43 protein-coding genes (2 of these 43 cut by a window edge) are annotated in these 57671 nt (G+C 74.9%); 21 read left to right on the forward strand and 22 right to left on the reverse strand.

Features of this window, described 5'->3' with window-relative positions:
- The 4 genes from ACFVHV_RS02750 to ACFVHV_RS02765 form a co-directional block, all read right to left on the reverse strand.
- On the reverse strand, positions 1–89 hold the 5' end (the start) of the coding sequence (locus ACFVHV_RS02750; protein WP_380348347.1) for a response regulator. 604 nt of this gene lie to the left of the window's left edge; 89 of the gene's 693 nt are visible here — the first part of the coding sequence; it begins with the start codon at positions 87–89; its stop codon lies beyond the left edge, outside the window.
- A gap of 294 nt (positions 90–383) precedes the next feature.
- The gene (locus tag ACFVHV_RS02755) at positions 384–1049 is read right to left on the reverse strand and encodes a hypothetical protein (protein WP_359900429.1); all 666 of its coding nucleotides are present in this window, start codon (positions 1047–1049) and stop codon (positions 384–386) included.
- 112 nt (positions 1050–1161) lie between these two features.
- Positions 1162–1572, reverse strand: a complete 411-nt coding sequence (locus ACFVHV_RS02760; RefSeq protein ID WP_380348349.1) for a hypothetical protein — start codon at positions 1570–1572, stop codon at positions 1162–1164.
- On the reverse strand, positions 1569–1961 hold the full coding sequence (locus tag ACFVHV_RS02765) for a hypothetical protein (RefSeq protein WP_359900425.1): 393 nt from the start codon (positions 1959–1961) through the stop codon (positions 1569–1571). Before ACFVHV_RS02765 ends, ACFVHV_RS02760 begins: the two co-directional genes overlap by 4 nt.
- A gap of 395 nt (positions 1962–2356) precedes the next feature.
- Between ACFVHV_RS02765 and ACFVHV_RS02770 the strand changes: the two genes are divergently transcribed.
- From ACFVHV_RS02770 to fahA, 5 genes are all read left to right on the forward strand, one after another.
- Positions 2357–3718 (forward strand): phosphoribosyltransferase family protein, encoded by a 1362-nt coding sequence (locus ACFVHV_RS02770; RefSeq protein ID WP_380348351.1) that lies wholly within the window; start codon positions 2357–2359, stop codon positions 3716–3718.
- Between the two features lie 231 nt (positions 3719–3949).
- Positions 3950–5164, forward strand: a complete 1215-nt coding sequence (hppD, locus tag ACFVHV_RS02775; protein WP_359900421.1) for a 4-hydroxyphenylpyruvate dioxygenase — start codon at positions 3950–3952, stop codon at positions 5162–5164.
- A gap of 149 nt (positions 5165–5313) precedes the next feature.
- Positions 5314–6516: a homogentisate 1,2-dioxygenase gene (locus ACFVHV_RS02780; protein WP_380348353.1), complete on the forward strand. Its 1203-nt coding sequence runs from the start codon at positions 5314–5316 to the stop codon at positions 6514–6516.
- A complete protein-coding gene (locus tag ACFVHV_RS02785; RefSeq protein ID WP_359900417.1) occupies positions 6513–7439 on the forward strand; it encodes a hypothetical protein in 927 nt (308 codons plus the stop codon). Before ACFVHV_RS02780 ends, ACFVHV_RS02785 begins: the two co-directional genes overlap by 4 nt.
- A complete protein-coding gene (gene fahA, locus ACFVHV_RS02790) occupies positions 7436–8668 on the forward strand; it encodes a fumarylacetoacetase (RefSeq protein ID WP_380348355.1) in 1233 nt (410 codons plus the stop codon). Before ACFVHV_RS02785 ends, fahA begins: the two co-directional genes overlap by 4 nt.
- Positions 8669–8876: 208 nt before the next feature.
- Here fahA and ACFVHV_RS02795 read toward each other — a convergent pair whose 3' ends face one another.
- On the reverse strand, positions 8877–9656 hold the full coding sequence (locus tag ACFVHV_RS02795) for an SDR family oxidoreductase (RefSeq protein ID WP_380348357.1): 780 nt from the start codon (positions 9654–9656) through the stop codon (positions 8877–8879).
- A gap of 98 nt (positions 9657–9754) precedes the next feature.
- On the opposite strand from ACFVHV_RS02795, the gene ACFVHV_RS02800 reads away from it, so the two are divergent.
- The 5 genes from ACFVHV_RS02800 to ACFVHV_RS02820 all read left to right on the forward strand — a co-directional run bounded on the left by ACFVHV_RS02800 (position 9755) and on the right by ACFVHV_RS02820 (position 16411).
- On the forward strand, positions 9755–10438 hold the full coding sequence (locus tag ACFVHV_RS02800) for a TetR/AcrR family transcriptional regulator (RefSeq protein WP_359900411.1): 684 nt from the start codon (positions 9755–9757) through the stop codon (positions 10436–10438).
- Between the two features lie 262 nt (positions 10439–10700).
- Positions 10701–11774 (forward strand): enoyl-CoA hydratase/isomerase family protein, encoded by a 1074-nt coding sequence (locus ACFVHV_RS02805; RefSeq protein WP_380348456.1) that lies wholly within the window; start codon positions 10701–10703, stop codon positions 11772–11774.
- 65 nt (positions 11775–11839) lie between these two features.
- The gene (locus tag ACFVHV_RS02810; protein ID WP_380348359.1) at positions 11840–12565 is read left to right on the forward strand and encodes a GntR family transcriptional regulator; all 726 of its coding nucleotides are present in this window, start codon (positions 11840–11842) and stop codon (positions 12563–12565) included.
- 203 nt (positions 12566–12768) lie between these two features.
- Positions 12769–15483, forward strand: coding sequence for a pyruvate dehydrogenase (acetyl-transferring), homodimeric type (gene aceE / locus ACFVHV_RS02815; protein WP_380348361.1), 2715 nt, complete (start codon positions 12769–12771; stop codon positions 15481–15483).
- Positions 15484–15625: 142 nt separating this feature from the next.
- A complete protein-coding gene (locus ACFVHV_RS02820) occupies positions 15626–16411 on the forward strand; it encodes an enoyl-CoA hydratase (protein ID WP_359900403.1) in 786 nt (261 codons plus the stop codon).
- A gap of 124 nt (positions 16412–16535) precedes the next feature.
- Here ACFVHV_RS02820 and ACFVHV_RS02825 read toward each other — a convergent pair whose 3' ends face one another.
- Positions 16536–18359 (reverse strand): NAD-binding protein, encoded by a 1824-nt coding sequence (locus ACFVHV_RS02825; protein WP_359900401.1) that lies wholly within the window; start codon positions 18357–18359, stop codon positions 16536–16538.
- A gap of 226 nt (positions 18360–18585) precedes the next feature.
- On the opposite strand from ACFVHV_RS02825, the gene ACFVHV_RS02830 reads away from it, so the two are divergent.
- The gene (locus ACFVHV_RS02830) at positions 18586–19374 is read left to right on the forward strand and encodes an HdeD family acid-resistance protein (RefSeq protein WP_380348363.1); all 789 of its coding nucleotides are present in this window, start codon (positions 18586–18588) and stop codon (positions 19372–19374) included.
- On the opposite strand, the gene ACFVHV_RS02835 is transcribed toward ACFVHV_RS02830, so the two are convergent.
- The 3 genes from ACFVHV_RS02835 to ACFVHV_RS02845 form a co-directional block, all read right to left on the reverse strand.
- Positions 19316–20002: a DUF6461 domain-containing protein gene (locus ACFVHV_RS02835; protein ID WP_380348365.1), complete on the reverse strand. Its 687-nt coding sequence runs from the start codon at positions 20000–20002 to the stop codon at positions 19316–19318. The two genes, ACFVHV_RS02830 and ACFVHV_RS02835, sit on opposite strands and share 59 nt — an antisense overlap.
- A 46-nt stretch (positions 20003–20048) precedes the next feature.
- Positions 20049–21560 carry a CoA transferase gene (locus ACFVHV_RS02840; RefSeq protein WP_380348367.1) on the reverse strand — a complete coding sequence of 504 codons (1512 nt, stop codon included), beginning with the start codon at positions 21558–21560 and terminating at the stop codon, positions 20049–20051.
- A gap of 79 nt (positions 21561–21639) precedes the next feature.
- Entirely contained in the window at positions 21640–22269 is a 630-nt protein-coding gene (locus ACFVHV_RS02845) for a LysE family translocator (protein ID WP_359900394.1), read from the reverse strand.
- Between the two features lie 247 nt (positions 22270–22516).
- Between ACFVHV_RS02845 and ACFVHV_RS02850 the strand changes: the two genes are divergently transcribed.
- Together ACFVHV_RS02850 and ACFVHV_RS02855 are read left to right on the forward strand one after the other, a co-directional pair.
- Complete coding sequence (locus ACFVHV_RS02850) at positions 22517–22975, forward strand: Lrp/AsnC family transcriptional regulator (RefSeq protein WP_316524654.1); 459 nt, start codon at positions 22517–22519, stop codon at positions 22973–22975.
- 57 nt (positions 22976–23032) lie between these two features.
- Complete coding sequence (locus ACFVHV_RS02855; RefSeq protein WP_380348369.1) at positions 23033–23740, forward strand: N-acyl homoserine lactonase family protein; 708 nt, start codon at positions 23033–23035, stop codon at positions 23738–23740.
- Positions 23741–23865: 125 nt separating this feature from the next.
- Here the strand turns inward: ACFVHV_RS02855 and ACFVHV_RS02860 are convergent, their stop codons facing one another.
- The gene (locus ACFVHV_RS02860) at positions 23866–25053 is read right to left on the reverse strand and encodes a cytochrome P450 (RefSeq protein ID WP_380348458.1); all 1188 of its coding nucleotides are present in this window, start codon (positions 25051–25053) and stop codon (positions 23866–23868) included.
- An 831-nt stretch (positions 25054–25884) separates the two neighbouring features.
- On the opposite strand from ACFVHV_RS02860, the gene ACFVHV_RS02865 reads away from it, so the two are divergent.
- Positions 25885–26820, forward strand: a complete 936-nt coding sequence (locus ACFVHV_RS02865; protein WP_380348371.1) for a hypothetical protein — start codon at positions 25885–25887, stop codon at positions 26818–26820.
- 311 nt (positions 26821–27131) lie between these two features.
- On the opposite strand, the gene ACFVHV_RS02870 is transcribed toward ACFVHV_RS02865, so the two are convergent.
- Positions 27132–27398 (reverse strand): zf-HC2 domain-containing protein, encoded by a 267-nt coding sequence (locus ACFVHV_RS02870; RefSeq protein ID WP_359900389.1) that lies wholly within the window; start codon positions 27396–27398, stop codon positions 27132–27134.
- Between the two features lie 55 nt (positions 27399–27453).
- On the opposite strand from ACFVHV_RS02870, the gene ACFVHV_RS02875 reads away from it, so the two are divergent.
- From ACFVHV_RS02875 to ACFVHV_RS02890, 4 genes are all read left to right on the forward strand, one after another.
- Entirely contained in the window at positions 27454–28017 is a 564-nt protein-coding gene (locus tag ACFVHV_RS02875) for a sigma-70 family RNA polymerase sigma factor (RefSeq protein WP_380348373.1), read from the forward strand.
- Positions 28018–28277: 260 nt separating this feature from the next.
- Entirely contained in the window at positions 28278–29651 is a 1374-nt protein-coding gene (locus tag ACFVHV_RS02880; RefSeq protein ID WP_380348375.1) for an MFS transporter, read from the forward strand.
- A gap of 108 nt (positions 29652–29759) precedes the next feature.
- On the forward strand, positions 29760–31133 hold the full coding sequence (locus ACFVHV_RS02885) for a cytochrome P450 (RefSeq protein ID WP_380348377.1): 1374 nt from the start codon (positions 29760–29762) through the stop codon (positions 31131–31133).
- 124 nt (positions 31134–31257) lie between these two features.
- Positions 31258–32259 carry an L-tyrosine/L-tryptophan isonitrile synthase family protein gene (locus ACFVHV_RS02890; protein WP_380348379.1) on the forward strand — a complete coding sequence of 334 codons (1002 nt, stop codon included), beginning with the start codon at positions 31258–31260 and terminating at the stop codon, positions 32257–32259.
- 18 nt (positions 32260–32277) lie between these two features.
- Here ACFVHV_RS02890 and ACFVHV_RS02895 read toward each other — a convergent pair whose 3' ends face one another.
- Genes ACFVHV_RS02895 through ACFVHV_RS02905 form a run of 3 tightly spaced genes read right to left on the reverse strand, consistent with a single transcriptional unit; the run spans position 32278 to position 35285 of the window.
- Positions 32278–33078: an ABC transporter ATP-binding protein gene (locus ACFVHV_RS02895; RefSeq protein WP_359900381.1), complete on the reverse strand. Its 801-nt coding sequence runs from the start codon at positions 33076–33078 to the stop codon at positions 32278–32280.
- Complete coding sequence (locus ACFVHV_RS02900; protein WP_359900379.1) at positions 33075–34163, reverse strand: iron ABC transporter permease; 1089 nt, start codon at positions 34161–34163, stop codon at positions 33075–33077. The genes ACFVHV_RS02895 and ACFVHV_RS02900 overlap by 4 nt, the downstream gene beginning before the upstream one ends.
- Positions 34164–34166: 3 nt before the next feature.
- Complete coding sequence (locus ACFVHV_RS02905) at positions 34167–35285, reverse strand: ABC transporter substrate-binding protein (RefSeq protein ID WP_380348381.1); 1119 nt, start codon at positions 35283–35285, stop codon at positions 34167–34169.
- A 237-nt stretch (positions 35286–35522) separates the two neighbouring features.
- Here ACFVHV_RS02905 and ACFVHV_RS02910 point away from each other — a divergent pair, with 237 nt between their 5' ends.
- Positions 35523–36347, forward strand: a complete 825-nt coding sequence (locus ACFVHV_RS02910; RefSeq protein ID WP_359900375.1) for a helical backbone metal receptor — start codon at positions 35523–35525, stop codon at positions 36345–36347.
- 175 nt (positions 36348–36522) lie between these two features.
- On the opposite strand, the gene ACFVHV_RS02915 is transcribed toward ACFVHV_RS02910, so the two are convergent.
- From ACFVHV_RS02915 to ACFVHV_RS02925, 3 genes are all read right to left on the reverse strand, one after another.
- Positions 36523–38979: a hypothetical protein gene (locus ACFVHV_RS02915; protein ID WP_380348383.1), complete on the reverse strand. Its 2457-nt coding sequence runs from the start codon at positions 38977–38979 to the stop codon at positions 36523–36525.
- A 352-nt stretch (positions 38980–39331) separates the two neighbouring features.
- Positions 39332–40978, reverse strand: coding sequence for a lipase maturation factor family protein (locus ACFVHV_RS02920; RefSeq protein WP_380348385.1), 1647 nt, complete (start codon positions 40976–40978; stop codon positions 39332–39334).
- A gap of 269 nt (positions 40979–41247) precedes the next feature.
- Positions 41248–42321 (reverse strand): GAF domain-containing protein, encoded by a 1074-nt coding sequence (locus ACFVHV_RS02925; RefSeq protein WP_359914766.1) that lies wholly within the window; start codon positions 42319–42321, stop codon positions 41248–41250.
- Positions 42322–42732: 411 nt separating this feature from the next.
- On the opposite strand from ACFVHV_RS02925, the gene ACFVHV_RS02930 reads away from it, so the two are divergent.
- On the forward strand, positions 42733–44010 hold the full coding sequence (locus tag ACFVHV_RS02930; RefSeq protein WP_380348387.1) for an acyl-CoA dehydrogenase family protein: 1278 nt from the start codon (positions 42733–42735) through the stop codon (positions 44008–44010).
- 399 nt (positions 44011–44409) lie between these two features.
- Positions 44410–46269, forward strand: coding sequence for an ATP-binding protein (locus tag ACFVHV_RS02935; RefSeq protein WP_380348389.1), 1860 nt, complete (start codon positions 44410–44412; stop codon positions 46267–46269).
- A gap of 163 nt (positions 46270–46432) precedes the next feature.
- Here the strand turns inward: ACFVHV_RS02935 and ACFVHV_RS02940 are convergent, their stop codons facing one another.
- The 5 genes from ACFVHV_RS02940 to ACFVHV_RS02960 all read right to left on the reverse strand — a co-directional run.
- A complete protein-coding gene (locus ACFVHV_RS02940; protein WP_359914760.1) occupies positions 46433–46891 on the reverse strand; it encodes a MarR family transcriptional regulator in 459 nt (152 codons plus the stop codon).
- Positions 46892–47093: 202 nt separating this feature from the next.
- A complete protein-coding gene (locus tag ACFVHV_RS02945; RefSeq protein ID WP_380348391.1) occupies positions 47094–49100 on the reverse strand; it encodes a hypothetical protein in 2007 nt (668 codons plus the stop codon).
- A complete protein-coding gene (locus ACFVHV_RS02950; RefSeq protein ID WP_380348393.1) occupies positions 49097–52783 on the reverse strand; it encodes a DUF5682 family protein in 3687 nt (1228 codons plus the stop codon). The genes ACFVHV_RS02945 and ACFVHV_RS02950 overlap by 4 nt, the downstream gene beginning before the upstream one ends.
- A 4-nt stretch (positions 52784–52787) precedes the next feature.
- Positions 52788–53954, reverse strand: coding sequence for an AAA family ATPase (locus ACFVHV_RS02955; protein ID WP_380348394.1), 1167 nt, complete (start codon positions 53952–53954; stop codon positions 52788–52790).
- Positions 53951–57671 carry the 3' portion of a hypothetical protein gene (locus tag ACFVHV_RS02960; protein WP_380348396.1) on the reverse strand. 1355 nt of this gene lie beyond the right edge of the window, so the window shows 3721 of its 5076 coding nt (coding positions 1356–5076); its start codon lies beyond the right edge, outside the window; its stop codon occupies positions 53951–53953. Before ACFVHV_RS02960 ends, ACFVHV_RS02955 begins: the two co-directional genes overlap by 4 nt.

Genomic DNA, 57671 nt, shown 5'->3' on the forward strand with positions numbered 1-57671 from the left:
GCCGCCTTGAGCCCCTCCCGGAAGAGGGGGTGGTCGTCGACGATCAGCACACGGACGGCCGGAGCGCCACCCGGACCCACAGGTGCCAACGGCTGTTCTTCATCCACCCGGCCGACACTATCAGCGGCGATCGCGTGACTTTCCGTGACGTGCTCGTGAAGTCCTCAGCGTGTCGGGGCAGGGAGGAGCCGGGAGGAGCCGGGGCCCGGCCGCTCCGGCTCACGTCGGGACGGGATTCGAGACCGGGCCCCGGCCACCCGGGACACCGGGCCGTCGAAACCGGATCCTCACCCGGTACACGCCGCGGGCCGGCGTCCGCACTCGCGGACGCCGGCCCGTCGACATTCCTTCCGCGTGACCGATCACGGTCGATCGCTCCGGCCTCAACCCTGCGGACCGGTCTGCCCCGAGCGCACGGGCCGGCCGTCCCATTCCGGTCCCAGAGCGGCGCCGGGTGCGCCGACGCGGCCCAGCACGGCGGTGACCGGTCCGCGTCGGCCGGCCCGCAGGCCGTACCGCTCCCCCGCCCGGACGTAGACCAAGTCACCGGAGAGCAGCAGGACTTCACCCAGCTCTCCGAGGAAGGCCGCGGCCCCGGTGAGGACCACCAGGAAGGCGTCGGCGGCGCGGTCCGTGTACGGTCCGCAGGTTCCGCACGGGTCGAGCCGTGCGGTGCCCACCTCCACCTGCCGCCGGCTCGCGGCGGGCGCGGAGTCCGACCGCTGGGCCGGGATGGCGGCCCGGGGCGGAACGGGCCTGACCGTGAGCACGGTGGTCGGCGCGCCGCGGACGGCGGAGATCCGGCAGGAGGTTCCGGGACGGTGGTGCAGCGCCTCGCCCGGGGAGAGGATCCGGCCGGCCGCGAACAGCCGCCCGGAGAGCACCACGGTCACCGACTCGACCGATTCGTACGGGAGTTGCTCGATCCGGACGCCCGGCGGCAGCGCCTCGACGGTGAGTCCGGCGCGGACGGCCGGCCGCTGCTCCGGGTCGATCAGCCGCTGGAACGCGGGCGCGGTGCGGGGGACGGCAGCGGGGACGAGGATCACGAGTGGTCACCTCCGAGGGGAACTGGAGGACAGGCAGGATTGGCAGCGCAGGTCAGCGCCGGTCAAGGCCTGTCGGCGCCGGTCAGGGCCTGTCGGCGCCGACCAGCCCGGGTCAGGGCCGGTCGCGGCGGGCGGCACGGCGCCGGGCCAGGGCGGCCCGGGTGCCGGCGGTGTGTCGGGGGACGGCGAGCGTCAGGCAGAGCAGTTCCGCGCCGAGCGGCCCGGCTTCCAGGTGCAGGGCGCGGCCGCGGCGGGCCAGCAGCAGGTCTCCCTCGGAGGCCAAGTGATCCGGCTCGTCGGACAGTCGGCCGACGACGGCGGCGCCGCGCAGCACGTGCAGGACCTTCTCGGTGTCGGGCCGGCCCGGGAGGACGTGGTGGGCGCCCGGGCTCAGCCGCAGGTGGTCGAAGGCCTCGCAGGCGCTGGCGAGCATCGGGCTCCGGGCGAGGGAGCGGATCCGTACGCGCTCGCCGTTCGGGCCGATGACGACCATGGCCGCGCCGGTGTCGGTGGTGACGATCACCTGGGGTCACCTTCTTCGGGAGAGGCTTCGGAGCGGTGGACGGAGGGGGCGGGGACGGTGAGCAGGGCGTGGAAGTACTCCAGCCCGGCCGTCCCGGCGGTCAGGACGGTCCGCGAACCGAGCGGCAGCACGACCGCGGTGCCCTCGACCAGCGGCAGGCCGGCGTCGGCGCGCTCCGGGTGGTCCGGGTGCACGGCGCCCTCGGGCAGTTCGGCGAGCCCGGAGCCGGCGGTGACGTAGAGCGCGTGCTCGATGCCGTCGGCGGCCAGCTCGGTGCGGTGGCCCGGGTCGAGTCGTTGCAGGCCGACACCGCGCAGCGGTCCGGCGAGCAGGCGGCCGGGGTCGACGGCGCCTCGGCGGCGCAGGTCGGTGATGACGGTGCCCGACATGACGGGCTCCTTCCGGTCGCGGGCGGGCTCTGCGGTCCGCCTCTGCGATCCACGGTGCGCCGCCCGCTGTCCCGGCCACACGGGGGTGTCGTCCTGTCCGGCTCCCGATCCGATCCCGGCTCGATCCCGGCCCGATCCCGCCCCGGTTCCCGGCCGGATCCCGACCCGGATCCCGGTCCGATCCCGACGCTGTCCCGGCCCGCCCACCTGCGGTCCCCGCCCACCGTCCCGACCTGCGATTCCGTCCTGTTCCCGTCCTGCTCCCGTCCTGGTCCGGACCGGTTCCCGCCCCGCGCGCCGCCCCCCGGGGTGGCCTGCGCACGCACCCGGACGCCCCCGCCCGCGAACGCCCCGCGCCGACCGGAACGACGTACGGTGGAACCGGAGGCCGTGTCATGCACGTCACCGGAACCCACTTCACCCGCTTCGCCGACCGCACCGAGGCGGGCCGTCGGCTGGCCGCCCGCCTGGGCCACCTGGCCGGCCCCGACACCGTGATCGTGGCGCTGCCGAGGGGCGGCGTGCCGGTGGCCGCCGAGGTCGCCGCAGTGCTCGGCGCGCCGCTGGACATCTGCGTGATCCGCAAGCTCGGCGTGCCCTACCAGCCGGAGCTCGGCATGGGGGCGATCGGCGAGGGCGGCGTCCGGGTGCTGAACGACCAGGTCATCCGGTTCTCCGCGGTCACCGACGAGCAACTGGCCGAGGTGGAGCGGCGCGAGCGCGCCGAGCTGGCGCGCCGGGCCCGCCGCTACCGGGGCGACCGGCCGCCCGCCGATCTGCGCGGACGCACGGTGGTCGTGGTGGACGACGGCATCGCCACCGGGTCCACCGCCCGGGCGGCCTGCCGGATCGTCCGGGAGCGGGGCGCGGCCCGGGTGGTGCTGGCCGTGCCGGTCGCGCCCGCGGACTGGGCCGAGCGGCTCGACGAGGTCGCCGACGAGCTGGTCTGCGTCGACACGCCGTCCCCGTTCTACGCGATCGGCGAGTTCTACGCCGACTTCACGCAGACCGGGGACGAGGAGGTGCTGCGGCTGCTGACCGAGGCCGGCGGCGACCCGCCCGCGGACTCCGCCGGGGTCGACCGCGAGCTGCTGCTGCCCGTCGCCGGGGTCCGCCTGGCGGGCCGGCTGACCGTCCCGGCAGGCGCGCGCGGGGTCGTCGTCTTCGCGCACGGCAGCGGCAGCGGCCGGCACAGCCCGCGCAACCGGCACGTCGCCGAGTACCTGAACCGCACCGGGCTGGCCACGCTGCTGTTCGACCTGCTCACCGAGGCCGAGGAGCCCGACCGGCGGAACGTGTTCGACGTGGCGCTGCTGGGCGGCCGGCTGACCGCCGTCGCCCGGCGGCTGGGCGCGGCGCAGAACGGCCCGGACGCCGCCGTGCCCGAGGCCCTGGGCCTGCCGCTCGGGCTGTTCGGCGCGAGCACCGGCGCCGCGGCCGCGCTGCACACCGCCGCCGAGCTGGGCCCGGCGGTGCGCGCCGTGGTCTCCCGGGGCGGTCGCCCGGACCTCGCCGCGCCCGACACGCTGGCCCGGGTCCGCGCTCCGACGCTGCTCGTCGTCGGCTCCCTGGACCCCACCGTGCTCGACCTCAACCGGCGGGCCCGGAGCCGGCTGCGCTGCGAGACCGGGCTCGCGGTGGTGCCGCACGCGAGCCACCTGTTCGAGGAACCGGGGACGCTGGACCGGGTCGCCGAGCTGGCCTCGGACTGGTTCCTCCGCCACCTCCCCCGCCCCGTCGGCCCCGGAAGTACGTGACCGTCCCATTGCGCAGACTTCGGGCATCGTCCCCGGTCAGCAGCACATTTTGCGCAGCTGACAGCGGGATTTTCTGATCAGCTTGTACACATTGAGCAGTCAAAATCCGACCTGTTGCCCAACCACCCCGACAGGAGCAAGCTCTCCGCAACCACACCGCCCACCCGTACGCGGTGCGGTCGCGATCCAGCGGAAGCCTCGACGGCGAGGCCCGAAGTGGAGGAACGAGCGATGACCCCGCAGACCCACGCCCTTGAGCTGACCCCCGAGGAGCGCGAGGCCGGTCTTGACGCCGACCAGCTGCGCCGCCTCGTCGGCCTCGTCGAGCACGACGCCGCCGCCGACCCGTTCCCCGTGACGGCCCAGGACGCGGTCGTCTTCGTGGTCGGCAACGCCACCCAGACGGCCCACTTCTACCAGGTCGTCTTCGGCATGGAGCTGGTCGCCTACTCCGGCCCGGAGACCGGCCGTCGGGACCGCAAGGCGTACGTGCTCCGCTCCGGCTCCTGCCGCTTCGTGATCAAGGGCGGTGTCCAGCCGGGCAGCCCGCTGCTGGACCACCACCGCCGCCACGGCGACGGCGTCGTCGACCTCGCCCTGGAGGTCCCGGACGTCGACAAGTGCATCGAGCACGCCCGCGCGTCCGGCGCCACCGTGCTGGAGGAGCCGAACGACGTCTCGGACGAGAACGGCACCGTGCGCCGCGCGGCCATCGCCACCTACGGCGAGACCCGCCACACCCTGATCGACCGCTCCCGCTACCACGGCCCGTACCTGCCGGGCTACGTCGTCGCGGCGAGCAGGGTGACCCACCCCGAGGGCTCGCCCAAGCGCCTCTTCCAGGCCCTCGACCACGCCGTCGGCAACGTCGAGCTCGGCCGGATGGACGAGTGGGTGTCCTTCTACAACCGCGTCATGGGCTTCGTGAACATGGCCGAGTTCGTCGGCGACGACATCGCCACCGAGTACTCCGCGCTGATGTCCAAGGTCGTCGCCAGCGGCAACCACCGGGTGAAGTTCCCGCTCAACGAGCCGGCCGTCGCCAAGAAGAAGTCCCAGATCGACGAGTACCTGGAGTTCTACACCGGCCCCGGCTGCCAGCACATGGCGCTCGCCACCAACGACATCCTCACCACCGTCGACGTGCTGCGCTCGCGCGGCGTGGAGTTCCTCAACACCCCCGACGCGTACTACGACGACCCGGAGCTGCGCGAGCGGATCGGCAAGGTGCGCGTGCCGATCGAGGAGCTGAAGAAGCGCGGCATCCTGGTCGACCGCGACGAGGACGGCTACCTGCTGCAGATCTTCACCAAGCCGGTCGGCGACCGCCCCACCGTCTTCTACGAGTTCATCGAGCGGCACGGTTCGCTCGGCTTCGGCAAGGGCAACTTCAAGGCGCTCTTCGAGTCCATCGAGCGCGAGCAGGACCGACGCGGCAACCTGTGAGCGTCCGACGGCTCCGACGAGCCGGTTCCCGGCGAGCCGGGCTCCGACGGGCCGGCTTCCGACCGGCTCCGACGAGCGGGTCTTCGCCGGGCTCCGACGAGCTCTGACGAACACGGATCTCTGCCAGACGGTCGAGGAGGACCACGGAGATGGCGTACTACCGGCAGCTGGGCAGCATCCCGCCCAAGCGGCACACCCAGCACCGCACCCCCGAAGGCGGGCTGTACTACGAGGAGTTGATGGGCGAGGAGGGGTTCTCCTCGGATTCCTCGCTGCTCTACCACCGGGGCATCCCCTCGGCGGTGGTCAACGCGGTGCCCTGGGAGCTGCCGGACCAGTCCACGGTGCCCAACCACCCGCTCCTCCCCCGGCACCTCAAGCTGCACGAGCTGTTCGCGGACCAGGACTGGAAGTCCGCGGACGTCGTCGGCAGCCGCCGGCTGGTCCTCGGCAACGGCGACGTGCGGATCTCGTACGTCGCCGCCGGGGCCCCGAGCGAGCTCTACCGCAACGGGCTCGGCGACGAGTGCGTGTACGTGGAGTCCGGCTCCGGCACGGTCGAGACGGTGTTCGGCTCGATCGAGGTCGGCCAGGGCGACTACGTGATCATCCCGCGCGCCACCACCCACCGCTGGGTACCGGCCGGGGACGAGCCGCTGCGCGCGTACTGCATCGAGGCGAACAGCCACATCACCCCGGTCAAGCGCTACCTGTCGAAGTACGGGCAGCTGCTGGAGCACGCGCCGTACTGCGAGCGGGACTTCCGCGGACCGGTCGGCCCGCTGGTCGTCGACGCCTCCGGGGACGTCGACGTACTGGTCAAGCACCGTGGCCCGAACGGGGTCGCGGGCACCCGCTACACCGTGCCGCACCACCCCTTCGACGTGGTCGGCTGGGACGGCTGCCTGTACCCGTACGCCTTCAACATCAAGGACTTCGAGCCGATCACCGGCCGGATCCACCAGCCGCCGCCGGCCCACCAGGTCTTCGAGGGCAACGGCTTCGTGATCTGCAACTTCGTTCCGCGCAAGGTGGACTACCACCCGCTGGCGATCCCGGTGCCGTACTACCACGCCAACGTGGACAGCGACGAGGTCATGTTCTACTGCGGCGGCGACTACGCGGCCCGCAAGGGCTCCGGCATCGGCCAGGGCTCGATCTCGCTGCACCCGGGCGGGCACACCCACGGTCCGCAGCCCGGGGCGTACGAGCGCAGCATCGGCGCGGAGTTCTTCGACGAGCTGGCCGTCATGGTGGACACCTTCCGCCCCCTGGAGCTGGGCGAGGGCGGCCGGGCCAGTGAGGACGCGAACTACGCCTGGACCTGGGCCGGTCGGGGGCCCGGGCGATGAACACGCTGCCGCCGGGGGGCGTGATCCCCGAGCTGTTCCACGGGCTGTTCGACGACGCGGCGGTGTTCCCGCCGGGGAACCTGCCGGTCGTCGACGCGGTGCCCGCGCACCGGCTGCACCGCGCGGCCTGGTACGCCGAGGCCGTCGGCCCGCTCCTCTGCGGGGCGGGCCGGCTGGGCGAGTTGGCCGCTGCGGTCGCGAACTCCCCGGAGACCGCCGCGGCCCAGGGACGCGCAGCGGGAGCGGACGGCGCGGTGGCGGCGGGCGGCCGGCCGCTCAAGGTCGGGCTGGTGCTGCCGGGGGGCAGCACCGAACTCGCCCCGGCGCTCGCCGCCGCCGCGCCGTTCGAGCTGGCCGGCGTCGAGCTGGCCACCCGGGACGCCGCCGAGGCGGTGGCCGCGCTGGACCGGCTGCTGCCACCGGACGTCCCGGCCGCCGTCGAACTGCCGCGCGAACTCCTGCGCGGGGACGGACTGGACGCCGTCCTGGACGTGCTGGTGGACAGCCCGTACCGGGCGAAGTTCCGCACCGGCGGGCTGGTCGCCGAGGCGTTCCCGGACGAGGACGAGCTGGCCTCCTTCCTCACCGGCTGCGCGCGGCGCGGGCTGCCGTACAAGTGCACGGCCGGGCTGCACAACGCCGTCCGGCACACCGACCCGGAGACCGGGTTCGAGCACCACGGCTTCCTGAACGTGCTGCTGGCCGCGCAGGAGACCGACCGGACGGCGGCCGCGGCGGTGCTGGCGGAGCGTGACGGCGAGGTGCTGGCCAAGGCGGTGCACGCACTGACGGACCATCAGGTCACGGTGATCCGCAACTCGTTCACCGCGTTCGGCACCTGTAGCATCGCCGAGCCCCTGGGCGACCTGGCCGCGCTCGGCCTGCTGTCGTCGCCCAGTCCACTGCACCAGGAGGACCGTTGAGCACCACCCCCAGCAGCCCCAGCAGCTGGCTCGCCAGCGCCCAGGACTCGCCGTTCGGCGTGCACAACCTGCCGTACGGCGTCTTCACCGCCGCCGACCGGCCCGGGCGGCGCCGGATCGGCGTGCGCGTCGGGGACTTCGTGCTGGACGCCGGGGCGGCCGCCCGCGCGGCCGGCGCGCCGTCGGTGCTGCTGGACGCGGACTCGCTCAACCCGCTGATGGCGGCGGGGCGTCCGGTCTGGACCCGGGTACGGGCGGACCTCACCACCTGGCTCACCGACGAGTCCTTCCGCGAGGCGCTGTCGCCGGCGCTGCTGCCGGCCGACGAGGTGGAGCTGCACCTGCCGTTCGAGGTCGCCGACTACGTCGACTTCTACGCCTCGGAGCACCACGCCACCAACCTGGGCCGGATCTTCCGCCCGGGCTCGGAGCCGCTCACCCCCAACTGGAAGCACCTGCCGATCGGTTACCACGGGCGGGCGGGCACGGTCGTGGTCTCCGGCACGCCGGTGGTGCGGCCGTTCGGGCAGCGCAAGGCGCCCGCCGACGCCGCGCCGACCTTCGGGCCGTCGCGCCGGCTCGACATCGAGGCCGAGGTCGGCTTCGTCGTCGGCGCGCCGTCGGAGCTGGGCCGCCCGGTCGTGCTGGACGACTTCCGCGAGCACGTGTTCGGCGTCTGCCTGCTCAACGACTGGTCGGCGCGCGACATCCAGGCCTGGGAGTACGTGCCGCTCGGCCCGTTCCTCGGCAAGTCCTTCGCGACCTCGATCTCGCCGTGGATCGTCCCGCTGGAGGCCCTGGAGCACGCCCGGGTCACACCGCCGGAGCGCGACGTCGAGCCGCTGGCGTACCTGGACGACCGGGGCGGCGAGCCGTGGGGCCTGGACCTGGCGATGGAGGTCCGGCTGAACGGGCACCCGGTCTCCCGGCCGCCGTTCGCCACCATGTACTGGACGGCGCAGCAGCAGCTGACCCACATGACCGTCAACGGCGCTTCGCTGCGCACCGGCGACCTGTTCGCCTCCGGCACGGTCAGCGGGCCGGAGCGGGACACCCGGGGCGCGCTGATCGAGCTGACCTGGAACGGCGATGAGCCGCTGAAGCTCCCGGACGGGACGACCCGGACGTTCCTGGAGGACGGCGACGAGGTCACCATCACCGCCACCGCGCCCGGGCCGGACGGCACCGTGGTCGGGTTCGGCGAGGTCACCGGGCGGGTTCGGGGCTGAGGGCCCGGACCGGAGGTCGGGAGGCCGGGGGGGCCGGGGGGCCGGGAGGCCGGGAGGCCGGGAGGCCGGGAGGCCGGGAGGCCGGGAGGCCGCGGCGAACCCGACCACGGACAACAGGGCACCGATGACGGATCACGGATGACGGATAACAGCTGACAGATTTCATCATCTGTCAGCTGTTATCGGTTTCCCGTTCGCCCACCTCCGTCTAGAGCCCGGCGCCGCCCGTGGCGTCGACGACCCGCCCGGTCACCCAGCGAGCGTCGTCGGAGGCGAGGAAGGCGACGATGTCGGCGATGTCCTCCGGCTGCCCGACCCTGCCGAGCGCGGCCACCGAGGCCGCGTACGCCTCCGCCTCCGGGTTGCCCCGCAGCCACCCGGCGTTGACGTCGGTGTCCACGATGCCGGGCGCGACCGAGTTCACGGTGATCCCGCGCGGGCCGAGCTGCTTGGCGAGGTTGAGGGTGAAGGTGTCCAGCGCCCCCTTGGTCGCGCCGTAGGCGATGATCTCGGGCATCGCCAACCGGGCGGCCCCGCTGGAGACGTTGATGATCCGGCCGCCGTCCCGCAGCCGCTTCAGTCCGTGCTGCACCACGAAGAACGGCGCCCGGACGTTGACCGCGAACGCCTCGTCGAAGCCCTCCTCGGTCAGCGCTTCGAGGTCCGAACTGCGCCCGATCCCGGCGTTGTTCACGATGATGTCGACGCCGCCGTCCGGGGCGTGCGCTCCGATCCCGGCGTCGAAGGCCGCCCAGAGCGCGGCCGCGTCGCCGTGCCGGCCGAGTTCGGCGCGCAGCGCGAACGCCCGCCCGCCGTCGGCCCGGATGCCCGCCACCACCTCCTCCGCCGCGGCCCCGTCCCTGGCGTAGCCGACGGCGACGGTGGCACCGTCCCGCCCGAGCCGCCGGGCGATGGCCCGGCCGATCCCCCTGCTGCCGCCCGTGACCAGCGCCACCTTGCCCTGAAGCCCGTACGTGCCCGCACCCATGGCCGAGTCCCCTCTCGCCGCATCCGATAATTGTTGAGTCATCGCTCAAGAAAGACGCTAGCACACACTTCTTGAGCGACTGCTCTAAAATTTGGGGCATGAGCGAGGCACAGCAGACGACCGGGACACCCGCGAAGGCGGCACCCGAAGGCGCGGCACCCGCAGACACCGCACCCGACACCCCACCCCGCCCCCGGCGCGGCCGCCCACCGGCCTTCGACCGCGCCGAGGCCCTGGCCGCGGCCACCCGGCTGTTCTGGCAGCTCGGCTACGACGCCACCTCCGTCTCCGACCTCACCACCGCCATGGGAATCCGCCCCGGCAGCCTGTACGCGGCCTTCGGCGACAAACGCTCACTGTTCGAGGAGGTGGTCCGCCAGTACGGCCGCTCGCCCGTCGGCGCGTTCGCGACCGTCGCGCTGGCCGAGGAGCCCACCGCGTACGGCGCCTTCGCCCGCATCCTGCGCGAGGCCGCCGCCATCTACCCCGACCCGTCCCATCCGGCCGGCTGCCTGGTGATCTCCGCCGCCACCAACGTCGCCCCGCAGGACGCCGGCGTCCAGGAGCTGCTGCGCGAGCTGCGCAACGCGAACCTGCGGACCTTCGAGGCCCGGCTGCACCAGGCCCGGCAGGACGGCGAACTGCCGCCCGACGCCGATCCGAAGGCGCTGGCGGGATACCTCGGCACGGTCATCCAGGGCATGTCCCAGCAGGCCCGGGACGGCGCCACCGCCGCCGACCTGGCCCGCACCGCCGAACTCGCCCTGCGCGCCTGGCCCTGAACCCCGACCGCGCGCCCCGGTCGCGCCCCGAACCTCCCCGCCCACCCCGCCCACCCTTGTTCGCCCTTGCCCTGCCCGGCCCGGTGATCGGAACGCCTCCCGACCCCCGGTACGGTGGACGCCAGGATTCCGGCGGGAACGAACGGCGGACGACGGCAACGGACGCCGACGGGCGGGCGCCGACGGGCCGCGACCGGGCCCGGCGGACACCGAACGGCGTCGACATCACCGAGGGACGGGAGCGGGCCCGATGAGCGCAGAGGTGACGGAGGTCCAGGCCTTCCTGGACGGCGGTGTCGGACGGCTCGTGCTGAACCGCCCGAGGGCGCTCAACTCGCTGACCCACGGCATGGTCACCGCCCTGCGCACCGCCCTGGACGACTGGGCCGGGGACGACCGGATACGCGCCGTCGTCCTGACCGGCGCGGGCGAGCGCGGACTGTGCGCGGGCGGCGACATCCGCGCGATGCACGACGACGCCAAGGCGGGCGGAGCGGGCACCCGGGCGTTCTTCCGCGACGAGTACCGACTGAACGCCCTGATCGCCCGCTACCCGAAGCCGTACGTCGCGGTGATGGACGGCATCACCATGGGCGGCGGCGTCGGCGTCTCCGCCCACGGCGCGGTGCGGATCGTGACCGAGCGGTCCATCGTCGCGATGCCCGAGACCCGGATCGGCATCGCCCCGGACGTCGGCGGGAGCCGGCTGCTCGCCCACGCCCCGGGCGAGTTGGGCACCCACCTCGGGCTCACCGCCGCCTCGATGGGCCCGGGCGACGCCCTGCTCTGCGGATTCGTGGACCACTTCGTGCCCTCGGCGCGCATCCCGGACCTGCTCGACGCCCTGAGCCGGGGCACCGCCGCGGCGAGCGGGAGCAGCAGCAGCGAGGTCGCCGCCCTCGTCGCCGCCCTCGTCTCCGCGCACACCGAGCCCGCACCGCCCGCCGCACTGGCCGACCGGCGCACCTGGATCGACGCCTGCTACGCGGCCGACACGGTCGAGGAGATCGTCGACCGGCTGCTGAACTCCGGCGTCCCGGAGGCGAAGGAGGCCGCCGTCGCCCTCCTGGCGAACTCCCCGACCGCCGTCAAGACCACCCTGGCCGCGCTGCGCCGCGCCCGCACGCTCCCTTCGCTGGAGGCCGTGCTCGACCAGGAGTACCGGATCTCCTGCGCCGTACTGGAGGGCCACGACATGGTCGAGGGCATCCGTGCGCAGGTGGTCGACAAGGACCGCACCCCCCACTGGAAGCCCGGCACGCTCGCCGAGGTGGCGGAGGCGGACGTCGCCCGCTTCTTCGCCCCGCGCGAGGGCGACGAGCTGGGCCTGGCCTGAACCCCGCCCCACCTCCACCTCCACCTCCTCCACCTCCTCCTCCGCCGGCACGTCTGGAGCCCGTCATGAACCACCCGGTCCCGCCGCCGACACCGGCCGGGGACACCGACCCGCTGTCCCGGGTGCCGCTGGGCGAGCAGGTGCGCGGGCTGCTGCTGGAGGGCCTGCTGAACGGCCGCTGGCAGCCCGGGGACCGGATCGTCGAGCGGCGCCTGGCCGCCGAGTTGAACGTCAGCCAGGCACCGGTCCGCGAGGCGCTGCGCGCACTCCAGACGCTCGGGCTGCTCGACGCCGAGCCCAACCGGGGCGTGCGGGTGCGCGCGATCGGCCCGGCCGAACTTCGCGAGGTCTACCAGGTGCGGGCCGCGCTGGAGCGACTGGCCGCCGAGTCGGCGGTGGTCCGGCTGGCCGGGGACACCACCGTCCTGGAGCGGCACGCCGAGCGGATGGCGGCGGCCGCGGCGGCGGGCGACGCGCTCGGCCAGGCCCGGCACGGGGTGGCCTTCCACCGCGAGATCGTGGCCGCCTCGGGCAACGGGACGCTGCTGCGGACCTGGGAGGGCCTCGGGATCGAGGTGTGGACGGTGCTGTCGCTGCACGAGGTCCGGCCGGAGCTGCACGAGAACGCCGCCGACCACCGGCCGCTGATCGAGGCCTTCCGGCGGCAGGACCCGGCGGTCGGGCGGCTGCTGGCCGAGCACGTCCTGGAGTACGCCCGGCGCGAGGACGCCCGACCCGAGGACGGTCGACACGAGGATGGTCGACACGAGGACGGTCGGCGCTCCGACTGAGCCCGCCCCCGTCGGGGCGCCGACTCGTCGCGCTCGCATAAAGTTCGCACAAAGATGATCGATCATCGCTCAAACTACCCGCCAGTAGCGATTGACGCGCCACCCTCCCGCTCTCTACGGTCCAAGTAGTTCCATGGAGAGGAATACTATTCCGCATCCCGGAATATGAACCTCTGAAGCGCACCGACGAAGGGGAACCACCCGTGTCCCAGCTCGACCAGCTTCCCGACCAAGACCCCGAGGAGATCGCGGAGTGGCGCGCGTCCCTCGACGCCGCCCGCGACTTCGGCGGCCCGAACCGCGCCGCCCACCTGCTGCGCCGCCTCGTCGAGCACGCCGAACTGCAGCGGCTCGACGTCCCTCCGCTGCTGGACACCCCGTACGTCAACACCATCCCCACCGCCGCCGAACCGGAGTTCCCCGGCGACGAGGAGATGGAGCGCCGGATCACCGCCTGGAACCGCTGGAACGCCGCCGCCATGGTGACCAGGGGCAACCACCGCGGTGGCCTGGGCGGGCACATGGCCACCTACGCCTCCGCCGCCTGGCTGTACGAGGTCGGCTTCCAGCACTTCTTCCGCGGCAAGGAGGCCGACGGCTCCGGCGACCAGCTGTACGTCCAGGGCCACGCCGCCCCCGGCGTCTACGCCCGCGCGTTCCTGGAGGGCCGGATCTCCGAGGCCCAGCTGGACCGCTTCCGCCAGGAGGCCACCGGCGACGGCCTGCCCTCCTACCCGCACCCGCGCAGGCTGCCCTGGTTCTGGGAGTTCCCGACCGTCTCGATGGGCCTCGGGCCGCTCTCGGCGATCCACCAGGCCCGGTTCAACCGGTACTTGGGCGCACGCGGGATCAAGGACACCTCCGGCTCGCACGTGTGGGCCTTCCTCGGCGACGGCGAGATGGACGAACCCGAGTCCACCGCCGCGCTCGCGCTGGCCGCCCGGGAGAACCTGGACAACCTCACCTTCGTGGTCAACTGCAACCTGCAGCGCCTGGACGGGCCGGTGCGCGGCAACGGCAAGATCGTGCAGGAGCTGGAGCGCCGGTTCCGGGCGGCCGGCTGGAACGTGGTCAAGTCGCTGTGGGGCGAGGCCTGGGACGAGTTGCTGGCCCGCGACACCACGGGCGCGCTGGTCCGCCGACTGGGCGAGGTGCCGGACGGACAGTTCCAGACCTATGCCGCCTCGGACGCCGGGTACGTCCGCGAGCACCTCTTCCACGGCTCGCCCGAACTGCGGCTGCTCGCCGACACCCTGGACGACCGGCGGCTGATCGAGACCGTCGCCACCTCCCGGGGCGGCCACGAGCCGCGCAAGGTGTACGCGGCCTACCGCGCGGCACTGGAGCACCGGGGCGCGCCCACGGTGGTGCTGGTGCAGACCGTCAAGGGCTGGACACTCGGCCCCGGCTTCGAGTCCCGCAACGCCAACCACCAGATGAAGAAGCTCTCCGGCGCGGAGTTCCGGGCCATGCGCGACCTGCTCGAACTCCCGATCCCGGACAGAGCGTTGGCCGGCGAACTTCCCCCGTACGCCCATCCCGGACCGGACTCGCCGGAGGCCCGCTACCTGCGCGAGCGCCGCGCCGCACTGGGCGGACCGGCGCCCGCCCGCCGGGTGCGCTTCGCCCCGCTGCCCACCCCGCCCGCGAAGCCCTTCGAAACGCTGTTCAAGGGCTCCGGCGGCCAGGAGATCGCCACCACCATGGCCTTCGTCCGTCTGGTCAAGGACCTGATGCGGGACGAGGCGACCGGCCACCGGTGGGTACCGATCGTCCCCGACGAGGCACGCACCTTCGGCATGGAGTCGCTCTTCCCGACCGCCGGGATCTACTCCCCGCTCGGGCAGACCTACGACCCGGTCGACCGCGACCAGCTGCTCCACTACAAGGAGTCGGCGACCGGCCAGATCCTCAACGAAGGCATCACCGAGGCCGGTTCGATGGCCTCACTGACCGCCGCCGCCACCGCGTACGCGACCCACGGCGAGCCGGTCGTCCCGTTCTACATCTTCTACTCGATGTTCGGCTGGCAGCGCACCGCCGACCAGATGTGGGCGCTGGCCGACCAGTTGGGCCGCGGCTTCCTGATCGGCGCCACCGCCGGACGCACCACCATGACCGGCGAAGGACTGCAACACGCCGACGGACACTCCCAGTTGATCGCCTCCACCAACCCGGCCGCGCTCTGCTACGACCCGGCGTTCGGCTACGAGGTGGCCGTGATCGTCCGCGAGGGCCTGCGCCGGATGTACGGCAGCAGCGCGCAACACCCCCATGGTGAGGACGTGTTCTACTACCTCACCGTCTACAACGAGCCGCTCCGGCAGCCCGCGCTCCCGGCCGGCGAGGAGGTCGCGGACGGCATCCTGCACGGCCTCTACCGCTACCGCACTGCGGACGCCGCTGCCCTGTCCCCCGGCCTGCCCGCCGACCCGCCGCGACTCCAACTGCTCGCCTCCGGCACCGCCGTGCGCTGGGCGCTGGCGGCGCAGCGGCTGCTCGGCGAGGAGTGGGGCGTGGCGGCCGACGTCTGGTCCGCCCCCTCCTGGACGGAACTGCGCCGCGAGGCGCTGGAGTGCGACGCGGCCGACCTGGCGCGGGCGGCGGCCGGCACCGACGGGGCGGCCCGCGTCCCCTATGTGACCCGGGCGCTGGCCGGGGCACCCGGGCCGGTGCTGGCGGTCAGCGACTGGATGCGCGCGGTGCCGGACCAGATCAGCCCCTGGGTGGAACAGGACTGGACCTCGCTGGGCACCGACGGCTTCGGCCTCTCGGACAGCCGTACGGCGGCGCGGCGACACTTCGGGGTGGACGCCGAGTCGGTGACGGTCGCGGCACTGGCCGCACTGGCCCGCCGGGGCGAGGTCGAGGCGGAGACCGTACGGCGGGCGGCGAAACGTTACGGCGTCCGCTTCTGACGGCTCGGTGTCCGCCCGCTCCACCGCCTGGTGACCGGCGTCTCGCATACCAAGACTGGCGCGAGGCGGGGCGCGTCGTAGATCGTTGGGTGGTCAGGGCGCGCCCACGGGCGCCGAGCAGCGGAAATGGGAGTCGACGGCGATGACCGAGACCGAGACCTACGAGACGATCCTGGTCGAGCGCAAGGGCCGGGTGGGGCTGATCACGCTCAACCGGCCCAAGGCGCTCAACGCGCTGAACACCCGGCTCATGAACGAGGTGGTCGCCGCCGCGACCGCTTTCGACCGGGACCCGGAGATCGGCTGTCTGGTGATCACCGGCTCGGAGAAGGCCTTCGCGGCCGGCGCCGACATCAAGGAGATGCAGGGCAACCGGTTCCCGGACGTCTACCTGGACGACTGGCTGGGCCCGTGGGACCGGCTCGGCGCCGTGCGCAAGCCGGTGGTCGCGGCGGTGGCCGGGTTCGCACTGGGCGGCGGCTGCGAGCTGGCGATGCTGTGCGACATCCTGCTGGCGGCGGACACCGCGAAGTTCGGACAGCCGGAGATCAAGCTCGGGGTGATCCCCGGCATCGGCGGCTCGCAGCGGCTGACCCGGGCGGTCGGCAAGGCGAAGGCCATGGAGCTGTGCCTGACCGGGCGGATGATGGGCGCCGAGGAGGCCGAGCGGGCCGGACTGGTCTCCCGGATCGTCCCGGCGGACCAGCTGCTCGCCGAGGCGCTCGCCACCGCCGAGACGATCGCGGCGATGTCCACCCCGGCCGCGATCATGATGAAGGAGAGCGTCAACCGCGCCTTCGAGACGACGCTCGCCGAGGGCGTGCGCTTCGAGCGCCGGCTCTTCCACGCGGCCTTCGCCACGGCGGACCAGAAGGAGGGCATGGCGGCCTTCGCCGAGAAGCGCCCGCCGGAGTTCCAGAACCGCTGACAACGGAGTACGTCCGGCAGGCGACAACAGGCCGCGGACGGCGGACAGCGGACAGATTTCATCATCTGAAATCTGTCCGCTGAACTCTGTCAACTGAAAGCCGTCGGCTGTCATCCGTCGACTGTCATCCGTCCTCCTCCACCGCCACCGTGTTCAGCCGGGCGAGCCCACTGCGGGTGGCGGCGACCACGATCTCGTCGCCCGGGGCGAGCTGCCGGGTGCGGTCCGGGAAGTTCCACAGCAGCTGCCCGCCGTGGGCGAAGCGCACGGCGATCACCCGGACGCCGCCCGGGTCCTCCAGGTCGTGCCGGTTCAGCCCGATCAGCCCGCTGCCATCCTCCACCTTCAGCTCGGCGATCAGCAGCACGTGCCGGAGCACCGACAGCGTCCCGCGCACCTCGCGCCCCATCAGCGCCGCCGCGAAGGCGGGCGCGGCCAGGTAGGACACCGACCGGGAGGCCGCGTTGTCCAGCGTCTTGTAGAAGTGACTGGCGAAGTCGTCCTCGAACAGCCGCACCACCACCCGGACGTCGGGATTGCCGTGGCGCGCCTCCAGGGCCGCCTCCAGGTTGGTGGCGTCGTCCCCGCTGACGGCGACCAGCGCCCGGCTGTGCTTCAGCCGGGCCCGGCGCAGCTGCTGCTCGAACGGACCGTCGCCCATCACCACCGGAATCCCCAGCGCCCGGACGGCGGCGATGCCGCGGGCCTGCGGGTCCCGCTCCATGCAGACCACCGGCACGCCCATGTCGTGCAGTTGGATCGCGACGCGGGTTCCGACGTTGCCGAGGCCGACGACGATCACGTGGTCCCGGGTGCCCGCCCCGGGGTTGCGCGGCTGCCCGCGCCGCCCGGAGCCCAGGACCTCCACCGCGATCGCGGTGGCCACCGGCGCGAAGGTGATCCCGCAGATGGTGATCACCACCTGTGCGACCCGCTGCCAGAACCCGCCGGTGCCCGTCCCGGAGGAGATGTCGGAGAGCTGGTCCGGCTGGGCCGCGCCGGCCAGGTCGAGCAGCGCGATGTAGACGGTCCAGCCGAAGTTCCGGTTGAGGTACCAGAGCACCCCGAAGGCCAGCAGCACCGCCGCGAGGGCGGTGAGCAGCACCAGCCGCATCCGGGCGCTGGTGAAGAAGCGCATGGTGTCGAGCAGCCGCCAGCGCAGCCGTCGCTTCCAGTCGATCGGCTCCCGGGGTTCGATCCGCAGCACCTGGAGCGCCGCCCTGCCGCCCGGCTCCTCCTCCTGATCGGGGTCGGCCGCGGGCGCCGGTTCGCGCCGAACGCCTCCGGGTCGGATCGGCCCGTCGTCGCCGAACTCGCTGGCGAGCCGGACGAATTCGGCCGAGTCGCCCTGCTGCTCGGGCAGCAGCCGGATCCTGCCGAGGTCCTGCCGGTCGATCTGGTCGGCGACCACGCAGATCCGGTCGGAGGTGATGTCGTCGTCGAACGCGATGTGCAGGTAACGCCCCTCGATCTCCACCGAGTTGGGCCGTCCGAGCGCCGCGGAGGCGAAGGCCGGGGCGGCGGTGGCGGAACCGGAGAGCGCGGCACCGTTCTTGAGCAGCCGTTCGATGTTCTCGCCGAGCCGTTGGTTGAACATCCGGAAAACGATGCGGATGTCCGGGTTGTGGTTCTGGGCGCTGAGCGCGGCGTGGATGTTCTCCTGGTCGCTCCCCTCGACCAGGGCGAGACCGCGCGCGGTACCGATGGACACCGCGCGCAGCGCCTCCTCGGTGATGCCGGCGTACTCCACGACCGCCGCGACGCCGGACAGCTGCTCGATCTGCGGCGCGTGGTCGCGGGTCCGGTCGGCGACCAGGACGACGACCGGGACCTCGTAGTGCTCGACGAGTTCCAGGATCAGGCGATGGGCCAGCGCATTGCCCCCGCAGACGATGTAGTGCTGGCTGATCGGCTCGACCGGAGGGGTCCCCCACCCTTCAGAAGTCATACCGCCGGATGATATCGACGGGAAGTGTCCGGAGGGTGACGTTCCGGCGACCGCGACGGATCCCCCGAACGGCCGTATCCGACGCGCGGTCCGGCCGTGGCGCGGAGATGCTGGGGTTCGTTCCCTGCCCGTCAGCCGGCCGATCCGACCTCACCCGTCCTGCGTCACACGACCAGGCAGGACCCGGTCACCCGTCGCCCGGCGTCAGCCCGAGGAGTACGCCACCGTGGCCCCTCCGATCATCACCCCCGACGGCAGCCCGGTCCAGGGCCCGCTCGGACTGCTCGCCAAGGCCGCCTGGCAGGTCCTGCTGGTCGCCGGACTCGCCTCGCTCGCCCTCGGGATCGTGGTCTTCGCCTGGCCCGAGGAGACGCTCCTGGTGGTGGGCGTGCTGTTCGGCCTCTACCTGCTGGTGATCGGCATCGTGCAGCTGATCGCCGCGTTCGGCACCCACTCCACCGCGGCGCTGCGGGTGCTGGCCTTCATCAGCGGTGCGATCTGCGTCCTGCTGGGCCTGCTCTGCTTCCGCAGCGCGGCGCAGTCGCTGCTGCTGCTCGCGATCTGGATCGGGATCGGCTGGCTGTTCCGCGGCATCACCCAGCTCGCCGCCGCGATCTCCGACCCGCTGATGCCCGCCCGCGGCTGGCAGGCCTTCGCGGGCGCGGCCAACACCCTGGCCGGCGTACTGCTGATGGTGTGGCCGGTCGGGTCGATCACCGCGCTGGCCGTACTGGCCGGTTGCTGGCTGGTGATCCTGGGCCTGGTCGAGATCGTGCGGGCTACCCTGGCCCGGGGCGGGCCCAAGATTACCCCCGGGGGGGTCTCACCTCCGGCGGGGGCGTTGGGCCGGTGCCCGGCGGGGGCCCGCCCCCACGGCTGGGCGGGGGCGCGGGCGCGGCACGGGCGCGGCACGGGCGGGGCCCGTCATGGGCACGGGGTGTCGCGGGCGCGAGGCGTCACGGGCGCGGGGCGTAGCCGATCCGGAAGGTGGCGGCGTCCAGTCGCTCCGGGGTGAGCCGGACGTCGGTCAGCCGCTCGGCGAGTGCGAACGCGGCCTCGGTGTGCTGCGCGTACTCCTCCGTCTCCAGGTCGAAACCACAGGCGGTCAGCAACTCGGGGATGCCGCGGGCTTCGGCGTCCGAGCCGTCCCGCTGGCCGGGGAAGAGCGGCTCGAAGTGCAGCCGCCGGACGCCGTGTTCCCACCAGTGGAAGTGGTCCACGGCGTTGACGTTGCGGAAGTGCGAGACCAGCCGGGTGCCCTCGCCGAGCCGCGGGATCACCGTGTCCAGGGTGCCGAGGTAGCCGTTCGGCTCGATCGCGAGGGCCCAGCCGTCGAGTTCGGTGACCGCGACGAGCAGCCGGTCCTCGGCAGGGTCGAACAGCGCCCCGTCCCCCTCGTCCCCGCCGGCTCCTTCCTCTTCCTCCTCGTACTCCTCCTCGTCGTCCTCGTCCGCTCCGTCCTGGTAGGCGTCCCAGCGGGCCATAACCGCCGTCAGGCCGACGGCGTCGCTCGCCGGCAGCGCGTCGAAGCGGCGCAGCAGCTCGTCGGCCGCGAGGCCCTGGACCTGGGTGAGGCAGTAGGCCTCGCCCAGGTCGGGGTAGCGGTCCTCGAACCAGGTGTAGTCGGTGGCGTGTGCGGTCATGACGGCGATGCTGTCAGACGCCTCGGACAGCGCTCGCCCGGGGCCGTCAGAGCCAGACCGGTTCGTCCGTCCCCCAGCGCCCCGGCGGGCGCGACCAGTCGGCGGGCGCCCCCTCGTACCCGATCGGCGGCAGGGCGTGGCGCAGCCGCCCGTACGCGGAGTCGGTCTCGACCAGCCAGCGGGAGGGGTCGTACGGCTCGGGCGAGGCCCCCTGCGGGGTTTCCGGTTCGATGCCGTGCAGCAGCCAGGAGGCCGTGCCGGCGAGGGAGAAGCGCAGGTGGCGGCCGCCGGGGCGGCGGGTGCGCTGGTCGGTGAGGGCGCGCAGGACGGCGGCGGCGATGAGGTAGCCGGTGCCGTGGTCGAGGGCCTGGGCGGGCAGCACGCCGGGACGGCCGCCGGGGGTGGCCTCGTGCCCCGAGCCGGAGCCGGATGCTGAGTCCGAGGCGGCGGCGGAAGCGGAAGCGGCGGCGGACTCGTGGGCGGCAATGCCGACGCCCGCCTGGACCAGGCTGTCGAAGCCGCGCCGTCCGGCCCAGGGGCCGGTCCAGCCCCAGGCGCAGAGCTGGACGAGGATCAGGTCCGGGCGGCGGGCGAACAGCGCGTCGGGGCCGAGGCCGTGGGCGTCGAGGGCGCCGGGGCGGTAGGCCGTGACGACGACGTCGGCGGTGGCGAGCAGCTCCTCGAAGACCTCACGGTCGGCCGGCACGGCGAGGTCGAGCCTGGTTGAGCGCTTGCCGAAGCCGGTGTCGGCGTGGGCGTCGTCGGCCTCCGGCAGGCGGGGCGAGTCGACGCGCAGGACGTCGGCACCGAGCAGGGCGAGGGTGCGGGTGGCGACCGGCCCGGCGATCACCCGGGTGAGGTCGAGGACCCGAACCCCGGCGGCGGGCCGGTCCACGGGGGCCTCGCCGAGCGGACGGACCGGCGCGGTCCTGGCAGCGGCACCGATGTCCCGGTGCTCCACGAGGGGGTGCACGGTCGGGCTCACTGGCGCGACGGCAACCGCGAGCGCTCCCGCCTCGTACGCGCGCTCCTGGATCCGCTCGGCCGGCAGTCCGCCGAGCGTCTCGGCGAGTTGCTCGGGCCCGGCATCGGCGGCGAGGCCGAGCGCGGAGAGCAGCCGGGTGCGGTGGTGCGGGTAGTTGGCGTGGGTGCGCACCCAGCCGTCGGCGGTGCGCCAGAAGCCGGAATGCGGGGCGAAGGTGACGGGCGTACGGCCGTCGACCGTGAGATGCCGCTCGCTGACGAAGGCGGTGGCGACCGCGCCCTGGTCGACCCGGACCGCGGGGACGGCCGGGACCGCCGCGCCGCCGCGGTGGGCGGCGAGCTCGGCGGCGGCCAGCGAGCAGACCGCCACGGTCGCACGGGCGAGCCGGCGCACCGGCAGACCGGAGGGCAGGACGTCGTCCGGCCCGTGGAAGGTCACCCGTTCCAGCAGTTCGGGCGGTCCGCCGAGAGCCTCCCAGGCATGGGCCGTGGGGCCGTCGACGGCACCGGGGGTTCCGGTGGTTCCCGTGGGTTCCGTGGGCCCTGTGGGTTCCGTGGGTCTGGTGGATCCCATGGTTCCAGTGGGTCCAGTGGGTCCGGTGGTTCCTGTTGGCAGCGGACGATCGGTCATGCCCCGCATTGTGCTCCGGTTTTCAGGCGGTCGCCGTGACGCCCGCCACCAACATCAGCAGGACCGCCGAGACCACGGTCATCCGGCGGGCCGCCTGCGGGGTGCCGCCGAACCGGCCGCCGAGCCGTCCACTGGCGTGCGCGACCAGCCCGTACACCACCGCGCAGGCCAGCACGTTGAGCGAGCCGAGCGCGAGCACCTGCCCGCCGACCGGCAGTGCGGCGCCCGGATCGACGAACTGCGGCACCAGGGAGAGGTAGAGCAGCAGGCCCTTGGGGTTGAGCAGCGCGGTCAGCATGCTCTGGCGCAGCACCGTCGCGGTGGGCTGCGGCTTGGGCGCGGCCAGGGCGGCGGCGCCCCCGCCCTTGCGCAGCGCCAGCAGCATCATGACGGCCAGCACCAGCAGGTAGGCGGCGCCGGTGAGGCGCAACACCGGCAGGGCGGCCGGGACGGCGCGCAGCGCGGCGGCCAGGCCGGCGCTGGAGAGCAGGGTGTGGACGGCGTACCCGGCGCAGACCCCGCCGACCGCGATCAGCGCGGCGCGGCGTCCCTGGCCGAGGCCTCGGGCGGCGATGTAGAGCCAGTCGGGGCCCGGGGTGCAGACCAGCAGCAGGTCGACTCCGAGGAAGAGGAGGAGGGCGTGGGTGTCCATGGGCGTGGCGTGGCCTGTCGTGCTCGTCGCGGTGTGGGCCCGGCGGGTCGGCCGGGAGGTGCCCCGGCGATCGACCGGGGTTGTTCCGGCGATCGACCGGAGGCCTCCCGGCAGTCGGCCGGAGTGCGCCGGAAGTAGGCCGGGAAGGCCCGGCGGCCGGTGCGGTCACTGAAGGTAGCCGGACGGGGCTGGCACGCGATGGCGACTTCCCGCTGGTCGGAGCCGCGTTTTGGCAGAATGTTGCGCCATGGACCGAATCGACCGCAGAATCCTCCGCGAGCTCCAGCAGGACGGGCGCCTGACCAACACCGAGCTGGCCTCCCGGGTGGACCTCACCCCCTCCCCCTGCCTGCGCAGAGTGCGCCAACTGGAGCAGGACGGCGTGATCCGCGGCTACCGGGCGGTGCTGGACGGCGCGGCGGTCGGGCGCGGATTCCAGCCCTTCGTGACGATCACCATGCGTCACGAGGACCAGGTGACGGTCGCCGAGTTCGAACGCCGGGTGGCCGAACTGCCGGAGGTGGTGGAGGCCCACCGGCTGTTCGGCGAGCCCGACTACCTGCTGCGGATCGCCGTGGCCGACATCGCCGCGTACGAACGCTTCATCACCGACGTGCTCTCCGGCCTGCCGGGCATCGCGCAGGTCAACTCGCACCTGACGATGAAGCAGGTGAAGGCCGACCGGGGGCTGCCGGTCGGCGGGTAGGGTGCGAACCGGGGGCCCGTGCGACCGTCCGTACGGGGCAGAGCGACGCACCGCGACATGGGGGCTGAATTGCGCGTGATCCGCCGTCTCGACCTGGGGTACTTCGTCCGGCCGGCCGCCGAGGCGGGCGGCCCGGAGCCGCGCGTGGAGCCGGTGCTCGCGTACCTGGTCCGGCGTCCGGAGGGGCTGCTGCTGTTCGACACCGGGATCGGTGGCGGCGAGCCGGAGACCGAGGCGCACTACCGCCCGGTCCGCCGCCCGCTGCCGGAGGCGCTCGCCGCGGCCGGGGTCGCCGTCGGCGACATCGACCTGGTGGTCAACTGCCACCTGCACTTCGACCACTGCGGCGGCAACCCGCTGTTCGCCGGCACCCCCGTCCTGGTCCAGGCGGAGGAGCTGGCCACCGCCCGGCGCGGCGGGTACACCATCGACGCGCTGGTCGACTTCCCCGGCGCCGAGTACCGCGAGCTCGACGGCGAGGCCGAGGTCTGGCCGGGCGTGCGGGTGCTGCCCACACCCGGCCACACCGGGGGCCACCAGTCACTGCTGATCGACCGCCCGGGCGGCGGCCCGGTCCTGCTGGCCGGGCAGGCGTACGACTTCGCCTCCCAGTACGGGCAGGCGGTGCTCGCCCGGCGGGCGGCGCGCGAGGGCCTGGCCGCACCGCTGCCCGGGTACCGGGCCTGGCTCGACCGGATGGCGGAGCACGAGCCGCACCGCGTGCTGTTCGCGCACGACCACGCGGTCTGGGAGGCGACCGACTAGCCGGGTGCGGGAGCGCCGGCCGCCCCAGGGGGTCGGATCGATCGGAGGATTCGGGTCGAGCCGAAGGTCCAGGTCGGCCTGGAGGTCCAGGCCGACCTGACGGACGGGTCGGGGTCGCCCGGGGCTCAGAAGGTGAAGCGCAGCGAGCGGACCCGGTGGTCGAAGCTGGACGGCACGAGCTGCGGCTCGCCGACCGACCGCACCTCGGGCAGGCGGGTGAACAGCTCGCGGAACAGCGCCGTCATCTCCTGCCGGGCCAGGTGCGCGCCGAGGCAGTAGTGCGGACCGCCGCCGCCGAAGCCGAGGTGGGGGTTGGGCGTGCGCGTGATGTCGAAGGCGTCCGGGTCGGGGAAGACCTCCTCGTCGCGGTTGGCCGAGCCGTAGAACAGCGCGACCTTCTCGCCCGCGCGCAGCAGCGGCCCGCCGGATCCGCCCAGTTCGTGGTCGACGGCGAGGGTCCGGTTGAACTGGATGATCGGCGTGGAGTGGCGGACCATCTCGTCCACCGCGCCGCCGAGCAGCCCGTCGAGGTCGGCGAGCAGCAGGGCGCGCTGCTCGGGATGGACGGTCAGCAGGTGCAGGCCGTGGGCCAGCGCGTTGCGGGTGGTCTCGACCCCGGCGACCAGCAGCAGGCTGAAGAAGGCGCCGAGCTCGCGCCCGGTGAGCCGACGGCCGTCCACGTCGGCGGTGACCAGCGCGGAGATCAGGTCCTCCTCCGGCCGGCGGCGGCGCCTGCGGCCGATCCCGGCGACGATGCCCTGCATCCGGGCGAGCGCCCGCAGCCCGCGCCCGGGCACCCGCAGGCGGCGGCGCAGCGGTCGGGCCACCCCGATGTCCTCGGAGGTGCGGTTGACCAGGTCGAGGATGGTGCGGCGCGACCTCTCCGGGATGCCCATCATGGTGCAGATCACCTGGAACGGGAGCTCGGCGGCGACCGCGGTCACGAAGTCCTCCGGCCGCTCCCGCTCGATCCGGTCGACCAGCTCGGTGCTGATCCGCCGGACGTCCTCCTCGACCCGGTCGAGCAGCCGCGGGGTGAACGCCCGCGAGACGATCCGGCGCAGCTGGGCGTGACGGGGATCGTCCAGGTTGACCATCGAGTCGCCGAACAGCAGCCGGACCCAGCGCGCCGGGACGGGGGTGGTCACGCCGGGACCGCTGAGGAAGACGGCGGGGGTGCGGCTGGCCTCGACCACGTCGGCGTGGCGGACCAGGGCGTGGAAGCCCCGGCCGGAGGCGCGGTCGCCGAAGAACACCGGGGCGGGGCGGCTGCGCAGCTCGGCGAAGGCGGCGGCACGGGCGGGGGCCGGCAACTGCCAGAAGCGGGCGTCGGCGAGATCTGTGGACCCGGGCGCGGCAAGAGCCTCGGGCTGGGCCGGGGGCTCGGCCGCGTCCGCGGAGCCGGGCGGAGTGGAGGGCTCGGCCGAGTCGGCGGGGGCGGACCCGTCGGCGGAGTCGGCGGAGTCGGCGGCCTCCGGCGAGTCGGTCCGCTCGGCGGGGTCGGCGGGGTCGGCGGGTTCGCCGGGGGCAGCGGCCTCGGGCTGTTCGGCGGCTTCGGCCGGTTCGGCGGCCTCGTTCTGCTCGGCGGCCTCGGCGCGCTCGGCAGGTTCGGCTGGCTCAACGCGCTCGGCAGACTCGGTCGTCTCAGCGGGTGCGGCGGATTCGGCAGGTTCGGCGGTTGCGGCCGGCTCGGCGGCTTCGGTCGGCTCGGCGGGTTCCTCGGCTTCGGCCGGAGCCGCCTCGGTCGGAGCCGCCTCGGTCGGAGCCGCCCCTCTCGGGGCCGTCGCCTGCTGCGGGACGGTCGGCTCCGTGGGGGCAGCGGACTCGGCACTGTCGGCAATGGGCGCCGAGGTATCCGTCGGGGTCTCCAAGGCCGGACCTCCCTGCTTCTGAACGACGTCGTCCCGATACGCACCGTACTGGGTGCTGCACATTAAGTGAGTATGGAATGCGCGCTGTCAAACCGCCCCGATGGTCGTACGAGTGATGGCTCGGTCCGGCGCGCCGGGCCGATGGGCCGGGTTGGGCGGCGGTCCGGGCGGCGGTCCGGCGGGCCGCGGGGCGGGCGGCCGGGCATGGTCTCACGGCACAGAACCGGCCATGACCGGAGGGTGCGGTACGGGCCGGGCAGGGCGGGTGCGACGATGAGTGCCATCGTGATGACCGACCGGATCCGCCTGCTGCGCGCCGTGGTCTTCGCCGCGCTGTGCGTAGCGATGGCCGCCACCGCGCACGTCGCCATGGCCGGGCCCGGGGTCTCGCCGAGGGTGCTGGCCGGTGGGTTCGGGGCGGTCCTCGGGCTGACCTGGCTGCTCGCCGGAAAGCGGCGCGGACTCGGGGTGATCAGCCTCTGGATGGTCGTGGCGCAGACCGCGCTGCACCAGCTGTTCGAACAGGCCGGGGCGCTTTCCCGAGGGGGCGGCGGCCTCGACCGACTCGCCGCCACGGACTGGGCCGCCCTCCTGCTCTGCAACCCGGACCGGGCGCCCGGCGGGCTCTCCCCGGTCGAGCTGGCACGGATGGCCGGAATCGACCCGGACGTCCCGCCGCTCACCGGCAGCCTGCGGCCGATGGCGGGAACGCACCACGGGGCGTCGGGCCCGACGGCCGTGCACCCCGACCTGTCCGGGACGACCGGGATGGCAGGCACGACCGGCATGCCCGCAGGGCCGCACACGATGCCGGACGGAACGTTCCACGGTGACGGGTCGTACGACGCGGCGCAGGTTCTGGTCGGCGGTTCGACGCAGGGACCGGCGCACGACATGGCGCACGGGATGTCCCACGGCATGTCGCCGGGGATGACCGCCGCCCACGTGCTCGCCGCGCTGGCGTGTGCGCTCCTGCTCTGGCGCGGCGACGCGGCACTGGTCCGGCTCTTCGAGCTGCTCGGCGCGCTCGGCGCGGTGGTCGCGGGGGCCCTGCTGCTCCCGCTGCTGGCACTGTTCGCGCGCCCCTTCGGCCACCGGGCCCCGGCGCCGCCCCGCCCGGTCGACGACCGGGCCCGGCCGCCCCGGTCGGTGCTGCTCACGCATGCCGTGGTCCGGCGTGGGCCGCCGGCGTTCGCCCTCGCCTGCTGACGCGCCCGCCGCACCCTTTCTCACCCCGGCCGCCTCCCGGCCGTCGGGACTCTCGCGACGGGCAGGTCGCCCTGCCGTACGGCCAAGCCCTTGTGCCGTCGTACCGCCAGGGCGCGGGCCCGCGTCCGCCGCCGCGCCCCCTCAGGGCCGGCGTGCCGCGCGGCTGCCCCCGGACGCCGACGGTGCCGCGCTGCGCGGTGCCGTCCCCGCCTTCCCCTCGGGACCTTCCCATGCCTCACTTCGACGGCGCACCGGCTCCGGCCGGCGCCCCCGTCCTGCCGTTCCCGCCCCTCCGGGCGCCCTGGCCGCGCCTACCGCTCGACGGCCTGCGGACCGTTCGGAGCACGATCTCCCGGCCGGTCCTCGCCGAGGCCGGCCAGCAGCCGGGCCGACCACTCGGGCGAGGGCCCGTCGGCAGCGCCCGCCCGAACCCGAGCGCGCAGCTGTTCGGCCCGGGCCAGCCACTCCCGGCAGCCGTGGCAGCGCGCGACGTGCTTGTCCAGCCGCACCTCCGGCAGGCCGCTCGGTTCGCCGTCGAGCCGGGCGGACAAAGCTGTCCGAAACTGCACGCATCTCATATGACCATCGTCCCGCACGGCCATGATGCCGGGACCGGCCGGGTGGGGGGCCACCGTGGATGACGATCAGCTCACCGCGCTGGCACTGACCGCCCGCTCCGGACGGGCGGCCGACGTCGAGGCCTTCGTCCGGGCGACCCAGCGGGACGTCTGGCGCTTCGTCGCCCACCTGACCGACGTGCAGTCCGCCGACGACCTCGCCCAGGAGACGTTCCTGCGCGCCCTGCGCGGCCTGCCCGCGTTCGCGGGGCGCTCCTCGGCCCGGACCTGGCTGCTGTCGATCGCCCGGCGCACGGTGATCGACCGGTACCGGATGGCCGCCGCCCGGCCGCGCTGCGCGGCACTGCCGGACTGGCAGGAGGCGGCGGAGCGGCAGGGCGGCACACCGACGGCCGGGTTCGAGGACGGCATCGCGCTCGGCGATCTGCTCGACCGGGTGCCCGCCCAGCGGCGGGAGGCCTTCGTGCTGACGCAGGTGGTCGGCCTGAGCTATGCCGAGGCGGCCGAGGTCGCCGGCTGCCCCGTCGGAACGGTCCGTTCGCGAGTCGCCCGCGCCCGGGAGGAACTGGTGGCCCGCCTGCGCGCCGCCGAGGCCGGGGAGCTCGCGACCGCCTGCTGAGCGGCGGGAGGACGACGGGCCGTCGGCGGGCGAGCGAGCGAGCGGCGAACGATCGACAGCCGACGGCGAACAACCGACAGCGAACAGATGACAGATTTCGAAATCTGTCATCTGTTCGCTGAAAGTTGTCACCCGCGCCGCACCTCCGCAAGAAATCCCCCAGGTGTTCGGAACCGGAGCCCCTGCGCCACCGACTGCTGTACCGGACCCCGCCGCCGAGGCGGCGTCCGATCCGGCAGCACGGGAGACGGAGGGACTTCATGACAGTGCAACCACCCCCGACCACCCAAAATCTGACGAACCATCAGCACGAGCCGGTGGACCGCTGGAGCCTGGTGGTGGCCGCCGGCCTGCTGTCCTTCGTCGCGATGCTCGACATGAACGTGGTCAACCTCGCGCTCACCGACATCTCGGCCGGCCTGCACGTCTCCCCCGGGGTCGCCCAGTGGGCCGCCCTCGGGTACCAACTTCCGCTCGTCGCCCTGCTGTTGCCCGCCGGGCGATGGCTGGACCAGGTCGGCACCCGCTCGGCCCTGCTGCTCGCCGTCGGCTGCTTCGCCCTGTGCAGCGTGCTGGCGGCCTGCGCCCCGTGGGCCGGGTGGCTGATCGCGGCACGGCTGTTCCAGGGCGCCTTCGGGGCCGTGCTCTTCGTCCTGATGCCGGTGCTCGCCGCCACCTCCGTCCGGCCCGAGCTGCGCGGCCGGGCGATGAGCGTGCCCGCGACGCTCGGTCCGCTCGGCGCCGTCACCGGGCCGGTGCTCGGCGGGCTGCTGCTCGACCACCTGGGCTGGCGGGCGATCTTCCTCGTCAAGCTGCCGGTCTGCCTGGCCGCCGTCCTGATCGTGCGGCGCCACGCCCCGCGCCGCGGCGGGCTGCGACCGCCCGACCGGTCCTCGCTCGGCGACGCCGCGCTGATCGGCGCCGCCGTGGCCGCCACCCTGCTCGGGCTCACCCTGGCCCCGCGGACGCCGCTGTGGCTGCTGCTCGCCCTGCCCGCCGTACCGCTGGTGCTGCTCTGGCTTCGCCGCCCGGGCGGCCGGCCGGTGGCCGAGGTACTTCGGGCCGCCGGGACCGCCGGCGCCAACGCCTCGGTGCTGGCCCTCGCCGCCGGATTCGCGGCCTGCCACTACCTGCTCGCCCAGCACCTGCGCGGACCCCGGGGCGAGAGCGCCACCGCCACCGCACTCACCATGCTGGCGTTCCCGCTCGGCATGGTGCTGGCCGGCCGGGTCGGCGGCCGGCTGGCCGACCGCTGGGGCGCCCGCCCGACCGCGCTCACCGGTGCCGCCGTCACCGCCCTCGGCCTGGCCCTGCTCGCCCCGCTGGACCCGAGCTGGTCCGCCCTCGACATCGCCGCGCGACTCGCCCTCGCCGGCGCCGGGATGGGCCTCAACGGCGGCCCCACCCAGGCCCTGGTGATGTCCGCCTCCCCGCCCGGGAAGCTCGCCACCGCCGGCTCCGCCGTCCAACTCGCCCGCAGCCTCGGCTTCGCGCTCGGCCCGGCCCTCGGCACCGCCGCCGCGCTCGCCGCGCCCCACGACACCACCGGGACGCGCGCCGGGATCGCCCTGGCCGCCATGGTCGCGGCCACTGCCGTCGCCCTGCTCGCCCCGCACCGCCGCCCCGAGGCCTGAGCACCCCGCACCGCCCGCCCCGCATCCGCCCCCGCTCCGCCCCGCATCCACAACACGCCCCAACACACCGCATCGGCCCGCATCGCCCCGCATCGAAGGACCCCCCAGATGACCGACACGAGCCTCGCCTCGATTACCGACTCGATCACCGACACGGCCACCGCCCCGGCCGCCACCGCCGACGACGAAGCCCCGCGCTGCCCGTACGGGTACGACCGGCTCCCCTCCCCCGTCCCGCTGTACGGCCCGGCGTACAAGCGCGACCCGTACCCGCTCTACCGACGGATGCGCGAGGCCGGGCCGGTGCACCGGGTGGAGTTCCCGAGCGGCATCCACGCCTGGCTGGTCACCGGCCACCGGGCCGCCCACGCGGCCCTCAACGACCCCCGCCTTGGCAAGAACCACAGCCTGGGCAACGATAATTGGCGCCGCCTCGCGTCGATCATGCCCGAGCCGCAGCACTCGCAGCTCCAGGTCCATCTGCTCCACCAGGACCCGCCCAAGCACACCTCGATGCGCCGGCTCGTGCTCGACGCCTTCGCCCCGCGCCGGGTGGAGTCGCTTCGCCCCCGGTTCCAGGAGCTGGCCGACGCGCTGGTGGACGAACTGCCGCAGTCCGGCGGCGCGGACCTGGTGGCGGGCTTCGCGGCCCACTACCCCTTCCGGGTGCTCGCCGAAGTCATCGGCCTGCCGCCCGAGTTGGCCGAGCGCTTCGACCGGGACTGGGGCAAGGTGGTCCAGCCGGTCGGCCCGCAGGACCCCGGCCGACCGGCGTACGAGGCACGGCTGCGCGGCCTCCAGACGTACATCGCCGATGTCGTCGCCCGCAAGCGCGTCGACTGCGGGGAGCCCGGCTGGGTGGCCCGGGAGGACCTGCTGGGCCGGCTCGTCCACGCCCATGACGCCGGCGAGTTGAGCCGCGCGGAGCTCGACTCGATGGTCTTCCAGCTGCTGGTCGCCGGGCAGGAGCCGGTCACCAACCAGATCACCACCATGCTGGTCACCCTGCTGCGCCACCCCGAGCAGCTCGCCCGGCTGCGCGAGGGCGTCGACGAGCCCGACCGACTCGCCCGGGCGGTGGAGGAACTGCTGCGCCACGACGCCGCGTTCGAGCTCACCACCTGGCGGTTCTTCGCCGAGGACAGCGACCTGTTCGGCACCGTCGTCCCGGCCGGCGACTCCGTGATCGTCTCGCTCTGCGCCGCCAACCGCGACGGCGAGCAGTTCCCCGATCCCGACCGCCTCGACCTGGACCGCACCCCCAACGCCCACCTGGCCTTCGGCCACGGCATCCACTACTGCCCCGGCGCCGCACTCGCCCGGGCCGAGCTCCAGGTCGCCCTCGCCACCCTGCTCACCCGGCTGCCCGGCCTGCGCCCGGCCGAGGCGCCCGGCGACGGTCTGGCGGACCTGGCCTGGGTTCCCGCCGTCCTGGCGCGCGGAGTGAACCGGCTGCCGGTCGCCTACGACCAGCGCCGCTGACCCCCGGGCGCCTCGCACCCCCGGGGCACATCGCGCCCCCGATCACACGCCCCGGCTCCGACCGCCCGGAGCCCGACACCTGACGCCCGAAGCCGCACCGCACCACCTTCCGTGGAGGACCCCCATGCCGCCCGTCGGCACCGCCCCTGCCGCCATCACCCCTGCCACCGCCGTCTCCACCGCCACCGACCCCGCGGACCGCCCCTCGGACCGCCCCTCGGCCGAGCGGCTCGCCGCCCGCGTCCTCGGCCTGCTGCTGCCGCACCGCCGGGCCGCGGACCCGGAGCTCGACGCCCGCCCGGAGCACTTCCCGCTCCAGCTGGCCCAGTTGGCGGACTTCATCACCGCCGGCGAACCGATCGTCCTGACCCTGCCCGGCTTCCCCTGCAAGTCGCCGAACCCCGCGAAGGTGCTCGGTCACCTGCCGGACGAGGGCGAACGGCTGTCACTGACCTTCCTCGACGGGCTGTGCGCCGAGATCGGCCGTCTGTACGCGCCCGGCGCCCGGATCCTGATCTGCTCGGACGGGCACATCTTCGGCGACCTGATCGACGTCCCGGACGACCACATAGACGCCTACTCGGACGCCCTGACCGCCATGATCGCCCGCGAGGGCCTGACCCGCCTCGACACCTTCGACCTGCGGGCCGTCCTCGGCGACCTCCCGTACGACGAGAAGCGCGCCCGGGTGCACGCCCGGTACGCGCCGAGCGTCGAGGAGTTGCGCGAACAGGTGCTGACCGAGGAGGAGACCCTGCGGCTCTACCGGGGCATCACCCGCTTCCTCACCGAGGACACCGTCGGCTTCACCGGCACCCGCTCCGCCCTCCAGCGGGAGTGCCGCCGCCGCGCCTACGGCGTGATCCAGCGCAGCCGCGCCTGGGGCGAGTTGATCGCCGAGCACCACCCGCGCGCCGTCCGGCTCTCCATCCACCCGCAGCCGGCCGGGGCGTCCAAGTTCGGCATCCGGCTGCTGGCGGCGGCCGACGCCTGGATCACGCCCTGGCACTCCGCGGTGCTCCACCGCGCCGGCGGCGAGCGCGAGTTGCTGCGCAGCGCGGAGGCCGCGCGGCTCGGCCGGCTGGTCCTGCGGGACGGTCGGCCGAGCCACTACGAGTGCCACTAGCAGGAGCGCCGGTACGGGCTACCGCCCCGGCACGGCCGCCTGCGCCGCTGCCGGGGACCGGTGGTCGAAGGCGATCAACGGATCGCCGGTGAGGGGGTGTTCGACCACTGCCGCCCGTACGCCGAAGACCTCGGCCAGCAGCTCGGCGGTCAGCACCTCGCGCGGTGTCCCGGAGGCCACCAGGGCGCCGCCGTGCAGGACGTGCAGCCGGTCGCAGACCGAGGCGGCGGCGTTGAGGTCGTGCAGGGCGACCAGGGTGGTGCGGCGCTGCTCCCGGAGCAGGGCGAGCAGCTCCACCTGGTGCCGGACGTCCAGGTGGTTGGTCGGCTCGTCCAGCACCAGGACGTCCGGCTGCTGGGCGAGCGCCCGGGCCAGCAGCACCCGTTGCCGTTCACCGCCGGAGAGCTGGGCGAACCGTCGGTCGACGGCCTCGGCCATGCCGACCCTGGTCAGCGCCTCGGAGGTGATCCGGTGGTCCTCGGCGTCGTCGGCCGCGAAGGCCCGCTTGTACGGGGTGCGGCCCATCGCGACCACCTCGCGGACGCTCAACTCGAAGTCCCCGCCGCGCTCCTGGGGCAGTGCACCGATGTGCCGGGCGGACTGCGCGGGCCGCAGCTCCGCGAGGTCCCGCCCGGCCAGCAGCACCCGGCCGGCGCTGGGCCGCAGGTGCCGGTAGACGGTGCGCAGCAGGCTGGACTTGCCACTGCCGTTGGGTCCGACCAGTCCGGCGATCTCCCCCTCCTCGGCGATCAGGTTGGCCCCGGCCAGCACCGTCCGGCCGGCCAGGGCGACGCTCAGGTCCTCGACGGCGATCCTCAACTGCGCTCCAGTCGTCGATCCAGCAGGTAGAGCAGGGTGGGGGCGCCGAGGACGGCGGTGACCACGCCGATCGGCAGTTCCTGGCCGTCCAGGGCGGTGCGGGCCACCGTGTCGACGACGACCAGCAGCAGCGCCCCGGTGAGCGCGGACAGCGGCAGCAGCCGCCGGTGGTCGCCGCCGACCAGCAGCCGGCACACGTGCGGCACCATCAGCCCGACGAAGCCGATCGCCCCGGAGACGGCGACCAGCACCCCGGTGAGCACGCTGGTGACCACGAAGACCTCGCGGCGCAGCCGGGTGACGTCCACGCCGAGCCCGGCGGCCGTCTCGTCGCCCATCAGCATCGCGTTGAGCCCCCGGGCGCGGGCCTGGAGCAGGGCCAGTCCGAGCGCCACGGCGACGGCGGGGACGGCGAGTTGGGCCCACACGGCGCCGCCGAGGCTGCCCATCAGCCAGAACAGCACGCCCCTGGTCTGCTGCTCGTCGCGGGTCTGCAGGACCAGGTAGCTGGTGATGCCGCCGAGGAACTGGGCGATGCCGATGCCCGCGAGGACCAGCCGCAGCGGCGAGAAGCCGCCACCGCGCCGGGCCATCAGCCAGACCAGCGAGAACGCGGCGAGCGCGCCGGCGAACGCCGCCAGGGAGACGGTGAGGCCGAGCGCGCTGCCGAAGGAGAGCTGGAGCCCGAGGGTGGTGCCGAGGACGATGGCGGCGACCGCACCCAGCGAGGCGCCGGAGGAGATGCCGAGCAGGTAGGGGTCGGCGAGCGGGTTGCGGACCAGGGCCTGCACGGCGGTGCCGACCAGGCCGAGTCCGGCGCCCACCACGGCCGCCAACAGGGCGCGCGGGACGCGCAGTTGCCAGACGATGAGGTCGCGGGTGCCGGGTTCGGGGGCCCGGCCGGTGAGCCGGCGGGCGACCACCGACCAGACCTCGCCGGGCGGGACGTCCACCGAGCCGAGCGAGACGGCGACGGTCAGCGCGAGCACCAGGGCGACGGCGAGGGCGGCGGCCAGCGGCCCGGCCCGCAGGGTGCGGGCCGGGCGGGCTTCGCCGCGCTCGTTGCGAGCGATGGCCGACGTCACCGGCTACTGCCCGCTCTTGACGGGGGCGGGGCTCTTCGCGGGGTCCGGGCTCTTGACGAGGTCCGGGTGGACGGTGACGGCGATCTGCCGGACGGCCTCGGCGTTGCGCACCCCCGCGATGGTGGTCACCTCGGAGCCGAGCCGGACGAAGTGCCCCTCCTGGACGGCCTTCAGGCCCTGGGTCGCGGGGAAGCCCTTCAGGAAGGCCTCGGCCTCGTCGAAGGCCTTGCGGGTGGCCTCCTCGCTGCCCCGGTTGCGCACGGCCAGCTGGATCCAGTCGGGGTTCTTGGCGACCACGTCCTCCCAGGAGCCGGGCTTGAAGTCGGCGTCGCAGTCGGCGAACACGTTGCGAGCCCCGGCCTGGGTGATCACGGCGTTGGCGACCTGCCGGCCGCAGACCGCCACCGGCTGCTTGGTACCGGCGTCGAAGTCGAAGACGAAGTAGCTCGGCCGCTGCCCCTCCGGCACGGCGGCGAGCGCGGTGCGGACCTCGCCGAGCTGCTTCTCCATCCCGGCGACCAGTTCCTCCGCCCGCGCGGCGGTGCCGGTCACGGCGCCCAGCCGGCGGACGTCCTCCTCGATCCCGGCGAGGTCGGTGCGCGGCGCCTTGGCGGCCTTCGGCGTCCCGGCGCAGGCGGTGGAGAGCAGGTACACGTGCTGGATGCCGGCCGCCGCGTACTCCTCCTCGCTCGGCCCGGTGGCGCCACCGCCCATCATCGGCATCGCGCCGAAGGTGTCCACGTAGAGGTCGGCGCCGGAGCCGAGCAGCTTCTCCTTGGGTATGCCCTTGTCCCCGAGCACCGGCACCTTGGCGCCCTGCTCGGCGACGGCGGCGGGCAGGGTGCCCTTGCCGGGCGGGAAGCCGGTGCCGATAACCCGTTCGCCCGCGCCGAGTTGGAGCATCAGCTCCAGGCCGGCGGCGTTGCTGGTGACGATCCTGGCGGGCGCCTTGGCGATGCTGGTCTCCTTGCCCGCGCAGTCGGCGACCTTGACGGGGAAGCCACCGCCCGGGTCGTCCCGGACGGTGACGGAGGCGCTCGGCCCGCCCCCGGTCCCGCTTCCGCAGGCCGTGGCGAACAGGGCGACGGCGGCTGCGATTCCGCAGGCGACGCGAGGGCGCATGACAACTCTCTCCTGGTCGGTGACCGTGCTCGGTGACGGTGCTGGTGACCGCGCTGGTGACCGTGCTCGGTGCTTGTCGTGGGTGGTCGTGGGTGGGTCGTGGCTGGTCGTGCCGAAGGCCCGTACTGCGGACCCGGACCAGGTAGTCGGGCGGCCGGGCCGATGGGTTCCCCGCGATTCGCGACCGGTCGTCGTCGGCGCGCCCCCTCGCCCCGGAGCCGGACGTAGGCTGGCCGGATGGCCGCCCCCACCGTCCCGCGCGACGACCTCGACCTCCCCGTCCGGCTCGGGCCGCGTCCGCCCCGCCGGGTGGTCTCGCTGGTGCCCTCGCTGACCGAGGCGGTCGCCGCCACCGCGCCCGGACTGCTGGTCGGCGCCACCGACTGGTGCAGCCACCCCGCCGACCTGTCCGTCACCCGGATCGGCGGCACCAAGAACCCGGACGTCCCGCGCATCCTCGCGCTCGCACCGGACCTCGTCCTCGCCAACGACGAGGAGAACCGGCGCCCCGACCTGGACGCGCTGCGGGCGGCCGGCGTCCCGGTCTGGGTCACCGACATCCGCACCCTGGACGACGCCCTCAGCTCCCTGCACCGGCTGCTGACCACCGCCTGCGGACTGCCCAGGCCGCCCTGGCTGGACGAGGCGGAGGCGGCCTGGGCCCCGGTCGGGAGCGGCGGAACTCCCGCGCTGGGCGACGGCCCGCGGACCGTCGTGCCGATCTGGCGCCGCCCGTGGATGGTCCTCGGCCGCGACACCTTCGCCGGGGACCTGCTGCGCCGCCTGGGCCTGCGGCTCGTCCACGCCGACCACCCCGAGCGCTACCCGGCCGTTCCGCTGCCCGAACTGCTCGCCTGCCGACCCGAGTTGGTCGTCCTGCCGGACGAGCCGTACCGCTTCACCGCCGAGGACGGCCCGGAGGCGTTCCCGGGCACGCCGGCGGCGCTGGTCAGCGGACGGCACCTGACCTGGTACGGCCCCTCGCTGGTGACCGCCCCCGCCGTGCTGCGGCAGGCCCTCGACCACCCGTACGGTCCGGGCGGCGGAGCGGGCGCCTCGTAGGACGACCGCCACTCACCGACGGCCGCCGGTGACACCGGGGTACGAGGGTCGAGCGAGGGCGGGAGGAAAGCGCCGACTGAGGGCGGGTGCCCCGGAACGTGACAGGGCCCGGGACGCGTGTTCGCGTCCCGGGCCCTGCGGCCGTGTGGCCGTGTGGCCTTGCCGGCTTGTTTCGTCAGCCGCGCGCGGCGGTGACGGCGGCGCCCAGCGCCTCCTTGATCCGGGGACCGAGGCGGGCGAAGCCCAGCTCCTTCATGGCCGCCCGCAGCAGTTCCTCGTCGGTCCGCTCGACGCCGTCGCCGTCCACCCACCGCACGACGGCGAGCAGCTCGTCGGCGGAGTAGGCGGTCACGGGGCGACCGGGCGTGAAGTCCGGCTTCACGGGACGGACGTCGGCCTCCGGCTCGGCGGCGGGGGCTTCGGCAGCGGCGACGGGCTCGGGCTCGGCCGCGACCTCAACGGCCGGCTCGGGCTCGGGCGCGACGGCAGGCTCCTCGGCCTCGACCACCGGCTCCGCCGCCTCCACGGCAACAGCCTCGGGCTCGGGCTCGGCCGCGACCTCAACGGCGGGCTCGGGCTCGGTGACCGGCTCGGGCTCGGCAGCCGCCTCGGCGACCACGGCCTCAGCCGTCTCGGCCTCGGCCTCGGCCTCGGCCTCAACGGCAGGCTCGTCCACCTCCACGGCCGGCTCGTCGACGGTGGGCTCCACCGCGACAGCCACCGGCTCGACCTCGACCTCAGCCTCGGCCGCGACCTCGGCGGCACTCTCGGCAGTCTCGATCGCCGGCGCATCGGTCTCGGCGGCGGGCTCCTCCACCACGTTCGCCTCAGCCTCGACGACGTCGATGACCTCGGCGGTCGGCTCCTCGACGGCGGGCTCCGTCACCTCGGGCTCCGTCACGACGGGCTCAGGCTCGGTCTCGGCCACCGGCGCGACCTCGACCACGGTCTCAGCCTCGGCCGCAACCTCAGCGACCGGCTCCTCGGCCACGACCTCGGCGGCGGGCTCCTCGACCTCAACGGCCTCAACGACCTCGGCGGCCGGGTCGGCCTCCGGTTCCGTCTCCGCCGGGGTCTCGTCCACGGCCTCGGCCAGGGCGGCGGTCGCGGCCGCCATCAGGTCGTCGGCCGCCGGGGAGGGCGCCGGGAGGGTGACCACCGCGGCCTGGGCCTCCTCGTCGGCCTGCTCCGTCGCCGGCTCCTCGGCCACGACACCCGTGTCCGACGGCGTCTCCGCCTCGACCTCGGCGTCGGCCTCGACCTCAGGCTTGATCTCGGCCTCGGCCTCGACCTCGGTCTCGGTCTCAGCCTTGGCCTCGGTCGCGGTCTCGGTCTCGACCTCAGGCTTGACCTCGGCCTCGACCTCGGCCTCTGCCTCAGCGGCCGCGGGCGCCGTGGCGGCCTCGTCGGCCTCCTCCGCAGGAGCGGTCGCCGGAGCCGGGGCCTTCTCTCCCAGCCCGTCCCGCTGCCCACCGGCCAGCGCCTGCAGGGCAGCCGCCTCGGCGTCAGCCAGGTCCGCCGACTCCTCGGTCCCGGCCTTCTCGGCCACAACCTCCTCGGCACCGGCCTCGCCGTCGACCTCGGCAGCGGCCTCGGGAGCGACCTCGTCCGTCGCCTCGGCAGCGTCCTCGGCCTCGGGCTGCTCCTCGATCGCCGCGTCCCCCGTGGCGGTGGCCTTCTCCCCGAGCCCGTCCCGCTGCCCGGCGACCAGCGCCTGGCGGGCCGTGTACGCGGCCTCGGCGGCGCGGCGGTCGGCCTTGGCTGCGGCGAGTTCGGCGAGCAGGTCGGCGAGGCCGGCCTCCTCCAGGCCGACCCGCAGGCCGCGGATGGTGGGCAGGCGGTAGAGGGTGCCCTCGTCGGCGGCGAGCCGCTCGACCAGGTCGATCAGCTCGGCGAAGGGCAGCCCGTCCAGGTCGTGGTCGGGCAGCAGGCGGGCGAGGCCGCGCAGGCCGGTGTTGATCGCCTCGAAGGCCTGGGCGGTGCGGTCGACCAGGGCGGCGTCGCCGGGCACTCGCGGGAGGGTGCCGGCCGGGGCGAGCGCGGCCCAGGCGCGGCGCTCGATCTCGGCGGAGGTGAGGGCCTCGTGCAGGTCCTCCCGGCGGATGCGGCGGTCGGTGGCGAGTGCGACGGCCTGCTTGCGCAGCGAGCGGCCGCGCAGCCAGGAGAGCTTGACGCCGTTCTCGCGGCGCCAGGTGCTGTCGGCGGTGGCGGCGGCGAGGGCGCCGAGGTCGGCGTCGTACGCGGCGGGGAAGAGGGCCGTGGAGGTGCGGTGCACCCGCTGGAGCATCTCGACCAGCAGCGCGGTCTTGGCGACGGTGTCGGGCTCGTCCAGCTTGACGTCGGCGGCGAGGGCGGTGACGGCCTCCCACGTCTGCTGGAGGTCGCTGCCGCGCAGTTCGGCGAGGGCCGTGGAGGCGGCGCGGGCGTCCTCGGGGGTGGCGACGGTGTCGACGGCCGCGTACCAGGCGTGGGTCTCGGCGGTGAGCGTGAAGGCCCCGAGCTCGGCGTAGCGGCCGAGGTCCTCGCGGAGGTCGGGCTCCGCGGCGGCGTCCTGGGGGTCCTTGACGTCTGCGGCGTCGGCGACGTCCGCCGGGTCGGCTGCGTCGGCGTTGCGCGAGTGAAGCACTGTCATGTGAGGTCCGGTTCTGGGCGACGACGGCGGGGCTGGCGGCGAGGGGGCGGCGGACCGGTTGCGCGGGGTCGCCCCTGAGGCGGGGCTGGGGGGCGCGCGGGCGGGCTGCCGGTTGTGGACGCCCAGAATACGGGTGCCCGTTCGAGGCTTGCACGCACCCACCGCCCCGACGGGCGGGTGTCGTGTGCCATACCGCCCGCCTGGCCGCCACTCGGGCGGTCCGCCCGGGTGGTCGGGCGTTGGTCCGGACGGGTGTCTCCGCTGCTCACGGCTCCTCCTCGCGACTCCTCCTCGCGGAACCCACCGCAGCTGTTCACTGCAGCTGTTCACTGCGGCTGTTCACCGTGGCTGTTCACCGTGGCTCCTCGCACGGCCCTCCGACAGGCGGCTCCGGCCGACGGCCGGTGCGGCCGCCGGTGCGGCCGTTGGCGCGGCCGTCGCGACGGCTGTCGGGAGGGCCCTCACGACGGCCCTCGGCCCGACGGTGGCCCCGGCGGAACCGCTCCATCGGCACCTTCCGGACGCCACGTCCCCGTACCGGGCCCGGCCGGCCGGGCGGCGGCCGGTAGCCGGCCCGGCCGAGGGCCCGCAGATCGACCGGCGCGAGGTATTCGCTGAGCGCGGTGCGGTGCCACCACGCGCCGGTTTCCCGCAGTTCGCGCCAATCGGTGAACCGGTAGAGGTAGAGGGTCGCCCGGACGTGGGTCGGCGGGGCGTCCGGGAAGGGGTTGTGGCGCAGCAGGCGCAGGGTGGCCCGGTCGCCGGACAGCAGGCGGGCGACGAAGGGGAGGAACCAGGGGCGGGCGTAGGCGGAGGAGATGCCGGCGAACCACATCAGCCAGTCGAGCCGCAGGTGGTAGGGCGCGAACTGGCGCGGGCGGCGGCGCACGTCGCCGGGCTTGCCCTTGAAGCCGTACTCGCGCCAGACGGTGTGCGGGGTGAGCACCGTCTCGTCGGTGCCCTCGACCACCACCTCCTGGCGGAACCGGTTGACACTGCCGAAGGCGCCGTAGGTGTTGACGAGGTGCAGGCGGTTGAAGGAGCGGTTCATGGCCTGGCCGCGGGAGATCATGTTGCGCACCGGCCAGTAGCTGAGCACCAGGACGGCGGCGGTCAGCGCGATCACCAGCACCTCGTACCAGACCGGGGTGCCGGGGTAGGCGCGGGCGTGGACGGGCAGGCCGAGGCGGGCCGGTTCGACGGCGGCGAGGGCGAGGGCGATGGTCAGCCAGTTGAGCCAGGCGAAGTTGCCGGACGCCACCAGCCAGAGCTGGGTGGCGATGACGGCGCAGGCCGCGCCGCTCGCGACCGGCTGCGGCAACAGCAGGCCGACCGGTACGACGAGTTGGACGAAGTGGTTGACGGCGGCCTCGACCCGGTGCAGCGGGGCGGGCAGGTGGTGGAAGAACCAGCTGAGCGGCCCGGGCATCGGCTGGGTCTCGTGGTGGTACTGGAGGCAGGTCAGGTCGCGCCAGCAGCTGTCGCCGCGCAGCTTGATCAGTCCGGCGCCGAACTCGACCCGGAAGGCCAGCCAGCGCATCAGCCACAGCACCAGGGTGGGCGGGGCGGTGTCGGCGTCACCCAGGAAGGCGGCGAGGAAGCCTGCTTCGAGCAGCAGGGACTCCCAGCCGAAGGAGTACCAGGTCTGCCCGACGTTGACGATGGAGAGGTAGAGGGTCCAGAGCACCGCCCACAGCAGGATCGACGTCCAGAGCGGGACGGCGTCACCGAGCCCGGCCGCGACGGCTGCGGCGAGCGCGGCGCCGCTCCAGGCGCCGGCGGCGAAGAACCGGTCGCTGTAGTGGAGGTGGAACAGGCCGGGCGACCGGCGGAACGGGACCCGGGCGGTGAAGCGGGGCACCGGCAGCATCCCGTCGGCGCCGATGAGCGCGCGGAACTGCCCGGCGGCGGCCAGGAATCCGATCAGGTAGAGGGCGGCGAGCAGGCGTTGGACGAGCAGCCGGCTCAGCCAGTAGTCGGGGGCGGCGAACCAGTCCATGCGGCCCATGCCTACCATCCGGTGCCCCGGGCACGGACCCGGTCGGGGCGGCGGAGCGGGGAGGGTTCACCCGCTCGGCCCGGGCGGCGGGCCTCCGGCAGCGCCGGGCGGACACGGACGAGCACGGGAACGACACCCGGCGGGCTCCCGGCGGGCTCCCGGCGCCGGACGGCGGGCTCCCGGCGCCGGACGGCAGCGTGACGGGGTCCTCTCCACGGGGGTGAGAGGCGCCCCGCCACGGTGGTGGACGGTCCGCACCCGGCCGGGGTTCAGACGGGCAGGCCGGGTCCGGCCCCGCCGGCGACGGCGGATCGGCCGGGCACGGAGGCGCCGCTCTGCTGGAGCCGGTCGACGAGCAGGGCGGCCAGCGTGCCGAGCTCCTCCTCGGTGCGGGACTGGGCGGTGATGTCCATGCCGACGGTGAGGACGCCGTTGATCCGTCCGGTGAGCGCGGCCCGCAGCGGGGTGCAGGTGAAGCTGAACACCTGCCGTCCGCGTTGCGCGTCGGGACGGGCGGAATCGATCCGGACGCCGTCGAGGACGGCGGTGCGACCGGTGTGGTACGCCTCCACGACGGTCTGTTCGAGGCCGGCGGCGCCGAGCTGCGGGTAGGCGGCGCCGATCGTCCCGTAGGCCGTCGGCGCGCCGAAGGTGTCGGTGTGCTGGGCGTTGGCGTACCGGATCTCCTGGGCCGGGCCCTCGGTGAGCATGATGGGGAACGGCGAGCCGTCGAAGGCGGCGAACATCTCCTGGCGCTGGGCGAGCAGGCTGTCGCGCAGCCGGATCTCGGAGAGCAGCGCCTCGGCGAGGTGCTGGATGTCGCGCAGCCGCTCGCGCCCCCACTGCCGGGGTTCCCGGTCGAGGACGCAGACCGTGCCGATGACGGTGTTGGTGTCGTCGACGAGCGGGGCGCCGAGGTAGGCGCGGACGCCGAGTTCGTCCACCACCGGGTTCCCGGCGAACCGGGGGTAGGCGAGGATGTCGTCGAGGGCGAGGGGGGAGCGCTGGGCGACGACGTGCGGGCAGAAGCCGTGGCTCAGCGGCATCTCGCGGGTGGGGAGGTCGAACGCGATGCCGCGGTCCGCCCAGGACGATCCGTCCTCGGCCCTGGCATCGGTCGAACTTGGCGGAATGTAGAGCCCGCGGAACATCTGGCGTTCGTCATTGATGAAGTTGACCATCGCGATGGGAGCGCGCGTGATACTGGCTGCGAGGTGGGCGAAGCGGTCGAAGGCCTCGTCCGCGGACGGGTCGTTGAGCCCGAGGCCGCGCAGCCTGCGGGTTCGCGCGGACTCGCCGGAGGCACCCGGGAACTGGCCTTGAGTGCTCATCACATCAGTCATGGCGCACATGTAACCAGACATCAGAACAGCCGGACCGTCCCGATCGACCGTTCCTCAGCCTTGCCGATGGCCCGTCAAAACTGCACGTGAACGACCGGTCGACGGACCGTCACGGAAGCGAAGATCGATTCCCGGCCGGGGCCGGGGCGAAACCCCTCCGGACGGGGACGGGCCGAATCGCGCCAATCCAAGATCGACTCTGGGCTGCCCCGGCACCCCATACAACAATGAGCCCTGCCGAAGACACGGACGATGCCCGCCACCGGGACACCGCCCGGTGACGCATGCGCCGATCGCACCGGGGCGACCGGCCGGAACTCCCGCACACCCACCGCCCCCCGCGGGGTTGCCGGAGCGGCATCGACGGCACGAACGGAGGCACGGCACCGCACACACCGAGAGGACCGGAGCATGGCGATGGACTACTTCACCGACGACCGTCACGAGGAGCTTCGCGCCGAGGTCCGTGACTTCGCGGAGAAGGAGGTGCGTCCGCGGGTGGCCGGGATGGAGGCCGAGCGGAAGATCGAGTTCGAGCTGGCCCGGCAGATCGCCCGCCAGGGCTGGATCGGCGTGACGATCCCGCGGGAGTTCGGCGGCCTCGGCCTGGGGCACGTCGCCAAGACCGTGATCATCGAGGAGCTGGCCCGGGTCAGCGGGGCCGCCGGCTCGATCGCGCAGGCCTCCCAGCTGGGCGTGGCCAAGGTCCTCCACTACGGCTCCCAGGCCCAACGCCGCAAGTGGCTGCCGAAGTTCGCCTCCGGGGAGTGCCTGCCGACCATCGCCGTCACCGAACCGGAATCCGGCGGGCACGTGCTCGGGATGACCGGCACGGCGGTGCGCGACGGCGACGAGTACGTGCTCAACGGCCGCAAGTGGTTCGTCGGCAACTCCCACATCGGGGACGTGCACGGCGTGGTCCTGCGCACCGGCCAGGGCAGCCGGGGCCTGTCCGCCTTCCTGGTCGAGAGCGACCGGCCAGGGTTCCGCACCGGCTCCCCCGGGTCGCAGAGCGGGCTGCACGGCTTCAGCTTCGGCGAGATCCTCCTGGAGGACTGCCGCGTCCCGGCCGGCAACCGGCTCGGCCGGGAGGGACAGGGGCTGGACGTCGCCTACTCCTCCTCCACCCTCTACGGCCGGATCAACCTCGCCGCCGTCGCGCTCGGCATCCACACCGCGATCGTCGAGGACACCGTCCGGTTCGCCGGGGGACGCGTCCTGTACGGCCAGCCGCTCAGCCAACTCCCGAACATCATGCTCAAGCTGGGCGAGATGCAGTCCCGGCTGATGACCGCCAGGCTCGCCGCCTACCACGCCTCCCACCTGCTCGACCACGGCCGCGCCTGCGACGCCGAGCTGATGAACGCCAAGCTCATCAACACCGAGTACGCACTTGACTCCGCGCGCAACGCCATGGAGATCCACGCCGCCCGCGGCCTCCAGCCCGAGTTCGGCATCGAGCGCTACCTGCGGGACGCCACCCACGTCTACCCGCCGGCCGGCACCTCGGACGTCCAGCGGCTGCGGCTCGGGCAGTTCGCCTCCGGCACGTACGGCAAGCAGTGGTCGGCGGAGCTGTCCGACCTGACCAGCTGGGCCTGGAGCGAGCTCGCCGCCCAGCGGGAGGCCTCGGTGGAGAAGCCGCCGGGGAGGGGCGGACGGGTGCTGCCGATGCCACTGGCGGGCTGAGGCCCCGCCCGCCACAACGACACTTGACCTGTTCCTGGCGAATTCCCCGGGGGGCTGTCCCCGCCCTCCGGGAACCGTCGGCACCATCGGGGCGAGGGCCGCGAGCTGCGGCGATGCACCGGCGGACCCTCCGGCCCGAACCCCGTTCCGACGCCATCGACCCATCGGGCCGGGCCAGTTGATATTGCGTCGACGCCGCCCGGGGCTGATAGCGTTCCGTGCCGTCGACGGCCGTGCTGCACCGCGCCGGAGCAGTGACAGCACGTCACCGGCTCCGGCACCCCCGGCCCCGACTCCCTGAAGCCCGGCCGCGCCGTACGGGATCGACCCCGCCGCTCGGACCCACCGGTCCGGACCGGCGTCCCGGTCCCGCGACTCGGCCCTGCAGCAAGGAATCAGATGCCAGGCATACCGGCCCCCCGCACGGGCCACCGCGCCGGCCGGTCCGGCTCGCTCCGCGGCCCGCTCCTCTCCCTCGTACTGGTCCCCGGCCTGGGCCTCGCCGCCGCCTGGGGCTACGCCGCCTACCTGCTGCGCGACTCCGGACAGCGCACCGCACTGCTGGCCGGCAGCGCGGCCGTCGCCCTGGTGCTGCTGATCAGCCTGGTCCGTGGCGTCCGGACCGCCTGGGCCCTGTCCGCGCGGCTGTCCGGCCTGCGGGCCGACACCTTCGCGCTCGCCGAGCAGGAGATCCCCGAGGTGGTCGGACGGCTGCGCGCCGGGGAGCAGGTGCCCGCCCCGGCCGTCTGGGCACCCTCCCGGCGGGCCGGCGACGACGTCCAGCAGACCTCGGAGGGCCTCGCCGCCGTCCGCCAGGCCGCGATCGCCGCCATCGTCCACCAGGCCCAGGGGCGCGAAGGGACGAAGAAGGTCTTCCTCAACATCGCCCGGCGCACCCAGATCCTGATCCACCGGCAGATCAGCATGCTGGACGCGCTCGAACGCGAGCACGAGGACCCGGAACTGCTGCGCGAACTGTTCGCGGTCGACCACCTGGCCACCCGGATGCGGCGCAACGCCGAGAACCTGGTCATCCTCGGCGGCGCCCTGCCCGCCCGGCGCTGGCGCAACGCCGTGCCCATGGTCAACGTGCTGCGCAGCGCCGTCTCGGAGACCGAGAGCTACTCCCGGGTCGTCGTCCACGGCGTGCCGCGCGTCTCGCTCGACGGGCAGGCCGTCGCCGACGTCATCCACCTGGTCGCCGAGCTGATCGAGAACGGCACCACCTTCTCCCCGCCGTACACCCAGGTGCAGGTCTCGGCTCAGGAGGTCGCGGAGGGCCTGGCGGTCGAGGTCGAGGACCGCGGGCTCGGCATGACCGAGCAGGAGTACCAGCGGTTCAACGCGTACCTGGCCGACCCGCCCGAGCTGGACGTCTCCGCGCTCGGCGACGACCTGCGGCTCGGCCTGTTCGTCGTCGCGCGCCTCGCCTCCCGGCACGAGGTCCGGGTCTCGCTGCGGCCGTCCCCGTACGGCGGCACCCGGGCGGTGGTGCTGGTGCCGTCGGCGCTGCTGGAGCAGGCCGGACACCCGGCCGCGGTGCCCGGGCTGCCGTCGGGGGCCCGGATCACCCGGGCTCCGGTGTCCGAGGGGCAGGCGGGGCAGGCGGGGCAGGCGGGGCAGGCGGGGCAGGCGGGGCAGGCGGGGGCCGAGGACGGCTCGGGTTCCGGTTCCGGTTCCGGCTCCGACGGCCAGTCCGGCTCCGGTTCAGGTCCCGGGCCCGGGCCCGACGGCCTCGGGCCAGGACCGTCGGACGCGGCGGCAGAGGGGCTCGGCGGGCCGCTGGGCGGGGTCCAGCAGGCTCCGGGGCCCTTCGGCCTCCCCGGGGCTCCCCCTGTCCCCTACGCCACGGACGGCCCCCGCACGGGCGCCGCAGGGCTCGGCGATGTCGCCGGTGCTGCTGGTGTCCCCGGTGCTCCCGGGGTCGCTGGTGTCGCCGGTGTCACCGGTGCCGTCCGCGCCGATGTGCCGCCCGCCAACGGGGGCTTGGCGGTCGGCGCCGAGATCCCCGGGCTGCCCGGCGCCGTGGTCGTGCCCCGGCCCGTACTGCCGCGCATGTACGACCTGTCGGGCAGCCCCACGGGGGGACACACGGCCGGACTGCCCGCCGTCAGCCGCGCCGACGGCCCGGGGACCGACCCGGGGACCGGCCCGAAGGACGACACGGGCGATGGCCCGGACCGCGGACCGAGCGCGCCCCGGGTCCTGCCGCGGCGGGCCCTCGGCGCCGGGTCGGACGTGCCCCGGGGCGAACAGTGACGACGCGGCGCACCGGACCCCTGCACGATCACCACCGGACGCCGAGCGGGCCCGCCGGGCGGCGGCTCACCCCGTTCCCGCGCACGAGACCCGAAGCCGCCGGGCGGCGGCGAGGCCCCGGCCCGGGTGGCCCGCCGGCCCGAGCGAACGGGCCGATTCCGCCTCAGGCCTTGGTGTGGACCGGGTGGAGCTCGGCGAGCGACCCGACCAGGGGGGCCAGCTCGGGGACCTCGGTGGCCTCGGCCAGCGTCGCCTCCAGGGCGGCGTCGTGCACCGGCCGGGCGGCCGTCAGCAGGTCACGGCCCTCGGCCGTCAGCTCGGTGTAGATGCCGCGCCGGTCGTCCGCGCAGAGGAAGCGGCTGAGCAGGCCCCGGTCCTCCAGGCGGCTCACCAGCCGGGTCGTCGCACTGCTGCTCAGCGCCGCCGCGCGGGCCAGCTGCTGCATCCGCATGTGCCAGCCGTCCTGGCGGGAGAGCGCGTCCAGCACCGTGTACTCGACCACCGAGAGCTTGAACTCGGCCTGGAGCGCCTTCTCCAGTGCGGTGTCGATCATCCCGTGCAGCGCGGCGAGCGTCCGCCAGCCGCTGGCCCGGACCTCGGCCGCATCGTCGCGGATTCCCATGGCTCGCCCACCCTTCCGTCGCGCTGCTCGTGCCGTGTGCCGGACGAGGCCCCGTGCGAGGTCTCGTACCGGCTCTCGTACGAGGTCTCGTCCTGTGTCTTCCTACGACAAGTATGCCAGTTGGCGCGGAATACCGGTCTGTGCAAATAGTTCGACTCATACCCCGGGCGCTCTCCCCTGCCGGCCTGCCGTGGAAGTCCCCTCACCCCTCCCCGGACCAGGCCGCCGCGCACAAGGCCGTGGCCAGCTCCTCGGTGTAGGAGGCCGCCGCCAGCCAAGCGGCGGCGAAGGCCTCGTGGTCGTCCGTGACGATCCGGCCGAAGACGTCGCGCTGCCGGTTGGCAGCGCAGGCCCGCAGAGCGTCGAGGAGCTCGGCGGCCGTGGCCAGCCCGGCGGCGCGCAGCAGCGCGCGGTCGGCCGCCGCCGAGGCCTCGCTCGGGGCGAGGGCGTGCCGGCCGGTGGTGACCGTCTGCTCGACCCGGCGCCCGAGCACGTGGACGGGCGGGCCGTACGGCGCCGGGGCCGTCGGCCCGTCCGCCGGCCCACCGACCGGGCCGGGCCCCGCGAGGTCGGCGGTCTGGAGGCGTTCGAGGCCGAGGTTGACCCGGCCCGCCCGGGCCGCCGGCAGGGCGAGTCGGTCCGGCGTGCCCGGGGGCGTGCCGATCGCGAGCAGGCGCAGCTCCGGACGGTCCGCGCGCTCCAATCGGCCGATCACCCGCAGCCGCAGCCCGGGCGCGGTGGCGAGCAGCGCGAGGTTCGCCCGGAACGGCAGGTCGGGGTGTTCGTGCGCCGGGCGCAGGACGATCACCGGACCGCCCGAGCCTCCCGGACCGGCCTCCGCCGGATTGTCCTCTGCCGGGCTGTCCGCGGCCCCCTCGGCCGGGCCGCCCGCCGTGCAGCGCGCCAGCAGCTGCGGCGTCCCGCCCGGGCCGGTGGGGGCGGTACCCAGCAGGGTGACGTCCAGGAACAGCAGGTCGCTCCCGGCCGGGCGGCTCTCGTACGGCTGTTCCTGCGCCGCGAGCGCCCGGGCCACCTGTGCGGGAGCCGGTTCGGACCAGAGCCGGGCGGCCGGCTCCGCCGTCCACGCCGTGCCCGCCGCACGCACCGCCCGTACCGAGGCGCCGGCGCCCAGTCGGCCGCCGGTGGACCTGGTCGCGCCCTGGACGGCCAGCCCGGCCCGGCTCAACTCGCGGTGGCTGAGCGCGGCGTCACCCAGGCGGACCGTCCGGTTGCCCGCCCCGACCGCCTGCGGGGCGGCGGCCGACGCGTCGTCGTGCGGCATCACCTCGGCGATCGTGCTCAGGCGCCCGTTGGCATCCACCGCCCAGCTGACCGCGCCCGCGTGCGTCGCCGTCAGCACCGGCTCGGCGAACAGGCCGTAGAGCCGCAGGCCCCCCTCTTCCCGGTAGGCCTGGCGCGCGGTGCCGCGCAGTTCGGCGACCGGGGCGGCGCCGGCGGCCAGGGCGGTGGTGAGGCCGAGCAGTTCGCGCAGACCCGCCACCAGATCCACCAAGCGGTGGTCCGGCGCGCCGGAACGCGCTGCCCGGACCCTCGTCGCGACGGTGACCGCCGCCGAGGCCGGGCGGTGCAGGCCCGCGAGGCGTGCCCGGTGGGCGGCGCGCAGCAGCTCGGCCTGGGAGACGGCGCCCGCCCCGCTCACCCCGGCAGCCAGGACGGCGGCCGCGGCCGCGTGGAGGTGGCGGACGGCGGCGAGTTCGACGGTGGTGAGCGGGGCGGGGGCTGGCCAGTCGGCCGGCGCCCCGGAGGTTTCCGGGGCTCCTTCCCGGCCTTCCGCGGCCATCGACCCGGTGCCGCCGTCGGGCGCGGGTCCGGCCCCGGCCACGGCCACGGCCACGGGCCCGGCCTCGGGATCGGGATCGGGCTCGACCTCAGGCTCGGGCTCGGCCTCGGCGAGCGGGCAGAGGGTGACGGCGGCGGCCCGGTGCACGCAGGCCGGGGCCAGCAGGCAGCCGCAGCGGACGCCGGCCTCCACCACGACCACCCCACCCGGGGCGTGCAGCACCAGCAGCGTCTCCTCGTCCACCTCCACCCGCCACTCGTCGCCCTCCCGGGCCACCGGCCGCTCCGCCAGCTTCGCCGCCGCACCGTCCAGCCGCTTCTGCAGCCGGGCGCTCAGCCCGGCCACCACCTCGGCGACCACCTCGGGCCGCACGCCCGGCCAGTCGCTCGTCCGTGCCGTCGCGCTCATCGCACCTTCTCCCCCACCCAGCGGGCCAGTTCCAGCGGGCTCAACGCCGCCACGGGCATTCCGGCCGCGACCAGTTGGCCCGCGACCGCCTTCGAGTAGCGGGCCGTCCCGGTGTCGTCCAGCGCCGCGCAGCCGAGCAGGTGCACGCCGGAGTCCACCAGCGCCCGGGTCTGGGCCAGCAGCCCGCCGATCGGCCCGCCCTCCTCGAAGTCGCTGACCACCGCGATCAGCGTGCGGGACGGCACCGTCACCAGTTCCCGCGCGTAGCGCAGCCCGCTCGCGATGCTGGTGCCGCCGCCGACCCTCACCTCCAGCAGCAGGCTCAGCGGGTCGTCCACCCGTGCCGTGAGGTCCAGGACCTCGGTGGAGAAGGCCACGAAGTGGGTGCTCAGCGAGGGCACCCCGGCCAGGATCGAGGCCGTCAGTGCGGCCCACACCGTGGAGGCCTCCATCGACCCGGAGACGTCCACGACCAGGATCAGCCGCCAGTCGTTGGCCTGCCGCGCCCTGGTCCGGAAGACCGGGCGCTCGGGCACGATCAGGGTGCCGCCGTCCGGCCCGGGCCGGGCGGTGGCGAGGTTGGCCCGGATGGTCCGGTCCAGGTCCAGCCCGCCGCCCGGGCGGCGGGACGGGCGCGGCACGGCGATCCCGGTCAGCGCCGGGCGCAGCCTGGTGGCCAGCTCCCGGTTCAGCTCGTCCACCAGCCGCCGCACCAGCGGGCGCAGCCGGGCCACCCGGGCCTCGGGCAGACCGCCCGCGTGGTCCAGCACGGTGCGCAGCAGCTCGACGGAGGGGCGGACGGCGGCGGGGTCGATCGTCTCCAGGACGTCGGTACGGCCCTGGGCGACAGCGGCGGCCAGCACCTCCTCGCGCACGCCGGGGCCGAACAGCGACTCCAGCTCCTCGGCCCACTCCCGCACGCCGGGGTACGGGGCCTCGCGGCCTCCCCTGCCGCCCCGGCTGTCCAGGCCCGGGCCGGAGCCCTCGCCGTGGCCGGTGCCGTACAACTCGTCCAGGGCCGTGGCGAGTCGGGCACCGCGACCGGTCAGGCCGCCGTCGCCGGGGCGGCCGAGGAGCAGCCGCCAGCGCTCGGCGGGGGCGAGGGCGCGCGGCGTGGTGGTTGTGGTCGTAACGGCCGCGGCGGTCGTGGAAATCGTGGCGGTTGCGGCGGTTGCGGCGGTTGCGGCGGTCGCGGCGGGGAGCCGGGTGGGAGGCCGCTCCGAGGCCGTGGCCGGCGGCGCGACCGCCGGGATGTCGGCCGCCGCCGGGGGCAGGAGGCCGCGGCGGGCGAGGGCCGCCCGTGCCGCGAGGTCCGCCCGCACCCAGCCGGCGAGCACGGCCGGGCCGGCCTCCTCGGGCAGCGCGGCGAGCCGGGCGCCCAGGCTCTCCTCGACCAGGGCCAGCAGCCGGTCGCGGGCGGCCGGGCTGAGCGTGTCGAACCCGCCGCGCAGGGCGGGCAGCCGGTCCAGGAAGGCGTCGTCGGGCAGCGAGGCGACCCGCTCCAGCAGCGGCTCCAGTGCCTGCGGCGCGGAGTCGAACAGCCCCTCCGCCGCCGTCAGCAGACCGACCAGCGCCCGCCCGAGCGCCTGTCGCGTCTTCGGGCCGGTCGCACCGTCCACCCAGGAGGCGGCCCGGCCGCCCAGCACCTCGGCCGGCTCCTGCCCGAGCAGCACCCGGACCGCACCGGCCGCGCCCCGTACCAACGGGCTCCCCCGCTCGGCGAGTTCGGCCAGCGTGTACGCCAGCCGCACTCCGCCGAGCCGGTCCGCCCGCCGCACCAGCTCGACCAGCGCCCGCGCGTCCTGCGGATCGTCCGACCCGCCCACGCCCTCCAACTGCCGCACGGCGGCAGTGGTGAGCACCTCCCCGGCCGCGGCGAGCCCGGGCCGACCCGCCGGAACGGCGGAGGCGGGGGCGGACGTCTCCCCTCCGGCCGGGGCGTAGCCGGGGAAGTGGCCCGCGGTCAGCCGGTCGACGAGCGCCAGGGCGTCGAGGAGGTCGGGCAGGGTGGCGGAGGTGGGGAGGACGGTGGTGAGTTGGGCGAGGCGGGTCTCGGCGAGGGCGGGGAGGGCGCAGGAGGCGGCGGCGGTGAGGCCGTCGATGATCTCGCGCGGGGTCGGCCGGTCGGTGAGGCGGGCGCGCAGGGCGCCCTCGGCGGCCTGCGCGGGGGTGACACCGCGGGTGCCGGCGACGGTGAGCATGGCGGCGCTGGCGGGGGTCCAGTGCAGGCGCCAGCGGGTGCCGAGGGTTTCGGTGCCGCCGGCGCCGGTGGTGGCGACGGACTCGGCGTAGGGGACCTCGCAGACGGTGAGCCGGTGCAGGAGGATCTCGCGGCGGCGGTCGAGGTCGCTGCGCAGCGGGTCGAGGCGCAGGTCCCGCGGGCCGGGGTCGGCGGGGCCTGGCAGGCCGAGGCCGGCGAGGAGCGTCTCGACGGCGGGGGCGAGTCCGCTGCGCGGGGCGGCGGGGGTGGGACGGCCGGTGCGGGTACCGACCAGCACCTGTTCGAGGGCGCGGGCGACGGCCCGGCCGCGGCCCAGGGGTTCGCCCTGGGCGAGGACGGTCTGCACCGCTTCGACGAGTTCGCCGCGGCCGGGGGCGGCGTGGCCGCGCAGCCGGGCGAGGTCGCCGGCCAGGCGGACGATCTCGCGGGCGTCGGCCGGGCCGCTGGGGTGGTCCTGGCTGCGCAGGGCGGCGCAGATCCGGACGGCGGTGGTGGTGAGCGCCTCGGCGAGGCGTTCCGGGTCGCCGCCGGCGTCCAGGACGGTGTGCTGCCACTCCGGGTCGCGGATGCCCGCCGGGTAGCCGGAGCGGGCGTCGAGCAGCGGGTAGGTGTACGGGATCAGGGACAGGACGTGCCCGGGGTCGTCCGGGGGCGGCGGCTCCTCGGCGGCGAGGGGACCGTCCAGCAGGGCGGGGGCGTGGAAGGCGCCGATCACGGCGGCGACCCGGCGCCCGCCGGCCGAGGCGTCCTGGAAGCGGGCCCGCATCCAGGCCTCGCGGCGCAGGTCGTACGGGTCGACGCCGGGGCCGCGCTCGGCGTCCCGGCGCAGTGCCCAGCCGACCAGCAGGGCGGCGCGCCGGACGGCCTCCGGGCAGGAGCCGGGGGCGGCCGTCTCGACCAGACGGTCCCACAGGTCGTCGTCGGCGTCCCGGCCGGTGAGGCGGTGGCGCAGCGCGTCGGCGACGCCGGGCGCTTCCGGGCCCCCGTCGGTGCGCCTCGACTCCCCGACCCGCTCCCCGGTCCGCTCCGCGGCCCGCGCGCCGGCCCGCGCGGCGGCGCGGTGGGCGAGCGGGAGGTCGCAGGCGATGGCCTCCACCCCGTTGCGCCGGGCCCAGCGCAGGGCGGCGAGTTCCGGGGAGAAGTCGGCGAACGGGTAGAAGGCGGGCCCGGCCGCCTCCTCGGGCCCGGTCGGGGCCGCCGCGAGGGCGACCGGCGCCAGGGTGGCCTCGTCGGCGAGCCGGCCGAGCCAGGGCTGGAACTCGGCGGGCAGCTCGACCAGGACGGCGTCCGGCCGGGCGGCGTCGAGCAGCGCGGGGACGACCGCGCTGAGGGACGGCGCGTGGTGGCGCACGCCGATCAGGTGGGGCCCGGGGCGGCCGGTGCCGGAGGCGGCCAGCCGGTCGGCCTCGGCCCGGACCGTCCGGTCCGCGTCGTCCGGGCGGGGGATCTCCGCGCTGCTCATCGGATCAGGCCTCCAGTGCCGAGCGGAGGTCCCACAGGGTGCGCCAGGTGGCGGCGCCCTGCTCGGCGCGGCGGCGGACCGGGCCGTCCCAGTAGCCGAGCAGCCGGGCCGCGTCGGCCGGCTCGTCCTTGCGGACCACGCCGAGGAGCTGGCCGGGCAGCCGGCCGAGCAGGTCCCCGCCGTCGGGCAGGTAGGCGGCGCTGACGCCGAGCGAGGTGGCGACGGAGACCGCCTCGGCGGTGCTCATCACGGTGGACGGGCGTTCGACGTCCCAGCCCTCGGTGGAGCGGCCGGTGCGCAGGTCGCGGAACGCGGTGACCAGGGCCTCCAGGACGGCGTCGTCCACGGCGTAGGCGGCGCCGGCCCGGGCCACGGCGGCGGTGGACTGGCGGCGGACCAGGTCGACCTCGGCGGCGAGGCTGCCGATCGGGCCGACCGTCTCGAAGTTGAAGCGCCGCTTGAGCGCCGCGGACATCTCGCTGACGCCCTTGTCCCGCAGGTTCGCGGTGGCGATCAGGGTGAAGCCGGCCGCGGCGTGCAGCTGCCCGTCCGGGGTGCCGGCCAACTCGGGGACGGCGATGCGCCGTTCCGAGAGCAGCGAGACCAGGGCGTCCTGCACCTCGGGCAGGCAGCGGGTGACCTCCTCGACCCGGGCGACCGCGCCGGCGGTCATCGCGGTGAGCACCGGCGAGGGGACGAGGGCCTCGCGGCTGGGCCCCTTGGCGAGCAGCAGGGCGTAGTTCCAGCCGTACTTGAGCTGGTCCTCGGTGGTGCCGGCGGTGCCCTGGACGGTGAGCGCGCTGGTGCCGCAGACGGCGGCGGCGAGCAGCTCGGAGAGCATGGACTTGGCGGTGCCGGGCTCGCCGACGAGCAGCAGGCCGCGCTCCCCGGCGAGGGTGACGACGCAGCGCTCGACCAGGGCGCGCTCGCCGACGAACTTCGGCTCGATGACCAGGCCCTTGCGCCCGGCCTTGAGCTTCTCGCCGCCGCTGCCCATCACGAAGGTGACCACGGCGCGCGGGGTCAGCCGCCAGCCGGGCGGGCGCGGGCCGCTGTCGTGGGCGGCCAGGAACTCCAGTTCGGCGGCGTACTTCTCCTCGGGCGGGACGGTCTGCCGGTCCGCGGCGGCGACGGTGGCGGTCGCGACGGGGGTGGTCTCGGTGGCGGTCATCGGCGGGCCTTCCTGCGCTTGCTGGTCCGGAGCTCTTCGTAACCGGGGGCGTCGCCGTCGACGGTCCGCTGCCAGGCCCGGGCGAACAGCTCGGGGACGGGCAGGGGGACCAGCGCGGGCCGGTGGGTGTGCAGTTCGTACAGGGCGGCCTTCCAGGTCTCGGCCGGCAGTGCCGGCGCCTTGGCCTCCTGCCAGCCGCCGGGCAGGAAGAGGCTGCGGCCGGCCCGGGCCCGCTTGGCCTCCAGCACCAGGCCGGTGGCGGCGAGTTCGGCGCGGGCCTTCTTCAGCCGGGCGGGCTTCCAGCCCGTCCAGCGGGCGGTGTTGCGGTCGGTCGGGTCGGGCAGGGCGAGCAGTTGGAGGTAGAGCGTGGCGGCGTCCTCGCCCAGGTCGTGGGTGCGGGACACCTCGGCGACCAGCTCGGGGACGGACAGCTGCGGGTTCTGCAGCCAGGCGGGGCCCTCGCCGGGGGCCGGAGCCACCGCGGCGGAGGCGGCCAGCCGCTCCGGCTCGCCCCGCAGCACGGACTCGATGGCCAGCCGCTCGGCCTGGTACCAGTAGCTGTTGGAGAGCCCTTCGAGCAGTTCGAGCAGTGGGTCGTCCGGTCCGGTGAGGGCGGCCGGACGCAGCCAGACCCGCTCCGTCTCCTCGTGGTACGGCGTCAGGACGAGTGCCGGTCCGCAGTGGACCAGCCCGTCCCGGTCGCCGCCGCCCTCGGCGGGCAGGCCGAAGTGGGTGCGCAGGACGGCGGACAGCGAGGTGCCCTTGGGGGTGCGCACCAGGTCGAAGTCGAGCAGCAGCTCAGGGTCGGCCAGGCGGTCGCGCAGCGCCTCGGCGGCCGTGGGCAGCAGCGGACGCAGCGGACTGTCGGCGGGCAGGTGGTAGGCGAGCCAGCGCAGTGCGGCGATGGTGGAGCTCAGCGCGCTCCTCTCGGGGACGGCGGACTCGTCCTCGGGTGCCAGCCGCGGTCCGGCTCCGCCCACGTCGATGAACCGGAAGCCGGTGCGGCCGGTCAGCCACGGGGTGTGGGCGGGGTTGAGCACCGCCTCGACGGTGTCGATGGACACGCCCTGGACGGTGGCCAGTGCCTCCTCGGGGAGGGTGACGAGGCGTCCGAAGCGCCGGATCCACTCCTCGGCCCCGGCGGCGAGGTCGGGGCCGTCGGTCCACAGGGTCTTCGGGTCCGCGGGCAGCAGGGCGCCCCAGACGGCGGCGAGACCGGTGTGGTCGTGTCCGCGCAGCCACGTCCGGGCGGCCTTGACATCGGCGGTCTTGAGCCCGAGTTCGGCGGGCACGGCGATGTCGTTCCAGTACAGCAGGCCGGACGGCGGGCTGAGCAGCAGCGCGGAGCGGGCGGTGCCGATGCCGGTGAGCCCGCTGAAGGCCTCGGCCCTGGCCCGGTCGTACGGGACGGCGCCGCGCAGGGCGGCGACCCGCCAGAACTTGGCGACCCAGGCGGCGTCGACCAGTTCCCCGGTGTCGCGCTCCTCGACCGTGGTGAAGTGCGCGACGGGCCCGAACTCCCCGCTCGGGTCGTGGTCGACGGCGAGCCAGTGCACCCAGCCGTCGGCGGACTGCCGCTGGTGGCCGATGATGACGACGGTGCGGCCACCGTGCCGCAGCACCTCGCCCTCGCGGGGCGTGACCGGCCGGGTGCCGGTGGCGTTCGGCGCCGCCGGCACCTGCTCGGCGAGGACGATCTCGCGCAGGGTGGCGCCGCGGTCGGCCAGCGGGCCCCTGGTCAGCTCGCCGAGCAGCAGGACCAGCGAGGAGCGGTGGGCCGGGTCGGTGAACGGCGAGGCCACCGCGTGGGCCAGCGCGTGGACCCGGCCGAGCAGTTGAAGCCAGCCGTAGCTGACACTGCCGTTGCGCAGGGTGACGGTGACGGGGGTGCTCCAGCCCTCGCCGTCGGCGGCGGGCGGGGCGGCCAGCACCCCGGTGACGGCACGCAGGTTGTTGAGCACCCACCAGTGCGCGGCGGAGCCCCAGTTGTTGCCGAAGCCACCGATCTCGGGCAGCACGGCGCGCACGGCGTCGCGCAGTTCGTGGTCGCGCCCGTGCTCGGGCTGCCACTCGGTGTTCTGCTTCGTGCTCGGGCGCTCGGCCTCCGGCTGCGGGGCGAACCGGGCGATCCGGTCCAGCAGGTCGGCGGCGAGGCGGGCGAGGCCGGCGACGCCGGCCAGCAGCCGCTGGTCCGCGATGCCGGGCAGGATCGCGCCGACCTCCGGGACGGGCAGGGTGCGCGGGGTGCGCCGGGCGAGCGGACGGCGCACGCCCTGGACGGTGAGCCAGCACTGCTCGTCCTCGGGGACCGGCTCGGTGTCGGTCGGCCAGGCGGCGTCGATCAGCCGGGCGGCCTGCTCGGAGGTGACGCCGCGCAGCACCGTGGAGCCGGCCTCGTCACGCGGGCGCAGGGCGTGCCAGTGCGGGAACGGCGGAACGAGCGGGGTGCCGGCGGCGGAGAGCTCACCGGCGTGGCAGGGGTGCAGGTCGACGGTGCGGTCGGCGCCTCCGGTGAGGTCGGGCAGGTTGAGCGAGAAGTGCTCGCCGGAGGTGTGGCTGACCACCGGGGCGGCCGCGCCCGGCAGGGCGAGCCGGCCGACCGGGACGGTGTCCGACCGGTGTCCGGTCAGCGGCAGCACGATGCGCTGCCCGTCGGCCGTGAAGGTGGTGACGGCCTTGTGGGGCTCGACCCTGGCCCAGCTGCCGAGCACGGTGCCGTCGGTGCCGAGCGGGGTCCGCTCCAGGCCGGGCTGCAGCGGCAGCAGCCAGGTGCTCTTCCGGACGAGTCGGCCGGCCTGGGCGGTGGCGGCGATCACCGGCGGTTCGGCGGCGCGGCCGAGGGCGCCGGTGGCCGGGTCGAGTTCGCGCAGGACGGCCTCGCCGTCGGAGGCGTGGCGCACCGTCCAGTAGCCGGTGCCGTCGCCGAGGACGGGGTGCTCGTCGGGCATCCGGGTGTCGCCGGCGTGCAGCGGGCGCTCGCCGGTGGTGCGGCCACCGCCGGGCAGCTGGAGCGAGGGCGGCTCGGGTTCGCGGTCGCCGTAGTAGTAGCCGGCGATGGTCTCGCCCTCCAGCTCGAACCGCTCGTCCGGGCGGCTCGACCAGTAGGCGAGCTGCTTGCCCTCGTGGGACCAGACGACCAGCAGTTCGCCGTCGACCAGGCGCAGCCGGATCCGGTTGCGCTGGTGCAGCTCCTCGGGCAGCCGGAGGGTGTGCTCCAGCACGATGCCCTCCGGGCCGACCACGACGGCCCGGTCGAGGCGGGCGAGGATCAGGTGCGGCCAGGCGTCCTCGACGACCAGGCCGCTCAGGCCCGCGCCGCCCAGGCTGGGGACGGGGTGCTGCGGGGCGTCGTCGGCGGGCGGGTCGGCGATCTTGCCGAGTGCCTCCTCCAGGGCGGGCCAGCCGAGTTCGTCCAGGATGCCGGCCCGGAGGGCGTCGGTGAGCAGCGCGGCGACGTCGAGGGCGGCGACCCGGTCGGCGACGGCCGGCGCGACCGTCCGGACGGCGGTGCGGTGCTGGGCGAACGCGCGGACCAGGTCGGCGGCGGCGGCCAGGCCGCGGGCGGCGAACAGCTCCTCGGAGCGCTCCTCGGCCCACTCGGCGAACAGCTCGTTCAGCAGCGGCAGGGCGGGCACCTCGCGCTCGGCGGCCGTCTTCCAGGCGGCCGGGGCGGCTCGGCGCAGCAGCGGCCGGTAGCGCTCGTCGGCGCCGACGGCG

Source organism: Kitasatospora sp. NPDC127116 (assembly GCF_042677365.1).
GTDB classification, from domain to species: Bacteria; Actinomycetota; Actinomycetes; order Streptomycetales; family Streptomycetaceae; genus Kitasatospora; species Kitasatospora lactacystinica.

Bases quoted from the DNA above. Each gene is read 5' to 3' on its own strand.
- ACFVHV_RS02765 (WP_359900425.1), bottom strand. From the start codon at position 1,961: ATGTCGGGCACCGTCATCACCGACCTGCGCCGCCGAGGCGCCGTCGAC.
- ACFVHV_RS02770 (WP_380348351.1), top strand. From the start codon at position 2,357: ATGCACGTCACCGGAACCCACTTCACCCGCTTCGCCGACCGCACCGAG.
- hppD (WP_359900421.1), top strand. From the start codon at position 3,950: ATGACCCCGCAGACCCACGCCCTTGAGCTGACCCCCGAGGAGCGCGAG.
- ACFVHV_RS02780 (WP_380348353.1), top strand. From the start codon at position 5,314: ATGGCGTACTACCGGCAGCTGGGCAGCATCCCGCCCAAGCGGCACACC.
- ACFVHV_RS02785 (WP_359900417.1), top strand. From the start codon at position 6,513: ATGAACACGCTGCCGCCGGGGGGCGTGATCCCCGAGCTGTTCCACGGG.
- ACFVHV_RS02795 (WP_380348357.1), bottom strand. From the start codon at position 9,656: ATGGGTGCGGGCACGTACGGGCTTCAGGGCAAGGTGGCGCTGGTCACG.
- ACFVHV_RS02800 (WP_359900411.1), top strand. From the start codon at position 9,755: ATGAGCGAGGCACAGCAGACGACCGGGACACCCGCGAAGGCGGCACCC.
- ACFVHV_RS02810 (WP_380348359.1), top strand. From the start codon at position 11,840: ATGAACCACCCGGTCCCGCCGCCGACACCGGCCGGGGACACCGACCCG.
- ACFVHV_RS02820 (WP_359900403.1), top strand. From the start codon at position 15,626: ATGACCGAGACCGAGACCTACGAGACGATCCTGGTCGAGCGCAAGGGC.
- ACFVHV_RS02825 (WP_359900401.1), bottom strand. From the start codon at position 18,359: ATGACTTCTGAAGGGTGGGGGACCCCTCCGGTCGAGCCGATCAGCCAG.
- ACFVHV_RS02835 (WP_380348365.1), bottom strand. From the start codon at position 20,002: ATGACCGCACACGCCACCGACTACACCTGGTTCGAGGACCGCTACCCC.
- ACFVHV_RS02840 (WP_380348367.1), bottom strand. From the start codon at position 21,560: ATGGGATCCACCAGACCCACGGAACCCACAGGGCCCACGGAACCCACG.
- ACFVHV_RS02845 (WP_359900394.1), bottom strand. From the start codon at position 22,269: ATGGACACCCACGCCCTCCTCCTCTTCCTCGGAGTCGACCTGCTGCTG.
- ACFVHV_RS02850 (WP_316524654.1), top strand. From the start codon at position 22,517: ATGGACCGAATCGACCGCAGAATCCTCCGCGAGCTCCAGCAGGACGGG.
- ACFVHV_RS02855 (WP_380348369.1), top strand. From the start codon at position 23,033: ATGGGGGCTGAATTGCGCGTGATCCGCCGTCTCGACCTGGGGTACTTC.
- ACFVHV_RS02865 (WP_380348371.1), top strand. From the start codon at position 25,885: ATGAGTGCCATCGTGATGACCGACCGGATCCGCCTGCTGCGCGCCGTG.
- ACFVHV_RS02870 (WP_359900389.1), bottom strand. From the start codon at position 27,398: ATGAGATGCGTGCAGTTTCGGACAGCTTTGTCCGCCCGGCTCGACGGC.
- ACFVHV_RS02880 (WP_380348375.1), top strand. From the start codon at position 28,278: ATGACAGTGCAACCACCCCCGACCACCCAAAATCTGACGAACCATCAG.
- ACFVHV_RS02885 (WP_380348377.1), top strand. From the start codon at position 29,760: ATGACCGACACGAGCCTCGCCTCGATTACCGACTCGATCACCGACACG.
- ACFVHV_RS02890 (WP_380348379.1), top strand. From the start codon at position 31,258: ATGCCGCCCGTCGGCACCGCCCCTGCCGCCATCACCCCTGCCACCGCC.
- ACFVHV_RS02905 (WP_380348381.1), bottom strand. From the start codon at position 35,285: ATGCGCCCTCGCGTCGCCTGCGGAATCGCAGCCGCCGTCGCCCTGTTC.
- ACFVHV_RS02910 (WP_359900375.1), top strand. From the start codon at position 35,523: ATGGCCGCCCCCACCGTCCCGCGCGACGACCTCGACCTCCCCGTCCGG.
- ACFVHV_RS02915 (WP_380348383.1), bottom strand. From the start codon at position 38,979: ATGACAGTGCTTCACTCGCGCAACGCCGACGCAGCCGACCCGGCGGAC.
- ACFVHV_RS02920 (WP_380348385.1), bottom strand. From the start codon at position 40,978: ATGGACTGGTTCGCCGCCCCCGACTACTGGCTGAGCCGGCTGCTCGTC.
- ACFVHV_RS02925 (WP_359914766.1), bottom strand. From the start codon at position 42,321: ATGACTGATGTGATGAGCACTCAAGGCCAGTTCCCGGGTGCCTCCGGC.
- ACFVHV_RS02930 (WP_380348387.1), top strand. From the start codon at position 42,733: ATGGCGATGGACTACTTCACCGACGACCGTCACGAGGAGCTTCGCGCC.
- ACFVHV_RS02935 (WP_380348389.1), top strand. From the start codon at position 44,410: ATGCCAGGCATACCGGCCCCCCGCACGGGCCACCGCGCCGGCCGGTCC.
- ACFVHV_RS02940 (WP_359914760.1), bottom strand. From the start codon at position 46,891: ATGGGAATCCGCGACGATGCGGCCGAGGTCCGGGCCAGCGGCTGGCGG.
- ACFVHV_RS02945 (WP_380348391.1), bottom strand. From the start codon at position 49,100: ATGAGCGCGACGGCACGGACGAGCGACTGGCCGGGCGTGCGGCCCGAG.
- ACFVHV_RS02950 (WP_380348393.1), bottom strand. From the start codon at position 52,783: ATGAGCAGCGCGGAGATCCCCCGCCCGGACGACGCGGACCGGACGGTC.
- ACFVHV_RS02955 (WP_380348394.1), bottom strand. From the start codon at position 53,954: ATGACCGCCACCGAGACCACCCCCGTCGCGACCGCCACCGTCGCCGCC.